General features: G+C 64.1%; 36 protein-coding genes (1 of these 36 running past the window's edge). 20 read left to right on the top strand and 16 right to left on the bottom strand.

The window, feature by feature from the left end; translation table 11 throughout:
• The 3 genes from BLQ55_RS25065 to BLQ55_RS25055 form a co-directional block, all read left to right on the top strand.
• Positions 1-1,797, top strand: the 3' end of a protein-coding gene (locus BLQ55_RS25065; protein WP_092257869.1) for a non-ribosomal peptide synthetase. It extends 6,105 nt beyond the left edge of the window; only the last 1,797 of its 7,902 coding nucleotides appear in the window; its start codon lies off the left edge, out of view; it ends in the stop codon at positions 1,795-1,797.
• Positions 1,797-14,306 carry a non-ribosomal peptide synthase/polyketide synthase gene (locus BLQ55_RS25060; RefSeq protein WP_092257866.1) on the top strand — a complete coding sequence of 4,170 codons (12,510 nt, stop codon included), beginning with the start codon at positions 1,797-1,799 and terminating at the stop codon, positions 14,304-14,306. Before BLQ55_RS25065 ends, BLQ55_RS25060 begins: the two co-directional genes overlap by 1 nt.
• Positions 14,307-14,557: 251 nt before the next feature.
• Positions 14,558-15,520, top strand: coding sequence for an alpha/beta hydrolase (locus BLQ55_RS25055; RefSeq protein ID WP_092257863.1), 963 nt, complete (start codon positions 14,558-14,560; stop codon positions 15,518-15,520).
• A gap of 167 nt (positions 15,521-15,687) precedes the next feature.
• Here BLQ55_RS25055 and BLQ55_RS25050 read toward each other — a convergent pair whose 3' ends face one another.
• The 5 genes from BLQ55_RS25050 to pvdM form a co-directional block, all read right to left on the bottom strand.
• Positions 15,688-18,138 (bottom strand): TonB-dependent siderophore receptor, encoded by a 2,451-nt coding sequence (locus BLQ55_RS25050; RefSeq protein ID WP_092204198.1) that lies wholly within the window; start codon positions 18,136-18,138, stop codon positions 15,688-15,690.
• A gap of 104 nt (positions 18,139-18,242) precedes the next feature.
• Positions 18,243-19,892: a cyclic peptide export ABC transporter gene (locus BLQ55_RS25045; protein WP_092257860.1), complete on the bottom strand. Its 1,650-nt coding sequence runs from the start codon at positions 19,890-19,892 to the stop codon at positions 18,243-18,245.
• Positions 19,893-20,216: 324 nt separating this feature from the next.
• Positions 20,217-21,092: a dihydropyoverdine dehydrogenase gene (locus tag BLQ55_RS25040; RefSeq protein WP_092257857.1), complete on the bottom strand. Its 876-nt coding sequence runs from the start codon at positions 21,090-21,092 to the stop codon at positions 20,217-20,219.
• A 33-nt stretch (positions 21,093-21,125) separates the two neighbouring features.
• Positions 21,126-22,406: a pyoverdine-tailoring periplasmic protein PvdN gene (locus BLQ55_RS25035; protein WP_092257854.1), complete on the bottom strand. Its 1,281-nt coding sequence runs from the start codon at positions 22,404-22,406 to the stop codon at positions 21,126-21,128.
• Positions 22,403-23,773, bottom strand: coding sequence for a pyoverdine-tailoring dipeptidase-like protein PvdM (gene pvdM, locus BLQ55_RS25030; RefSeq protein ID WP_092257851.1), 1,371 nt, complete (start codon positions 23,771-23,773; stop codon positions 22,403-22,405). Before pvdM ends, BLQ55_RS25035 begins: the two co-directional genes overlap by 4 nt.
• Before the next feature lie 333 nt (positions 23,774-24,106).
• Between pvdM and BLQ55_RS25025 the strand changes: the two genes are divergently transcribed.
• A complete protein-coding gene (locus BLQ55_RS25025; RefSeq protein WP_092257848.1) occupies positions 24,107-25,723 on the top strand; it encodes a pyoverdine maturation tyrosinase PvdP in 1,617 nt (538 codons plus the stop codon).
• A gap of 194 nt (positions 25,724-25,917) precedes the next feature.
• Here the strand turns inward: BLQ55_RS25025 and BLQ55_RS25020 are convergent, their stop codons facing one another.
• The 4 genes from BLQ55_RS25020 to BLQ55_RS25005 form a co-directional block, all read right to left on the bottom strand.
• The gene (locus BLQ55_RS25020) at positions 25,918-26,244 is read right to left on the bottom strand and encodes a DUF6124 family protein (protein ID WP_092257845.1); all 327 of its coding nucleotides are present in this window, start codon (positions 26,242-26,244) and stop codon (positions 25,918-25,920) included.
• Positions 26,245-26,820: 576 nt separating this feature from the next.
• The gene (locus BLQ55_RS25015) at positions 26,821-28,215 is read right to left on the bottom strand and encodes an efflux transporter outer membrane subunit (RefSeq protein ID WP_092257841.1); all 1,395 of its coding nucleotides are present in this window, start codon (positions 28,213-28,215) and stop codon (positions 26,821-26,823) included.
• A 10-nt stretch (positions 28,216-28,225) separates the two neighbouring features.
• Positions 28,226-30,196 (bottom strand): MacB family efflux pump subunit, encoded by a 1,971-nt coding sequence (locus tag BLQ55_RS25010; RefSeq protein WP_092257838.1) that lies wholly within the window; start codon positions 30,194-30,196, stop codon positions 28,226-28,228.
• On the bottom strand, positions 30,197-31,345 hold the full coding sequence (locus tag BLQ55_RS25005) for an efflux RND transporter periplasmic adaptor subunit (protein ID WP_092257835.1): 1,149 nt from the start codon (positions 31,343-31,345) through the stop codon (positions 30,197-30,199). It lies immediately after the preceding gene.
• A 485-nt stretch (positions 31,346-31,830) separates the two neighbouring features.
• Here BLQ55_RS25005 and BLQ55_RS25000 point away from each other — a divergent pair, with 485 nt between their 5' ends.
• The 11 genes from BLQ55_RS25000 (at position 31,831) to BLQ55_RS24950 (ending at position 46,520) form a co-directional block, all read left to right on the top strand.
• On the top strand, positions 31,831-32,313 hold the full coding sequence (locus BLQ55_RS25000; RefSeq protein WP_092257832.1) for a sigma-70 family RNA polymerase sigma factor: 483 nt from the start codon (positions 31,831-31,833) through the stop codon (positions 32,311-32,313).
• A 146-nt stretch (positions 32,314-32,459) separates the two neighbouring features.
• Entirely contained in the window at positions 32,460-33,794 is a 1,335-nt protein-coding gene (locus tag BLQ55_RS24995) for a lysine N(6)-hydroxylase/L-ornithine N(5)-oxygenase family protein (protein WP_092257829.1), read from the top strand.
• A 334-nt stretch (positions 33,795-34,128) separates the two neighbouring features.
• The gene (locus tag BLQ55_RS24990) at positions 34,129-37,335 is read left to right on the top strand and encodes an ATP-binding protein (RefSeq protein WP_092257826.1); all 3,207 of its coding nucleotides are present in this window, start codon (positions 34,129-34,131) and stop codon (positions 37,333-37,335) included.
• 322 nt (positions 37,336-37,657) lie between these two features.
• Positions 37,658-38,092: a PleD family two-component system response regulator gene (locus BLQ55_RS24985; protein ID WP_092257823.1), complete on the top strand. Its 435-nt coding sequence runs from the start codon at positions 37,658-37,660 to the stop codon at positions 38,090-38,092.
• Positions 38,093-38,206: 114 nt separating this feature from the next.
• Positions 38,207-38,821, top strand: coding sequence for a response regulator transcription factor (locus tag BLQ55_RS24980; protein WP_092257905.1), 615 nt, complete (start codon positions 38,207-38,209; stop codon positions 38,819-38,821).
• Positions 38,822-39,045: 224 nt separating this feature from the next.
• On the top strand, positions 39,046-39,912 hold the full coding sequence (locus tag BLQ55_RS24975; RefSeq protein ID WP_092257820.1) for a pirin family protein: 867 nt from the start codon (positions 39,046-39,048) through the stop codon (positions 39,910-39,912).
• Between the two features lie 185 nt (positions 39,913-40,097).
• Positions 40,098-41,540 (top strand): mechanosensitive ion channel family protein, encoded by a 1,443-nt coding sequence (locus BLQ55_RS24970; protein ID WP_092257817.1) that lies wholly within the window; start codon positions 40,098-40,100, stop codon positions 41,538-41,540.
• Positions 41,541-41,783: 243 nt separating this feature from the next.
• Positions 41,784-42,224 carry a carboxymuconolactone decarboxylase family protein gene (locus BLQ55_RS24965; RefSeq protein ID WP_060741412.1) on the top strand — a complete coding sequence of 147 codons (441 nt, stop codon included), beginning with the start codon at positions 41,784-41,786 and terminating at the stop codon, positions 42,222-42,224.
• A 227-nt stretch (positions 42,225-42,451) separates the two neighbouring features.
• Entirely contained in the window at positions 42,452-42,952 is a 501-nt protein-coding gene (locus tag BLQ55_RS24960) for a sigma-70 family RNA polymerase sigma factor (RefSeq protein ID WP_060741413.1), read from the top strand.
• A gap of 37 nt (positions 42,953-42,989) precedes the next feature.
• A complete protein-coding gene (locus BLQ55_RS24955; RefSeq protein WP_092257814.1) occupies positions 42,990-43,985 on the top strand; it encodes a FecR family protein in 996 nt (331 codons plus the stop codon).
• Positions 43,986-44,081: 96 nt separating this feature from the next.
• Positions 44,082-46,520 (top strand): TonB-dependent siderophore receptor, encoded by a 2,439-nt coding sequence (locus BLQ55_RS24950; RefSeq protein WP_092257811.1) that lies wholly within the window; start codon positions 44,082-44,084, stop codon positions 46,518-46,520.
• Between the two features lie 107 nt (positions 46,521-46,627).
• Here BLQ55_RS24950 and BLQ55_RS24945 read toward each other — a convergent pair whose 3' ends face one another.
• The gene (locus tag BLQ55_RS24945) at positions 46,628-47,779 is read right to left on the bottom strand and encodes an MFS transporter (RefSeq protein ID WP_092204179.1); all 1,152 of its coding nucleotides are present in this window, start codon (positions 47,777-47,779) and stop codon (positions 46,628-46,630) included.
• A 219-nt stretch (positions 47,780-47,998) separates the two neighbouring features.
• Here BLQ55_RS24945 and BLQ55_RS24940 point away from each other — a divergent pair, with 219 nt between their 5' ends.
• Positions 47,999-48,991 (top strand): diaminopimelate epimerase, encoded by a 993-nt coding sequence (locus BLQ55_RS24940; RefSeq protein ID WP_092257808.1) that lies wholly within the window; start codon positions 47,999-48,001, stop codon positions 48,989-48,991.
• Between the two features lie 198 nt (positions 48,992-49,189).
• Here the strand turns inward: BLQ55_RS24940 and codA are convergent, their stop codons facing one another.
• From codA to BLQ55_RS24915, 5 genes are all read right to left on the bottom strand, one after another.
• On the bottom strand, positions 49,190-50,437 hold the full coding sequence (gene codA / locus BLQ55_RS24935; RefSeq protein ID WP_092204177.1) for a cytosine deaminase: 1,248 nt from the start codon (positions 50,435-50,437) through the stop codon (positions 49,190-49,192).
• 12 nt (positions 50,438-50,449) lie between these two features.
• Positions 50,450-51,721, bottom strand: a complete 1,272-nt coding sequence (gene codB, locus BLQ55_RS24930; protein ID WP_092204176.1) for a cytosine permease — start codon at positions 51,719-51,721, stop codon at positions 50,450-50,452.
• 277 nt (positions 51,722-51,998) lie between these two features.
• The gene (locus BLQ55_RS24925; RefSeq protein ID WP_092204175.1) at positions 51,999-52,829 is read right to left on the bottom strand and encodes an alpha/beta fold hydrolase; all 831 of its coding nucleotides are present in this window, start codon (positions 52,827-52,829) and stop codon (positions 51,999-52,001) included.
• Between the two features lie 190 nt (positions 52,830-53,019).
• Positions 53,020-53,376: a 6-carboxytetrahydropterin synthase QueD gene (gene queD / locus BLQ55_RS24920; RefSeq protein WP_025212792.1), complete on the bottom strand. Its 357-nt coding sequence runs from the start codon at positions 53,374-53,376 to the stop codon at positions 53,020-53,022.
• 83 nt (positions 53,377-53,459) lie between these two features.
• Positions 53,460-54,539, bottom strand: a complete 1,080-nt coding sequence (locus BLQ55_RS24915; RefSeq protein ID WP_060741422.1) for a hypothetical protein — start codon at positions 54,537-54,539, stop codon at positions 53,460-53,462.
• Positions 54,540-54,718: 179 nt separating this feature from the next.
• Between BLQ55_RS24915 and BLQ55_RS24910 the strand changes: the two genes are divergently transcribed.
• Genes BLQ55_RS24910 through BLQ55_RS24895 form a run of 4 tightly spaced genes read left to right on the top strand, consistent with a single transcriptional unit; the run spans position 54,719 to position 57,316 of the window.
• Positions 54,719-55,027 carry a PepSY domain-containing protein gene (locus BLQ55_RS24910; RefSeq protein ID WP_092204173.1) on the top strand — a complete coding sequence of 103 codons (309 nt, stop codon included), beginning with the start codon at positions 54,719-54,721 and terminating at the stop codon, positions 55,025-55,027.
• Positions 55,027-55,338, top strand: a complete 312-nt coding sequence (locus BLQ55_RS24905) for a PepSY domain-containing protein (RefSeq protein ID WP_060741424.1) — start codon at positions 55,027-55,029, stop codon at positions 55,336-55,338. The genes BLQ55_RS24910 and BLQ55_RS24905 overlap by 1 nt, the downstream gene beginning before the upstream one ends.
• Positions 55,338-56,006 carry a response regulator transcription factor gene (locus BLQ55_RS24900; protein WP_053123507.1) on the top strand — a complete coding sequence of 223 codons (669 nt, stop codon included), beginning with the start codon at positions 55,338-55,340 and terminating at the stop codon, positions 56,004-56,006. The genes BLQ55_RS24905 and BLQ55_RS24900 overlap by 1 nt, the downstream gene beginning before the upstream one ends.
• Positions 56,003-57,316, top strand: coding sequence for a sensor histidine kinase (locus BLQ55_RS24895; protein ID WP_092257806.1), 1,314 nt, complete (start codon positions 56,003-56,005; stop codon positions 57,314-57,316). The genes BLQ55_RS24900 and BLQ55_RS24895 overlap by 4 nt, the downstream gene beginning before the upstream one ends.
• A gap of 76 nt (positions 57,317-57,392) precedes the next feature.
• On the opposite strand, the gene BLQ55_RS24890 is transcribed toward BLQ55_RS24895, so the two are convergent.
• A partial coding sequence (locus BLQ55_RS24890) for an integrase core domain-containing protein (protein ID WP_143011786.1) occupies positions 57,393-57,671 on the bottom strand: 279 nt, incomplete at its 5' end.

Raw genomic sequence — 57,671 nt, 5'->3', positions numbered from 1 at the left:
AGCACCCCCGACGCGGTCGCCCTGGTCAGCGAGCAGGAGACGCTCACCTACGCCCAGCTCAATGCCCGGGCCAATCGCCTGGCCCATGGCTTGATCGAACGCGGCATCGGCCCCGACGTGCTGGTGGGCCTGGCGCTGTCGCGCAGCGTGCAGATGGTGGTCGGTTTGCTGGCGGTGCTCAAGGCCGGCGGCGCCTACGTGCCACTGGACCCGGCCTATCCCCGGGATCGCCTGGCGTATATGGTCGAGGACAGCGGCATCGCCTTGCTGCTCACCGAGACCGATGTGCTGCCGCTGTTCGGCGACGCTGCCGTGGCCGCGCTGCTGTTGGATCAGCCCGGGCAATGGCTGGCCGGCTACAGCGAGCGCGACCCTGGCGTGGCCATCGACGGCGATCACCTTGCTTATGTGATCTACACCTCTGGCTCCACCGGCAAGCCCAAGGGCGTGACCCTTCGCCATGCCGCCCTGAGCAACCACATGGCGTGGATGCAGGGTTGCCTGAAACTGACGGCCGCCGACCGCGTCCTGCAAAAAACCGCGATCAGTTTCGATGCCTCGGTCTGGGAGTTCTGGCTGCCGTTGATGAGCGGCGCGCAACTGGTGCTCGCCAGCCCGCACCTGAACCTCGACCTGACCACCCTCTGGGCCGACGTGGCGCGGTGGCGCATCAGCGTGCTGCAAATGGCGCCCTCGCTGTTGCAGGCCTTGCTGCCACTGGCGACCCGCGCGCAACTGGCCTCCCTGCGCCTGCTGCTGTGCGGTGGCGAAGCCCTCAGCGTGCACCTGTCGCGCCAGGTCATGGCGCTGTTCGATGGCGAACTGCGCAACCTGTATGGCCCGACCGAAGCGACCATCGACACCAGCAGCCATGCGGTGGTGCGCGGCAGCGAAGACGACGCCGAACGGATCATCGCCATTGGCCGTCCCATCGATAACGTGCGCACCTACGTGCTGGACGCGGCGCTACAGCCTTGCGCCGTGGGTGCCGTCGGCGAGTTGCACATCGCCGGTGATTCCCTGGCCCGTGGTTACCACCAACGACCGGCACTGAGCGCCGAGCGCTTCATTCCCGATCCGTTCGCGCCAGCCCCGGGCGGCCGCTTGTATCGCACCGGTGACCTGGCCCGTTATGGCGCCGACGGGGTGATCGAGTACCTCGGCCGGATCGACCACCAGGTGAAGATCCGTGGCCTGCGTATCGAGCTGGGGGAAATCGAAGCGCGCCTGCAGGCCGATGCCGATGTGCGCGATGCGGTGGTGCTGGCGCGGGACGACGTGAGCGGGCCGAACCTGGTGGCCTATCTGGTCGGCCAGGACAGCCCTCTCGACCAGGGCAGCCTGGGCGAACGGCTCAAGGCGCGACTGGCGGCCCAGGTGCCGGACTTCATGGTGCCGACCCATTGGGTCTTCCTCGACCGCTTGCCGCTGACCCCCAACGGCAAGCTCGATCGCGAGGCCTTGCCGGCACCGGACACCCGTGCCCTGCAACCGGCATACCTGGCACCGCAGAGCGACCTCGAATGCCGGGTCGCGGCCATCTGGCAAGACGTGCTCAAGGTCGAGCAGGTCGGGCTGGGCGACGACTTCTTCGAACTGGGCGGGCATTCGCTGCTGGTGGTGAGCGTGGTCTCGCGCCTGCAACTGGAACTGGGCCTGACCTTGACCCCGCAACTGATTTTCCAATTCCCGGTACTCGGCGCGTTCGTGGCGCAACTCGAGCCTGCCGGCGAACCCATGAGTACGTCGAAATTGAGCAAGCTCGAAGCGCTGCTCGATGAATTTGAGGAGGTTTGATGGACACCGCTGTCGCACAACGTATTGCCAGGCGCTTCATAACGCTGCCGCTGGAAAAACGTCGCTTGTACTTGCAGAAGATGCTCGAAGAGAACGTTTCCCCGGCGAACCTGCCGATCCCGCCTGTCAGTGCCGAGTTCGACACACTGTCGTTGTCTTTTGCCCAGGAGCGCCAATGGTTCCTCTGGCAGTTGGACCCCGAGAGCGCGGCCTACCACATGCCCACGGCCCTGCGCTTGCGCGGGCCGCTGGACATCGCTGCGCTGGAACAGAGTTTCACCGCGTTGGTGGCCCGGCACGAGAGCCTGCGCACCACCTTCCAGACCCATGGCGAGCAGGTCGTGCAGCAGGTGCACGCGGCGGCGCCAGTGCATTTGCAGGCAGACACCCTGGAACGGTTGCCGGACGAGACGCAGCTGCGCCAGTTGATCGAAGGGGAAACCCGCCAGCTCTTCGACCTGCAACAGGGGCCACTGCTGCGCACGCGCCTGCTGCGGTTGGCGGCGGATGATCATGTGCTGATCGTGACCTTGCACCACATCGTGGCCGATGGCTGGTCGATGCAGGTGATGGTCGAGGAACTGGTCAACGGCTACGCCGCCTTCAGCCAGGGCCACGCGCCGCAATTGCCGGCGCTGCCGATCCAGTACACCGACTACGCCATCTGGCAGCGGCACTGGATGGAAGCGGGCGAGCGCGAGCGTCAGTTGGCATACTGGACCGCACGCCTGGGCGGCCAGCAACCGGTGCTGGAACTGCCGACCGATTTTCCGCGTCCGGCGGTGATGAGCTATCGCGGCGCACGGTTGGAGCTGGCCATCGACGCGGTACTGGCCGGCGACCTCAAGCACATGGCCCAGCGCGAAGGCGTCAGCCTGTTCATGCTCCTGCTGGCCTCGTTCCAGGCGCTGCTGCATCGCTACAGCGGCCAGAACGATATTCGCGTCGGCGTGCCGACGGCCAACCGCAACCGGGTCGAGACCGAGCGCCTGATCGGCTTTTTCGTCAACACCCAGGTGCTCGACAGCGATGTCCAGAGCCAGGATTCGTTTGGCGCCTTGCTGCAACAAGTCAAACAGACAGCCCTGGGCGCCCAGGCTCACCAGGAGTTGTCGTTCGAGCAACTGGTCGAGGCGTTGCAGCCTGAGCGCAACCTGAGCCACAGCCCGCTGTTCCAAGTGATGTTCAACCACCGGACCCAAGGCCCGGCGGGCGAGGGGCCGGTCGGCGCGTTGAAAGTCGAGGAACTGCGCTGGGATTCGCACACGGCGCAATTCGACCTGACCCTGGAAACCGTGGAGCACAGTGAAGGGCTTTCGGCAGGGCTGATCTATGCCACCGACCTGTTTGGCGCCGAGACAATCGCGCGCCTGGGCGGGCATTGGCAGAACCTGTTGCGGGCGATCGTGGCCGACCCGGCGCAGCGCATCGGTGAGTTGCCGTTGCTCGACGCGGCCGAGCGCCAGGCCCAGCTCGACAACGGCCAGCGCACCCCGACACCGGCGCCCGAGGCGGGTTTTGTTCATCAACTGTTCGAAAGACAAGCGGCGCGCACCCCGGACGCCCCGGCGCTGGTCATCGACGGCGAGCGCTGGAGCTACCGCCAACTCAATGCCCGGGCCAATCAGTTGGCGGGCAAGCTGCAAAGCCTCGGCGTGGGCCCGGATGTCCTGGTGGGCATTGCCGTGGAACGCAGCGCGCACATGCTGGTGGGCCTGCTGGCGATCCTCAAGGCCGGTGGCGCCTACCTGCCGCTGGACCCGGCATTCCCCCAGGATCGCCTGGCCTACATGATCGAAGACAGCGGCATCGAGCTGCTGCTGACCCAACGTTCATTGCTCGACCAGCTACCGCTGTCCTGTGGGAGCGAGCTTGCTCGCGATAGCGGTGGTTCAGTCAATGGCGATGTTGAATGTGCTGACGCCATCGCGAGCAGGCTCGCTCCCACAGTGTCTGGTGTTGGCGTCACCACGTTGGTGTTGGACCAGGAGGGGGACTGGCTCGACGATTATGCCTGCGACGCGCCGGCGCCGCGCCTGGATGCGGAGCACCTGGCCTACGCGATCTACACCTCCGGCTCCACCGGCAAGCCCAAAGGTGTGATGGTGCGCCACGGCGCGCTGACCAACTTCGTCGCGAGCATGGCCCAGGCGCCGGGCATGACGGCCCAGGACCGGGCGTTGTCGCTGACCACGTTCTCGTTCGATATTTTCGGCCTGGAAATCTACGTGCCGCTGATGGTCGGCGCGTGCATCGTACTGACCGGCCCGCACGTCGCCCAGGACCCGTACGCGGTATTGGCGCTGATCGCGGCCGAGCAGGTCAACGTGGTGCAGGCCACGCCGTCGACCTGGCGCATGTTGCTGGACAACGAGCACGCCCAGGGTTTGCGCGGCTGCAAGTGCCTGTGCGGTGGCGAGGCGCTGCCCCAGGAACTGGCCGTGCGCATGCTCGCCCTCGGCGGTGAAGTGTGGAACCTCTACGGCCCGACGGAAACCACCATCTGGTCGGCCTTGCACCCGTTGCAACCCCAGGCCGCGCAACCCTGGCTGGGCGGGCCCATCGACAACACGGCGCTGTACATCGTCGGCGCCGACCTGATGCCGGTGCCCTATGGCGTGGCCGGTGAATTGCTGATCGGCGGCCAGGGTCTGGCCCGTGGTTATTTCCAGCGTCCGGCGCTGACCGCCGAACGTTTCGTGCCCCATCCGTTTGTTGCCGGCGAGCGCCTGTATCGCACCGGTGACCTGGCGCGCCAGCGGGCCGACGGCATTCTCGAATACCTCGGGCGCATCGACCATCAGGTGAAGATTCGCGGGTTCCGCATCGAACTGGGCGAAATCGAAGCGCGCCTGCTGGAACAGGACTGCGTGCGCGAAGCGGCGGTGCTGGCCCAGGAGGCACCGGGCGGCCAGGCGTTGGTGGCGTACATCGTTCCAACCCTCGAACTGAATGACTCGGACGCCGGTGCCCAGGGCGCCCTGCGCGACAGCCTCACGGCCCGGCTCAAGGTCAACCTGCCCGACTACATGGTGCCGGCGCACATGGTGGTGTTGCCACGCTTCCCGCTGACGCCCAACGGCAAGCTGGATCGCAAGCAGTTGCCCAAGCCCGATGCCAGCCAGTGGCAGAAAACCTATGTCGCGCCGCAGACACATGTGCAGCAGGCGGTGGCGACGATCTGGGCCGATATCCTCAAGGTGCCACGGGTGGGCCTGGACGACAGTTTCTTCGAACTGGGCGGCCATTCCTTGCTCGCCACCCAGGTGATGTCGCGGATTCGCCAGCAACTGAATATCCAGGTGCCGTTGCGCCTGTTGTTCGCCCATAACAGCCTGCGAGCGTTTGTCGAGGCCATGGGCACGGCATCGGCCCACGATGAACCGGGCATTCCACGCATTCCTCGCGACCAGCCGCTGGCGCTCTCGTTCGCCCAGCAACGGCAGTGGTTCCTCTGGCAACTGGAACCTACCAGCAGCGCCTATCACATTCCGGCGGCCCTGCGTTTGCGCGGCGCCCTCGACCGTGCCGCGCTGCAACAGAGCTTCGATGCACTGGTGGCGCGTCACGAGAGCCTGCGTACCCGCTTCGTGCTCGACCATGAGCGCCCCGTGCAGGTGATCGACGAACCAGCGCCGCTGGCCCTGGCGGTGGAGTCGCTCGAAGTCGACGTCGATGAACATGCGTTGCGCGGCTTGATCGAAGCCGAAACCCGGCAACCGTTCGATTTACAGCGCGGTCCGTTGCTGCGGGTCAAGTGGCTGCAACTGGGCGCCGAGGACCATGTGCTGATCCTGACCCAGCACCACATCGTGTCCGATGCCTGGTCGATGCAGATCATGGTCGACGACCTGCTGCAGTTGTACGCAGGTTTCAGCCAGGGCCAGCCGGTGACGCTGACGCCGCTGCCGATCCAGTACGCCGACTATGGCCACTGGCAGCGGCAGTGGCTGGCGGCGGGGGAGCAGCAGCGTCAACTCGACTACTGGATCGAGCAGTTGGGCGGCGAGCAACCGATTCTCCAACTGCCGACCGACCATCCGCGCCCGGCCCAGCAAAGCTATCGTGGCGCACGGTTGCCCATCGTCATCGAACCGGCCCTGGCCGAAGGCCTCAAGCGCCTGGCCCAGCAGCACAACAGCACGCTGTTCATGCTCTTGCTCGCCGGCTTCCAGACCTTGCTGCACCGCTACAGCGGCCAGGACGACATCCGCGTCGGTGTGCCGATCGCCAACCGCAACCGGGTGGAAACCGAGCGTCTGCTGGGCTTCTTCGTCAATACCCAGGTGCTCAAGGCCGACATCGACGGCAACCTGCGATTCGACCAGTTGCTCGATCAGGTCAAGCGACGGGCCCTCGGTGCCCAGGCCCATCAGGACCTGCCGTTCGAACAACTGGTGGAGCGGCTGGAACCGGCGCGCAACCTGAGCCATACGCCACTGTTCCAGGTGATGTTCAACCATGCCAGCGATGCCCGCCGGGACCTGTCGGCGTTGCCGGGCCTGAGCCTGGAGCAACTGACCTGGGACTCGGGCACCGCCCAGTTCGACCTGACCCTGGACACCTTCGAGTACGCCGATGGCCTCAGCGCCGCGCTGACTTACGCCAGCGACCTGTTCGAGCCGAGCACCATCGCCCGCCTGGGTGAGCACTGGCTGAACCTGTTGCGCGCCATCGTCGCCAACCCGACCCAGCGCATCGCCGAGCTGCCGATGCTGGACAGGGCGCAGCGGCGCCTGATCGTCGAGGACTGGAACCGCACCTACGCCGACTACCCGAACCATCTCCCGGTCCATCATTTGATCGAAGCCCAGGTCGAGCGTGATCCCCACGCCGAGGCGCTGGTGTTCGCAGGGCAATCGCTGAGCTATGCCCAGCTCAACGCCCGCGCCAACCGGTTGGCCCACGCCTTGATCGAGCGCGGCGTCGGCCCGGATGTGCTGGTGGGCATCTCGGTGCACCGCAGTGTGGAAATGGTGGTCGGGCTGCTGGCGATCCTCAAGGCCGGTGGCGCCTACGTGCCGCTGGACCCGGAATACCCGCCGGAACGCCTGGCTTACATGATCGAGGACAGCGGCATCGAGTTGCTGCTGACCCAAAGTTCATTGCTCAACCAGTTCTGTGGGAGCGAGCCTGCTCGCGATAGCGGTGGTTCAGTCAATGGCGATGTTGAGTGTGTTGACGCCATCGCGAGCAGGCTCGCTCCCACAGGAGGTGGCCTTAACCTATTGCTGCTGGATGGGGATGACGACTGGCTGCGTGACTATGCCACCGATAATCCGCCTGCCCGGGCCGTCGCCCAGAACCTGGCCTATGTGATCTACACTTCCGGCTCCACCGGCAAGCCCAAGGGCGCCGGCAACAGTCACGGCGCCCTGACCAACCGCTTGTGCTGGATGCAACAGGCCTATGGCCTGGAGGCCGGCGACAGTGTCTTGCAGAAGACGCCGTTCAGTTTCGACGTGTCGGTCTGGGAGTTCTTCTGGCCGTTGATGACTGGCGTGCGCCTGGTCGTCGCGGCACCGGGCGATCATCGCGATCCGCAGAAGCTGGTCAGCCTGATCGAACGGGAAGGCATCACCACCCTGCATTTCGTGCCGTCGATGCTGCAGGCGTTCGTGCTGGATGCCAACGTCAGCCGGTGCACCCGTCTGACCCGCATCGTCTGCAGCGGCGAAGCCCTGCCGGTGGATGCCCAGCAGCAGGTGTTCGCCAAGTTGCCCAATGCCCGGCTGTACAACCTGTACGGCCCGACCGAAGCGGCCATCGACGTGACCCATTGGACCTGCCGCGACGAAGGGCGCGATGCGGTGCCGATTGGCGAGCCGATTGCCAACCTGATGACCTACATCCTCGACGATGAACTCAACCCGGTGCCGAGCGGCGTCAACGGCGAGCTGTACCTCAGCGGCCAGGGCCTGGCCCGCGGTTATCACCGCCGTCCCGAACTGACCGCCGAGCGTTTCGTCGCCAGCCCGTTCGTGGCCGGCGAGCGGCTGTACCGCACCGGTGACCTGGCGCGCTATCGCCCGGACGGGGTGATCGATTACGTCGGTCGGATCGACCACCAGGTGAAGGTCCGCGGGTTCCGTATCGAATTGGGTGAGATCGAAGCGCGCCTGCTTGAACATGCGGCGGTGCGAGAAGCGGTGGTGGTGGCCCAGGACAGCCGCAGCGGCAAGGTGCTGAGCGGCTACGTGGTGGCCCAGGCCGGTGAGGCCAGCGACTGGCCGCTGTTGCGCGAAGCGCTGCTGGCCCATTTGCGCCTGAACCTGCCGGAGCACATGGTGCCGACGCACCTGACCCGCCTGGAACACATGCCGCTGAGCCCGAACGGCAAACTCGACCGCAAGGCGCTGCCGGCACCCGACCTGGCCGAGCGCCAGGAAGCGTTCACGGCACCGGTCAACGCCATCGAGCGGGCACTGGTGGAGATCTGGCAAGGGGTGCTTGGCGTCGAGCGGGTGGGTACCGCCGACAACTTCTTCGCCCTGGGCGGTGACTCGATCAACTCGATCCAGGTGGTCAGCCGGGCGCGTGCCCAAGGCATCGGCCTGACCCCCAAGGACCTGTTCCTGCACCAGAACATCCAGGCCCTGGCGCGGGTCGCCACGGCGACCGACGAAGGCGTGGTCGACCAAGGCCCGGTCACCGGTGACAGCCTGTTGGTGCCAATGCAGCATTGGTTCTTCGCCAGTGATATCCCGCACCGCGACCACTGGAACCAATCGGTCCTGCTGACCCCGCGCGAACCCTTGGACATCGCCCACCTGCAACAGGCCCTCCAGCACGTGGTGGCCCATCACGATGCCCTGCGCTTGCGGTTCACCGAGGCCAACGATGGCCGCTGGCACGCCAGCCATCAGGCCGTGGATAAGCCGCCGCTGGAGATCTGGCAGCGCACCGCGCAGGACGCCGCCGAGATCATCGCCATCGCCGACCAGGCCCAACGCAGCCTCGACCTGCGACACGGCCCGTTGCTGCGCTGCAGCCTGATCGCGGTGCAGGACGGCAGTTCGCGCCTGCACCTGGCGATTCATCACCTGGTCATGGACGGCGTGTCGTGGCGGGTACTGCTGGAAGACCTGCAAAACGTCTACCGCCAACTGCGGGCGAACCAGGCGCCGGCCTTGCCGGGCAAGTCCACGGCGTTCAAGGCCTGGGCCGCTCAGTTGCAGGACTACGCCCACAGCGAAGCCCTGAACAAGGAACTGGATTACTGGGTCGGGCAACTGGACCAGCCCCTGCCGCCGCTGCCACGGGCCCGTCCCGAGGGCAGCCAGGCCGCGGCCCATGGCCGTTCGGTGAGCACACGCCTGGATGCCACCCAGACCCAACGTTTGCTCAAGCAGGCGCCGATGGCCTATCGCACCCAGGTCAACGATTTGCTGCTCAGCGCACTGGCGCAAGTGGTCTGCCAATGGACCGGGCAACCGGCCTGCCTGGTGCAGCTCGAAGGCCATGGCCGCGAAGAACTGTTCGAGGGCATCGACCTGAGCCGCACCGTCGGTTGGTTCACCAGCCTGTTCCCGGTGTTGCTGACGCCGGCCAGCGATCCGGCCGAGTCGATCAAGCGGATCAAGGAACAACTGCGGGCGGTGCCGAACAAGGGCCTGGGCTACGGCGTCCTGCGTTACCTGGGGGCCGAAGCGGTCCAGCAGCGGCTGGCAAAACTGCCGCCAGCGCGCATCACCTTCAACTACCTGGGGCAGTTCGACCAGAGCTTCGATGAGCAGGCGCTGTTCGTGCCGAGCGAGGAGGGCAGTGGCGCCGGGCATGGCGATGACGTGGCCCTGGGCAACTGGCTGACCATCGACGGCCGGATCTTCAACGGCCAGTTGACCCTCGACTGGACCTTCAGTGGCGATGTTTTCGACGAGGCGACGCTCCAGCGGTTGGCCGATGCCTACGCCGTGGCGTTGCAACAACTGATCGATCACTGCTGCACTGACGGGCACTTGGGCCTGACACCTTCGGACTTCCCGCTGGCGCGCCTGAGCCAGGCGCAACTCAATGGCCTGCCGGTGCCCGTGGCGCAGGTGGAGGACATCTATCCGCTGTCGCCGATGCAGGACGGCATGCTGTTCCACACCCTGGCCGACGACAGCTCCGGCTTGTACATCAACCAGATCAGCCTGCCGGTGCATGGCCTGGACACCGAGCGTTTCGCCCGGGCCTGGACGTCGGTGATCGAGCGCGAGGACATCCTGCGCACCAGTTTCCACTGGCAGGATGGCTTGAGCGCGCCGGTGCAAATCGTCCATCGCCACGTCGAGTTGCCGTTGCAGATTGAAGACTGGCGTGGACAGGACATCAGCGAGCAGGCGATCAGCGCCCGGGCGACCGCCGACTACCTGGCCGGTTTCGACCTGGGCCGCGCGCCTTTGCAACGGGTGTTGTTGCTGCGCCTGGAAGACGATCGCTACCAGATGATCTGGACCTGCCATCACATCCTCATGGACGGCTGGAGCAGTTCGCGGTTGTTCGGTGAGGTGTTGCAGTTCTACGCCCATGGGCAGGTGCCCAGCCGCAATGGTCGCTACCGCGAGTTCATCGAATGGCTGCAACGCCAGGACCAGGGCGCGCTGGAACGCTTCTGGCGCAGCCGCCTCGACACCTTGGAACAGGCGACTTCCCTCAACCAGGCGATGTTCCCGCGGCATGTCGAGGCATTGCCGGGGCACGAGGCGTTGTATTCGCGTTGGGACGTGGCACAGACCGCTCGCCTGCAACAGGCCTGCCGCGCCTTGCAGATCACACCCAATACCTTGATCCAAGGGGCGTGGCTGCTGTTGTTGCAACGCTTCACCGGGCAGAACACCGTGGTCTTCGGCGCCACCGTCGCCGGGCGTCCGGCGGGGCTGGTCAACGCCGACAACATCCTTGGCCTGTTCATCAACACCTTGCCGGTGATCCAGACCCTGGACCCCGAGCAGCCGCTGGATCAATGGCTGCAACAGCTGCAGGCCTACAACCTGGACCTGCGTGAGCATGCCCATGCGCCACTGGCGGATATCCAGCGCTGGTCGGGCCTGGGCGGGCAGGGCTTGTTCGACAGCATCATCGTGTTCGAGAACTACCCCATCGACGAACGCCTGGGCGACCAGCAGGACACCGGCCTGAGCTTCGGCGAGTCACGCAATCATGACGTGACCAACTTCCCGATGGACCTGGCGGTCAACCTGGGTGAAACGCTGTCCATCGAGTACCTGTTCCTGCGCAACGCCTTCAGCGTCGACGCGGTGGAGCGAATCCGCCGCACCCTGGAAGACACCCTGGAAGCGATGATCGATGCGCCCCACGTGTGCCTGGGCAACCTGCAGCGCTTGTCGCTGGAACAGTGGCAGGCCTTCGCACACTGGAGCGCGGCACCGAACGGCAGCTATCAGGCGCAGTTGTTGCCGGAGCTGATTGGCCGGCATGCCCAGTCGCGTCCGCAGGCCACGGCGCTGGTGTGTGGCGACGACTCGCTGGACTATGGCGAACTGGAGCGCCGGGCCAACCGCCTGGCTCACCGCTTGATCGAGCTCGGCGCCGGCCCGGAAGTGGTGGTCGGCGTGGCCCTGGAGCGGTCGGTGGACATGGTCGTGGCGCTGCTGGCGGTGATGAAAAGCGGTTCGGCGTATGTGCCGCTGGACATCGATTATCCACCCGAGCGCCTGGCGTTCATGATCGAAGATTCGGCCATGGCGCTGTTGCTGACCCACAGCCGGGTGCAGGCGCGCCTGCCACAGCTCGACGGTCTGGCGCGCCTGGCCATCGACGGTTTCGACAGCCGTGGCTACAGCGACCTGCCGCCTCACAGCGGTTTGCTCGGCGGCAACCTGGCCTACCTGATCTACACCTCGGGCTCCACCGGTCGACCCAAAGGCGTCGCCGTGGCGCACGGGCCGATGAGCATGCATTGCCAGGCCATCGCCGGGCTGTATGACATGGACGAACACACCCGCGAACTGCATTTCATGTCGTTCGCCTTCGACGGCGCCCATGAGCGCTGGCTGAGCACGCTGTTCAGCGGCGGCACCCTGGTGATTCGCGACGGCGCGCTGTGGACGCCGGAGCAGACCTTCGACGCCTTGCACCGCCACGGCATCACCATCGCCTGCTTCCCGCCGGCCTACCTCAAGCAACTGGCCGAATACGCCGCCAACAGCCAGTTGGCACCGCCGCCGGTGCGGGTCTACTGCTTCGGCGGCGATGCGGTGCCGGACCAGACCTTCGAGCAAGTGAAGGCGGCGCTGCGTCCGCACTTCTTCACCAACGGCTACGGCCCGACTGAAACCGTGGTCACGCCGATGCTGTGGAAGGTACCGGCCAGCGAACGTTGCGAAGCCGCCTACGCGCCGATCGGGCGTGCGGTGGGTGAGCGCGCCTTGTATGTGCTGGACGACAACCTCAACCCATTGCCGCCGGGCATTGCCGGCGAGTTGTACATCGGTGGCGCGGGCATCGCCCGTGGTTATCACCGCCGCCCGGACCTGAGTGCCGAGCGCTTCGTGCCGGACCCGTTCGGCCAGCCGGGCGATCGCCTGTACCGCAGCGGCGACCTGGTACGCCAGCGCGTCGACGGGGTGCTCGATTACGTCGGCCGTATCGACCACCAGATCAAGGTGCGGGGGTTCCGCATCGAACTGGGAGAAGTGGAGGCCAGCCTGCGGCAACTGGCCGACGTCAGCGATGCGGTGGTGATCGCCCGCGACAGTGTTTCGGGCAAGCAACTGATCGGCTACGTGGTCACCCCCGATGGCGTGGCCATCGGCGATCGGCTCAAGGCCGAGCTGCGGGCGCAATTGCCGGATTACATGGTGCCGGCCCAGGTCATCTGCCTGGAGGCGTTGCCGGTCACCCCCAACGGCAAGCTCGATCGCCAGGCCTTGCCGGAGCCGGAATTCAAGGGCGCCGAGTATGTGCCGGGGCGTAACCGCGATGAGCAATTGCTGGCCGAAATCTGGGCCGAGGTGTTGCAAGTCGAGCGGGTGGGCATCACCGACAATTTCTTCGAGCTGGGTGGGGACTCGATCCTCAGCCTGCAAGTGGTCTCGCGGGTGCGCAACCATGGGGAGCTGAAGATGGAGCTCAAGCTGCGGGACCTGATGCGCGGCCAGACCATCGAGGCGATTTTCGACCAGCGTTCGAACACGTTTGCCGTGACGGTCGAGGACGTGACCCAGGTGGCCGCCGAAGGGCAGTTCAACCTGATTCCGATCCAGCAATGGTGGTTCGACCAGCGCATGAGCGAACCCCATCATTACAACCAGGCGTTGATGCTGCGGGCCCGCCAGGGGTTGAACCTGACGGCACTGGAATTGGCCTTGCGCGGCATGATGCAGCAGCACGATGCCTTGCGCCTGCGCTTCAGTGAAGTCGGTGGGCGTCACCTGCAGCATTACCAGGCGCTGGAGGAGATGCAGGCCCAGTGGACCAACGAACCTTTGCTGTGGCAGCACAGCGTGGCCGATGAAGCCGAGCTGGAGTTGTACGCCGAACGGGTGCAACGCAGCCTTGATGTGCACAACGGGCCGGTGTGGCGCACGGCGCATGTGACCCTGGGCAGCGGTGAAATTCGCGTGCTGATGGTGATTCATCACTTGGTCATCGACACGGTGTCGTGGCGTTTGCTGCTGCAGGATTTGCAGACGGCTTATGCGGCCTACTGCGACGGCCAGACGCCGAACCTGCCGATTCGCACCAGCAGCTACCGGGCCTGGGCCGAGGGCCTGCAAGCCTATGCGCGGGACTATCCGGCGCCGGAAAAAGCCTGGTGGCTGGAGCAGATCGACCAGCCGGGCAGCGAGTTGCCGTGTGACAACCTGCGGGGCAAGAACCAGGTGCAGTACCAGTCGGTGGCGCATTTGAGCCTGTCGGAGCAGCACACCCAGCAGTTGCTCAAACAGGTGCCGGCGGCCTACCAGACGCAGATCAACGACGTATTGCTGGCGGCGCTGAGCCGGGTCTTGTGCCGCTGGAGCCAGCAGCCGTCGGTGCTGATCCAACTGGAGGGGCATGGGCGCGAGGACCTGGTCAAGGACATCGACCTGAGCCGCAGCCTGGGCTGGTTCACCAGCATGTTCCCGGTGCGCCTGACCCCGAGCCATGACGCCGACATCGGCACCTCGGTGCGGGCGGTGCAACGGCAGTTGGCCGCGGTGCCGAACAAGGGATTGGGCTATGGCGTGTTGCGCTACATGAGCGGCGAGCCGATGGCCGCCACCCTGGGCCGCGCGCCCCAGGCACGGGTGACGTTCAACTACCTGGGGCAGTTCGACCAGAGCTTCGACGACAAGGCGTTGCTGGTGCCGGCGGCGGAAAGCTACGGCAGTTGCTACAGCCCCCATGCCGCGCTGGGCAACTGGCTGGAAGTGGTGGGGCAGGTGTACGACGGGCGACTGGCGCTGCGCTGCATCTTCAGCACCCGCCGCTACCGTGCCGAGACCGTCGAGGGCTTGATGCGCGCCTACCAGGAGGAACTGGAGGCGTTGATCGAGCACTGCGTGGCGCAAGCGGCTTAAGGATCGGGGCGGGTTTATCGTTATACAAGATGAGCCGGATGTAGGAGCTGACGAGTGCAACGAGGCTGCGATCTCTCCTCAGACGCTTGAGTCCCAAGCGCAAAGTCAAAAGATCGCAGCCTTCGGCAGCTCCTACAGGGCGCAATCCAGCGGGACGTTTGGCGTTTCGCTAAATCCCCCTCGCCACAGGGTGTTGCATGAGTCCGAGTGGCTCATCTTTTACCCATGGTTTTACATAAGGAACCCCTGCGATGTCCTTGCATCCGGAACTCAATGCCTTCCTCGACCTGGCCGAAGAAAGCCAGGCCGACGGCCCCGGGCCGTTTCACCTGTCGACGCCGGCCCAGGCCCGTGAGGCGTTCGAGCGCACCACCGGGCAATTGCGCTGGGACGCTCCGGCGGATGTGCAGTGCGCCGCTCACGCATTCACCGCCCGTGACGGCGCGACGCTGGCGCTGCGTCTGTATCGTCCCGCCACGGCTTCGGCCCAGGCGCTGCCGGTGCTGGTGTACTTTCACGGCGGCGGCTATGTGGTCGGCAGTCTGGCATCCCACGACGGCGTCTGCCGCGAATTCTGCGCCCGGACACCGTGCGCGGTGTTGTCGGTGGGCTATCGCCTGGCCCCGGAGCACACCTTCCCGACCCCGCTGAACGACGGCGCCGACGCCCTCGACTGGCTGGCCCGGCAGGCCCGCGCCGAAGGCCTGGACATCAGCCGCGTGGCGTTCGGCGGCGACAGCGTCGGCGCGACACTGGCGACGGTGCTGGCGCTGCAAGCGGCCCTGGAACCGGCCTCCCTGGCGATCCAGCCGTGCTTTCAATTGCTCTGTTACCCGGTGACCGATGCGTCCACCAGCAGCCCGTCCACCGAGCTGTTCGGCGAAGGCTATTTGCTGGAGAGCGAAACCCTCGAGTGGTTCTACCGGCACTACGCCAATGAGCCCACCGATCGCCTGGATTGGCGTTTCTCGCCGTTGCTGGCGCCCGGCTGCCCAGGCCTGGCCCCGGCCCTGATCGCCCTGGCCGGCCATGACCCGCTGCTCGACGAAGGCCGCGCTTACGCCCGGCGTTTGCAGGAGCAGGGGGTGGGCGTGGAACTGATCGAATACACCGGCCTGATCCACGACTACCTGCGCTTGCAGAGCGTGGTGCCGGAGATTGACGAGGTGTACGCGCAATTGAGCCAAGCCTTGCGGACTGCGTTGACCGCCTGAATCACCACCATCCCTTGTGGGAGCGAGCTTGCTCGCGATAGCGGAGTGTCAGCCAAGATTATTTTGCTGATCCACCGCCATCGCGAGCAAGCTTTGCTCCCACAGATTTTGAGTCGTTTGATCCTTAACTGACTGGCATTAGGGCCGGGCCCGGTTTTGGGTGTTGTTTAGAAGTCGTAGGTCACGTCCAGCGAGGCCACGCGTTCCTGGCCGTAGTAGCAGCCGAACGAGTAGTTGCAGTGGGACACGTACTCGCGGTCGAAGACGTTCTGTACGTTCAGGCTGGTGGTGACGCCACGCAGGCTCGAGGTGGCCTTGCCCATGTCATAGCTGATAGTGGTGTCGAACACGGTGAAGGCCGGTACGTCGAACGAGTTGGCCGCGTCGCCCGGCTTGCGGCCGGTGTGACGGGCGCCTGCGCCGAAGGTCAGGCCATTGAGGACGGCCTGGGTGAAGTGGTAGTCGACCCACAGCGTGGCGGAGAACGGTGCCTGTTGCTCGCTGCGGTTGCCCTCGTTGCCGTAGTTGTCCTTGGTGTAGAACGAGTCGAGGTAGGTGGCGGCAGCCATGACGTCGACGTTGTCGACGGTGGATTTGACTTCCAGTTCAACCCCCCGTGAACGCACCTGGCCCGACTGGATCGAGTTCTGCGGATCGGCGGGGTCGGCGGTGACCAGGTTCTTCTGTTTGATCTGGAACACCGAGGCGGTAATCATCGTCTTGTCGAACGGCTGGTACTTCACGCCCACTTCGTATTGTTCGCCTTCGGTCGGCTTGAAGGCGTCGCCGCTGGCGTCCGTGCCCGTGGTCGGCAGGAAGGATTCCGAGTAGCTGATGTACGGCGCCAGGCCGAAATCGGTGACATAGGTCAGGCCCACCCGGCCGGTGAACTTGTTGTCGCGCAGTGAGGAAACGGTGCCCGCCAGCAGGTCCTTGTTGTCCACTTCGGCCCAGTCCTGGCGGCCACCCACGGTCAGGATCCACTTGTCCAGCTTGATCTGGTCCTGCAGGTAGACGCCGGTCTGGCGAACGGTGTTGTCCCACTTGGTGTCCAGCGTTGGGGTTACGCTGCCGGTGTCGTAGTTGTTGTTATTGCCGTACAGGTCGATCGGCGCGACGTTGTAGGCGTTGTAGCCATCGTACTTACGGTTGAAATGCCGATAGTCCACGCCCGCCAGGGTGGTGTGTTCCAGGGCGCCGGTATTGAATTTGTATTCCACGTTGTTATCGACGGTGTAGGCGGTGTTGTGCTGTTGCCAGTCGAGTTTTACCCGGTTGGCCTGGGTCTGGTCCGTGACGCCACCGGTGGTGACGAAGCTGCGCAGGTAGAAGCCCCGGTACTGGTCGCGCACATCGGTATAACGCGCAGTGGAGCGGAATTTCAGGTCATCGGTGATGTTGTGGCTGAAGTCGTAGCCCAGGATGAACTGGTCACGCTTGTAGTCGTTCCACCGCGTGTCGCCGGAGAAGAAGTCCCGGTCGATCCGCTGGCCGTTGGGGCCGCGCTCCAGGGAACCGATCCGCGGCAGCGCCTGGTAGTCCTCCAGGCCATCGTCGCGCTGGATCTGCGCCAGCACGGTCAGCGAGGTGTCGTCGTTGGGCGCCCAGGTCAGGCTCGGTGCCAGCAGCATGCGTTCGCTGTGGGTGTGATCGACCTGTTGGTTGCCTTTTTTCGCCACGCCGATGACGCGGTAGCTGAATTCCTTCTGGTCGTCGATCGGACCGCTGGTGTCGAACGCGCCGTTGACCCGGCTGTAGCTGCCCGCGCCCAGTTTGATCTGGCTGCGCTGTTCCGTGGTCGGGCGCTTGGAGACCATGTTGATCAGGCCGCCGGGCTGGTTCTGCCCGTACAGCACCGACGAGGGGCCCTTGAGCACTTCGATACGCTCCAAGGTGTACGGGTCGATTTGCGGCGCGCCGCCGAGGCTGCCGGCATAGGGCAGGTAGGCCCCGTCGAGGTACAGCGACGTCGGCGAGAAACCCCGGCTGGTGATCTCGTCGGCGATGGCGTTGCGGTCGGTGAAGCCACCGGTGTTCAGGCCCGGCGTGTAGCGCAAGGCCTGGGTCAGGTTGCGCGCGCCCTGGGTGGCGACTTGCTCGGCGGTGACGACGTTGATGGTCTGCGGGACTTCCAGGATCGGCGTGTCGGTCTTGGTGCCGGTGGCGCTGCGGGTGGCGACGTAGCCGTCCACCGGGCCGTAGGCGGTTTCGGCGGATTTACCGGTGATGGTCGTGGCGCCCAGTTCCAGCGAATTCCCCGTTGTCCTGGCGCGCACGCTGACCGTGTTGCCTTGGATGGTGAACATGACGCCGGTCCCCACCAGCATCTGCGACAACGCCTGCGCCGGCGACAACCGACCGCTGACCGGTTGGCTGCGCAGGCCCTGGACATCATCGGCACTGTAGAGCACTTGCATGTTCGATTGGTTGCTCAACGCCTGCAAGGCACTCGCCAGCGACTGCGCCGGAATGTTGAGATCGACTTCCTGTGCCTGGACCTGTGCGCTGAACGGCATGGCCAAGGCCAGGCTGAATGCGCTGGCGCTGAAGCCTGGTTGCAGCAGGCGGCGCATGATCAGTGCCTTGGTAAAACGTGGAATCCCCGGAGTTGCTGGCATGTGTTTCACTCTTGCAAGTTTTAGTTTTAATAGGGGTGTAGTTGTCATCAATTCTTAATTAGGACGCACGACCCAGAAAAAACCAGAATGAGAATCGTGATTATTTACGCCGATTGCAGTTCGGTGATCACCCGGCCGGCTTCCATGCGCACCAATTGGTCGGCCACGTCGAAGTAACGGTCGTCGTGGGAAATCACGATGATGGTCTTGCCCAGGCGCTTGAGGTCCGGCAGCAGCTCGGTGTAGAAAATCCGCCGGAAGGTCGGGTCCTGGTCGGCGGCCCATTCGTCGAACACCAGCACCGGGCGTTCTTCCAGCCACGCATTGACCAGTGCCAGGCGCTTGCGCTGACCGGTGGACAGGTCGGTGGTGGTGAAGGCGCCGTCGCGCACGCTGACCTTGTGGGCGATCTCCAGGCGTTGCAGGTATTTATTGGCGTCGTCCGGGATATGGGTGTCGCCCTGGACGATGTCGTCGAACAGGTAGTAATCGGCAAAAATCGTCGTGAACAACTGGCGATAATCGTCGCGGGTCACGGCCGTCACCACGTGGTCATTGAGGCGGATTTCCCCTTGCTGCGGCGCGTACAGGCCCAGCAGCAGCTTGATCAGCGTGGTTTTGCCGCAACCGTTTTCACCCACGATGAACACGATGTCGCCCTGATCGATCTTCAGGTTCACCGGTCCCAGGCGGAACGGCGTGGCGCCTTCCACCGCCGGGAAGCTGTAAGTCACATGGCTCAGTTCCAGGGTCTGCACCGGGGGGGTCGGCTGGCCTGGGTCGTTGAGCAACAGGTGCGGTTCAGGGGATGAAAACTGCTCCGACAATTCGGCGATGCGGCGGAAGGCGATCTGGGCGCGGCTGACGATCGGCAGGGTGCCGATCAGGTGTTCCAGCGGGCCTTTCATGTACAGCAACACCAGCACGAAACCGCTCATCACCGCCTTGTCGGCGCTCGGCCACAGTGATTGCAGGGCCAGGGCCAGGCCGATCACCACGAAGAACAGCATCGAGCCGAAGGTCTTGGCGATCACGAAAATGTTCACCGAGCGGATCTGCGTGTCGCAGATCTTGTCGGCGGTGTGTTCGATGCCCGAGACGAACATGCGTTGCCGCCGGGGGCGATGGATGCGCAGTTCCTTGGCGCCTTCGGCGATGGCGTTGTAGTGCTTCTGCAATTCGTCCTCGGAATCGCGAGCTTCCATGAAGCCCTTGATCCCACGACCGCGGGCGATGTACTGGACCACGGTGCCGATGACAATCGCCACGACCATCATCAGGAACATCGGCCACGACAGCATGGCCAGGTACCCCATGCAGCCGAGGGTGACGGTCAGGGAAATGGCCAGGGGGGCGAAGGCGAAGGCGAAATCGCTGATGGTGTCGACGTCGTGGGTCAGCACCGGGATCAGGCGATGGCTGCGGTAGCGTTCGATCTGCTGGATGGGCGCCGACAGGACTTTTTCCCCCAGCTCCTTGCGCAGCTTGGCGATGATCTTCTGGCCAACGTAGTTGGTGCCGATGTCGGAACAGATGGAGCTGACCAGGGCCAGCAGGCACAACCCGGCGAACACGCCCACCACGGTGTGGCTCAGCCCGCCTTCGGCGTGCAGCACCTTGTTGATGGTCGCCAGCAGCACGGTCACGCTCAGGCCACCGACCATGCCCAACAGGATGGCGCCGATGACAATCAGCCGGAAGGGTTTGAGCAGGGTGAACAATTCATTGATCACCCCGCGTTTTGGTTGGCTCATGGAGTTTCCCTGCTAGATGAAAAGGGCGAAGGCCATCGCGGGGCATTCACCGCATGGGCTGGAGGACGGCGGCACGCCGGGTTGGGGCGCGCCCACCTGTAGAACGATTGGTAGGGGAGGGGATTTAACGAGCCACACATTATTGTGGCGAGGGGATTTATCCCCGGCGGGCTGCGAAGCAGCCCCAATGAAACCACCGCGTTACTTCTGACTGATCGGTGTTGCCTGTTTGGGGGCTGCTTCGCAGCCCAGCGGGGATAAATCCCCTCACCACAAGGTTAACCATGTCCCCGGTCCAAACAGGTATTTGGGCGAGTCCGTTGATTACATATCCCGCGCCACCCGAAAACCGATCCAGTCCCCCCGATTGCCCGGCACCAGCGCGTTGCGGTTGCCGGAGCGGGAGAACACCGGCGCTTCGCCCCAGTCGTTGCCGCGGATGCGTCTGAATTCGCACTTGCCGGTCAGCCAGGCGCTGCCGTCGCTCGGGGCGCCCACATAGTTTTCGTTGTAGCAATCGGCGGTCCATTCGTAGATGTTGCCATGCATGTCGTACACGCCGAAGGCGTTGGGCGCGAAGCTGCCGGCCGGGGCGGTGAAGTTGTAGCCGTCGGCCGCGCCGTAGGTGTTGGCGTGCTGGGCGATGCTGTATTCCTTGCCTTCATCGAACGGGAAGGGGAACGGCCCGGTGCTGCCGCCGCGTGCGGCGTATTCGCGCAGGGACTCGCTGACCAGCCGGTATTGTTTGCCGGTTTTTTTCGACAGCCACGCCACGTAGGCATTGGCTTCGTCGAAGTCCATGCACACCGCCGGGTGCCGGTCGGTGTATTGCTTGCGCGGGTCGCTGCCCTGGTAGTCCGGGATGCCGGCCTTGCAGGCTCGACCGGGACGCTCATCGCCGTCGGGCATGGTGTAGCCGGTGTCGCGCAGGTAAGCGAACCATTCGCCCTTGAGCACCTGGAAGCGGCTGATCGCCACGGGCTTGGCAAACGTCACCGGGTGCAGCGGGCCTTCGTCGGGTTCGCGTCCCACTTCGTCGTCCGGGGTGCCCATCTGGAAGGTGCCGGTGGGCAGCACGACCATTTCCGGGCAATCCTTGCAGTCGCGAAAGACCTGGCCCGGTTGCGATGCCTGGGCGCCGGAGGGCAGCAGGGCGGCGAGGGCCAGTGCCGGGAGTAGCTTCAGCGAAAAACTGTTCATCCATCTCTCTCGATAAGGTCAAAAAGGTTCGGCTCAGAGCGTTTTGTCCAGCAACCCCATGAAGCGATCGATCTCGGCTTCGGTGTTGAGCAGCCCCGGTGCGGTGCGGACCACCGGTCCCGCATCGCGATGCACGGCGTCGGCGATCACACGGTTCTTCATCAGGTAGGCGGCGACTTCGTCGCTGTCGCGGCCCTTGACCCGGAAGAAGGTGAAGCCGGCGGACAACTCCGGGCTCATGGGGGTGATCAGCTCGATCTGCGGCTGTGCCACCAGCTGTTTTTTCAGGTAGCTGTTGAGGGCGTGGATCCGCGCCTGCACCTCGGCCTTGCCCAGTTGCAGGTGCAGCTTGAACGCTTCGTCGGCGGCCCAGCGATGCTCGAAGGCGTGATAGCCCCCCGGGGTCATGACGGTGGAGAACGTCGTGGCTTCGGAAAAGGTCGGAATGATCGGCGTGACGTACTTGAGTTCTTCACTGCGGCTGCACACCAAGCCGGTGCCGCGTGGGCCGAACATCCATTTGTGGGTGCCGGCAATGAAAAAGTCGCAATTCATGGCAGGGAAGTCGAGGTCTTCGACGCCGAAACCGTGCACGCCGTCCACCACATAGATGATCCGTTGTTCATCGCTGCGGCCTTGGTTGTGCTTGTCCACCAGGGCGCCGATCTTGTCGATGGGCAGCTTCACGCCGCTGCCCGAGTGCACCCAGGTCATGCCCAGCACCCGGGTTTCGGGGCGGATGTTGCGGTCGATGGCCGTGAGGATCTGTTCATGGCTGGCGTCGTGGGCGTTGTCGAACAGCTTGATCTTGCGCACCCGGGTGCCGCTGCGTTGGGTGCGCAGGTCGAGAATGGTGTGGGTGGCGTAGTGTTCGTGGGCGGTGGTGAGGATTTCCTGGTCGGCCGCCACGTGGACGCCGCCGTAGATGATCGACAGGCCTTCGGTGGTGCTGCCGGTGAGGGCGATCTGCTTCGGGCTGGCTTGCAGGTAACGGCCGGCCCAGATGCGGACGTTTTCCTCACGCTCTTCGGTGACGCCCAAGTCCCAGTCCATCAACAGCCCCGGGTTTTTATCCAGGGCGGCGCGGTGTCGGTCGATGGCTTCGCGCACCGGGCGCGGGTGGGTGGTGACGAGGAAGTTGGAAAAGTGCAGGTAGTCCGGGTCCTGGTTGAACAGCGAGCGCAATTGCGCCCATTTGTTCTTGGGTAGCGGCGCCAGGGGATCGGCGCTGGCCGTGGCGGGCAGGCTGGCGGCCAGGGGCAGGCCGGCGGCGAGGATCCCAGCCTGCTTCAGGAAGGTGCGACGCTCATTCATGGCTGGACCGCCTTCTGGGTCGAGGCGATGGCGGGGCGGGCGGCTTTCTGCACCTGATCCCAGACCCGCAGGAAATTGCCGCCCCACAGTTTGGCGATGTCGGCTTCGGAGTAGCCGCGGGTCAGCAGTTCGGCGGTGACGTTGCGGATGTCGCCGACGTTCTCCCAGCCTTTCACGCCGCCGCCTTCGTTGAAGTCCGAGCTGATGCCGACATGGTCGATGCCGATCTTGCGCACGGTGTAGTCGATGGCGTCCCCCAGGTCCTTGAGGCTGGCCTTGGGTTCTTCTTCGAGGATGCCGTAGAGCTGGCCGGCGTATTCGCCGAATTTCTGTTCCGGCCAGGCGGCGATGATCGGGTCGCCGGGCATCAGCGCCATCGCCAGGTTGGGCAGCGGCGGCAGGTCGAAGCGTTCGCGCAGGGCGTTGAGTCTGTCCTGGGTCTTTTGCGTCAGCGGGCGCAGGTACTGGGAGAAACCGACGATCTGCACCACGCCGCCGCTGGCCTTGATCAGCTGCATTTCCTTGTCGCTGAGGTTGCGCGGTATGTCCACCATCGCCCGAGGTGCCGAATGAGAGGCCACCAGCGGCGTGCGACTCAGTTGCGCGACTTGCTCCAAGGCCAGGGTCGACATCTGCGACACGTCGATGATCACGCCCAGGTCGTTCAGGCGCGTCACCGCTTGCTTGCCGATGTCCGACAGGCCGCCCAGGGCATCGGGCGAGTCGTTGAAGAACGGCAGTGGGCGGGAGGAGTCGGCCCAGTCGTTGTTGCCGATGTAGCTGAAGCCGAACATGCGCATGCCCCGCGCCGTCCACAGGTCCAGCAGGCTCAGGTCATGGCCGAGGGGGTAGGCGTTGAGCATGCTGATGAAAATCGCGAATTTGCCTTCGCCGTGCAGGCGGCGGAAATCATCCGGGGTGTAGGCGATGGCGACCTGGTTGGGGAAGTCCCGGACCAGGCCGGTGATGATCTTGTAGCGCACTTCCTGCTGGTTGCGCGCTTCCTCGACAAAACCGGCGGTGGGCTTGTGCGGCGCGTTGGGCCCGTTCCACAACTCCGGCCAGCCGAACACCGTGAGGGCCGCGCCGGACAGGTGGCCGCGGTTGGCTTTGACCAGATCGAACTGGCCACTGCCGTCCTTGTCGGCTTCATTGCCGGCGGTACCGAAATCCAGCGGCACGGTGATGTGGCTGTCGAAGGACAGCAGGCGCTCGTGCAGTTCCCTGGCCTCTTTCATCACTTTGACCGGGTAGCCGGGGTTGTCCCGCCACCAATGGTCCCAAGCCGCTACGCCCGCACCGACGGCCAACGCCAGGGCCAGGGGCAGGCCGATGAAAAGAGCCTTTTTCGAACGAGGTGTTGTCATTGCCGATCTCAGTCAGGTTCGCCTTGGAAGGACAGGCGCGGGGGCCTTTGCTATCTGGGGAGAACGAGTGGTCGGCAGGGAAATTTAGGCGCTCTCGGGGCCGCCATCGCGAGCAAGCTCGCTCCCACAATTTGGAATGCGCTCACCTGTGGGAGCGAGCTTGCTCGCGAAGGCGGCCTTGAAACCAACCTGATTTTTGGGAATGTACTCAAATCCATTGTGGGAGCGAGCCTGCTCGCGATGAGGTCTCCACTGCCTCCCTATAAATTTGTCAGCCTACCCCTCGTTCTAGCTTGGATAAAGCCCGCTCCAGGGCTGGACACAGGTAAGGCAATGACGATTTCTCGACGATGGTTCATGGCAGGCCTGGCGCTGACCGGTGCCGCCGTGCCTGCGGTGTATTACGGGCATCGCGAACTGACCCGGCCGGACCCGACCATTACCCCCGGCGAAGCCTCGTTCGACGTGGCGGACGTGGCGGGCCAGCGCCGGGCCGATACGTTGCGGGGCATCTGGACGATCCGTTTCACCGGCCGCGACGCCGGTCTCGAAGGCTTGCCGCAGGACGATCTGCAGATCTTCCTCGATATCGGCCAGAGGGGCCGTGGCCTGGTGGGTTACCTCGACAGCGCCGAACGCTTGCGCGGCGCCGAAGAGCCGCATTACCGGGTATTGGGCGACCTGGCCGGAACCGACCCGAAACAACTGAGCTGGCGGTTGATGGGGGCTCGGCACGACGCGCCGGACTATGAATTCATCATGACCCTGGACGAAGTCTGGGCCGGTTTCGGCAATGCCGGCAGCGCCACCCTTAGCGGCCGGGTGTTGCGCCTGGACCGTCCCTTGGCGTTGCCTGAACAGGACAATCATTTCATCGCCGTCAAGCAGCGCTTTCCCGAGGCGCGGGAGCGCACGCCGCTGAGCCCGGCGCTGCTGGCCTGGCTGGTGTCGCCCGAGCATCGGCTGTTCCACCAGCTCTGGCACGCCTCGCGGGACAAATGGCACACCCTGGACGAAGACAAGCGCAACGCCCTGCGCGGCATCGGCTGGCAGCCCGGCCCACGGGACCAGGAGCGTGATGCCCGCGGGCCGCGCAAGGATCGCAATGGCTCGGGCGTGGACTTCTTTTTCATGCACCGGCACATGCTCGGCACCGCCCGATCGTTCCAGGCGCTGCCGTCGTGGCCACGCTTTCCCTTGCCGCAACCGGAGCTGGAGCGCGATCGCCTGGGGTTCGCCCGCTACCTCGATAACCACGATGGCACGTCCTTGCCGCCGACCTGGTTGGCCGACGGCGACGAGCAGTACGCCCAGTGGGTCAGCGACATCAAGACCGCCGAGACCTACCACAGCAATTTTCAGGTCTGGGAATCGCGCTACCGCGACCCGCGCTACCTGTCGAAACTGAGCCTGGGCCAGTTTGGTTCGGAAGTGGAACTGGGCCTGCACGACTGGCTGCACATGCGCTGGGCCTCGGTGCCGCGCGACCCGTCCAACGGCCACCCGGTGCCGTTCGCCCGCGACCCGGCGGACTTCGCCCAGCGCTGGTACGCCCCGGAGAATGACTTTCTCGGCGATCCGTTTTCTTCCCACGTGAGCCCGGTGTTCTGGGCCTTCCACGGCTGGATCGACGACCGCCTCGAAGACTGGTTCCGCGCCCACGAGCGTTTCCACCCGGGGGAAGTGAGCCGGCTCGAGGTCAACGGTGTGCCCTGGTTCGCCCCGGGCCGCTGGGTCGAAATCGCCGACCCCTGGCTGGGCCCGGACACCCACGGTTGCAGCACCACCCCAGGGCTGCAGGCCGGGCGCTCGGTGGAGATGGACCCGGAAACCATGAAACTGGCCCTGCGCATCACCTTCGGCAGCGATGACAAAAAGCTCTCCGAACTGTTCCGCCGGGTGCCGCAACGGCCGTGGTATGCGCGCAATCTCAAGAGCAAATCCGTTTAACCTTTCCTATTGGATGAACACTGTTGTGGCGAGGGGATTTATCCCCGCTGGGCTGCGCAGCAGCCCCCAGAGCCGGCACCTCGGTGTGTCAGGTGTTTTTGAGGGAGCCGGTTTTGGGGCCGCTTCGCAGCCCAGCGGGGATAAATCCCCTCACCACAATGTCACTTGGCTTGAGGGTTGTGTTGTAAGGGCTTTTAGCGCGGCGCGGCGATGTCCAGGGCGCGGTTTGCCAGCAGTTCTGCCAGCTCGATCATTTGCTGGATGCCCAGCGCAAAATGGCGCCGCGAGCCTTCCAGTTCAAAGGCCTGCTCGCTTGCCATGACGTTGACCGAAGCGAGGGTCTCGCTGAGGTTGGCCAGCAGGCATTCCATGTCCGCGCCTTCTGCCACGGTGAACAACTGGCCCGGTGGTGGGTTGGGTTTTTCGGGTTTGGGGTCGAGGTAAAAGGCGAGGGCGCGGTCGGCGGCATCGTTGAGTTTTTTGGACTCGTCTTCGGGGGGATTGGGGGTGATCTTGAACATGGTGCAGCTCCTGATTATTCAAAGGGCGCTGCCAGACATCACTTGCAGATGATGGGTGGCAGCTATGCGCGGGTCTGCAAGACCGGGAAACCAGGAACCCGGTAGACCCGAAGGTCTCCCGCACACAGCCGCCATTGAGCGACACGGATGTGTCGATTGGCTTGTGGCTATGCGCCTGGTATTTCGTCGGGCTTGCAGACCCGATCACTGATGGGCAGTGACGGGAAACAAGTTATCGATGGGGTGCCAAGCGCACAAGCCGGCGGATTCTGGCGTAGTTGTAGGCAATGACGCAAGGCAACGTAGCCTCGCTCGGGAGTCCTACATGGCCGGATAAACAGAACCCAAGCCGAACACCCTTTATTGGGCGGGGAATTATCTGTGGCGAGGGAGCTTGCTCCCGCTGGGTCGCGAAGCGGCCCCAAACCGGCCCCCTCACAACCTCTGTCCCACCGAGGTGCCGGCCATTGGGGCTGCTGCGCAGCCCAGCGGGAGCAAGCTCCCTCGCCACAGGCGTACTTGGCTTGAGATTGACCTCAAGTGAACACCTTTGTGGTTTGAAGGTGTGTTCGAGGCCTACATCACCCGCCAACCCCCACCCAGCGCCTTGTACAACGCCACGCTCGCCTGTACCCGCGCCAGCCTTAACTGCACGTTCATGTCCTGGGCGGCGTACAGCGTGCGTTGGGTTTCCAGCACGGTGAGCAGGTCTTCGGCGCCGGCCTGGTAGCGGCGCTGGGCGATGTCGAAGGCGGTCTGGGCCTGGTGCAGTTCTTCACTTTGCCATTGTCGTTGCTGGTCGAGACCGTGGATGCCGTTGAGGGCTTTTTCGACGTCGGCGAAGCCGTTGATGATGGCGGCGCGATAGAGCTCCAGCAGTTCCTCCTGGCGGGCGGTGGCTCTGTCCCGTTCGGCACTCAGGCGGCCGTTGTTGAAGATCGGGGCGGCCAGGCCGGCGGTGAGGTTGTAGACGTTGTTGCGCAGCAACTGGTCGGCGATGTCGGCGCCGGTGGCCAGGCTCAGGCCCAGGGTCATGGCGGGCAGCATGGCGGCGCGAGCCACGGTGATGTCGGCCTGGGCGGCAGCGAGGCGCGCTTCGGCGGCGGCGATGTCCGGGCGGCGGCGCAGCAGTTCGCTGGGCACGCCGGCGTCGATGGCAGGCCAGTGCAAGCGGTCGAAACGGTCGTCGTCGAGCCTGACCGACTGCACCGGTTGCCCCAGCAGCGTCGCCAGGGTGATCACGGCTTCCCGGGCCTGTTGCTGCACTTGGGGTACGCGGCGTTGCTGGGCCGCCACCAGGCTTTTTTGCTGGGACAGTTCCAGGGCCGTGGCGCTGCCGGCGTCGTAGCGGGTCTGGACCAGGTCGAGCACGCGCTGGGCGTTGTCGAGGTTCTGTTCGGCGATGCGTTGTTGCTCGCGCAGGGACAACGCCTGGGTGTAGCTGTTGGCGACGCCGCTGAGCAGGGTCAACTCCACGGTCGCCCGGTCGAACTGGCTGGCCGACAGCGTGCTCAGCGCACTGTCCCGGGCCGCCCGCTTGCCACCCCAGAAGTCCAGCTCATAGGTGGCGCTGAGGTTGGCGTCGTAGTAGTCGATGGTGCGGTTGTCCCGGTCCACGTCCAGTTGGCTGTAGCCTTTGCCGTGCAACAATTCCTGGCGATTGCCGTTGAGCCCGGCCGTGACCGCCGGCAGCAATGGCGCTCCGGCGATCACTGCGCTGGCCTGTGCCTGGCGCACCCGGGCCATGGCGGCGGCCAGATCGTGGCTGTCCCGGCGCGCCTGTTCGATCAGGCGGTCCAGCTGGGGGCTGCCGAAGTGCGTCCACCATTGCTGGTTATCCGCTTGGGCGCTGGGTGTATCGAGGTGCTGCCAGGCCGGTGGCGGCTGGATGCCGCTGTCCGGTGCCGACGCCGGGGTGGCGCAGGCCGCCAGCAACAGGCTGGCGGCCAGGAGGGTCAGGTGCGCTTTCATAGGGTGGGGTTCATTCACTGGTGAGGGCCGCGACCGGGTCGAGGCGGGCGGCCTTGCGGGCGGGCATGAAGCCGAAGACAACGCCGGTGACCAGGGCGCAGCCGAAGGCGCCGAACACCGCCAGCCATTCGAAGGCCACGGCGATCTTGCCCAGCAATAAGGCGCCACCCACCAGCAGGGCCAGGCCGATACCGGCGAGCCCGCCGACCACCGAGAGCATCACCGCTTCGGTGAGAAACTGGCGCAGGATGTCGCGCTGCCGGGCGCCGGTGGCCATGCGGATACCGATCTCCCGGGTCCGTTCGCGCACGGTCATGAGCATGATGTTCATCACGCCGATGCCGCCCACCAACAGCGAAATCGCCGCAATGGCCCCGAGCATCAGCGACAGCGTGCCCTGGGTGCGGGCTTCGGCCTGGATCATCGCGGCGTTGTTGGTCAGCTCGAAATCCTGTTTGCCGTCGTGCAGGCGCAACAGGGTGCGGGAGACCGCCTGTTCGGCCTCCTTGACCTTGCCCGCGTCCCGGGCGGCGATCACCACGTATTCGGGATGGCGCGTGCCGAACAACCGCACGCTGGCGGCGGAGTAGGGCACGGCGATGCGATTGTCGGCGTCCGAATCCCCGGAGCTGGCACCTTTTTCCGCCAGCACGCCGACCACCTGGAACGGCATGTTCTCGATCAGGATGTAGCGGCCGATGGGGTCGGCGACGTCCTTGAGCAGTTTCTGCCGGACCTTGTGGCCGATCACCGCCACCGCCGCGGCGCCCCGTTCGTCGGCGTCGCTGAAGTAATTGCCCTCGGCCACCGGCCAATTGAAGATGGCCGGGAAATTCGTGTCGTTGCCGCCGACGTAGCTGGTGTGGTCGAGGTTGCCGAAACGCACGCTGGCTTCGGCACCGTTGACCGGCATGATGCGCTGCACCTCGGGCAGGTCGGCGAGGGCGGCCAGGTCGTATTCGCTGATAATGCCCTTGGCGGCTCGTGGCGTGGGCGCGCTGCCGTTGAGGTAGATGATGTTCGAGCCGAACGCGCCCATCTGGGCCATGACCTGGCGCTTGCTGCCTTCGCCCACGGCCAGCATCACCACCACCGAGGCCACGCCGATGACAATGCCGAGCAGGGTCAGGGCGGTGCGAAAGCGATTGATCCACATCACCCGCCACGCCGCCTGTACCGCGTCCACCAGTTCGCCTTTCCAGGCGCCGTTGTGTTCGCTGCCGGCGCTCAGGCGCTGGCGCAGGTCCACGGCTTGCAGGGCTTTTGGATTGGCGTGCACCTCGTGTGGCAACGAGGGGGCGCTGTCACTGATGATCAGCCCATCGCGGATCTCGATGATGCGCTTGGCCCGGGCCGCCACCTCGCGGTCATGGGTGATCAGAATCACCACGTGGCCCTGGCTCGCCAGTTCGTCGAGCAACGCCATGACCTCGATGCCGCTCTGGCTGTCGAGGGCGCCGGTGGGTTCGTCGGCGAGGATGATGTGGCCGCCGTTCATCAAGGCCCGGGCAATCGACACCCGCTGCTGCTGACCACCGGAGAGTTGATGGGGGCGGTTGCCGGTACGGCTGGCCAGGCCCAGGCGGTCGAGCAGGGCACCGGCCCGGGCGTGGCGCTCGGCGGCGGAGGTGCCGGCATAGATGGCCGGCATCTCGACGTTTTCCTGGGCGGTGCCGGACGGGATCAGGTGATAGCCCTGGAACACGAAGCCGAACGCTTCGCGCCGCAGCCAGGCCAGCTCGTCACTGCCCAGGCCGGCGACGTCTTCGCCGGCGAAACGGTACTCACCGCTGGTGGGGCGGTCGAGGCAGCCGAGGATGTTCATCAGGGTGGATTTACCGGAGCCGGACGCCCCGACAATCGCCAGGAATTCCCCGGCGTGAATGGACAAATCGATGCCGCGCAGCACCTCCACCCGAGGGCTGTCGCCACCGCCGTAGGCCTTGCGAATGTCCCGTAGTTCGATCAGGGGCGTGTTCATTCAGCCTCCGCTGCCACCGGCCGGGCCGATCAGCACCCGGTCGCCTTCGCTCAGGCCGTCGACAATCTGCGTGCGCAGCCGATCGCTGACGCCGGTGCGAACGGTGCGCGGCTGGACGTCGCCATTGTCGGCCAACACCCGCACCTGACCGGCGTCCTGCAGGGCGGCGATGGGCACGGTCAGCACGTCCTTGGCCTGGCCGGCGACGAAAAACACCTGGGCGGTCATGTCGGTCATCAGCGCGCGGTCGGCGTTGTCGACGTCCAGCAACACGGTGTAGAGCACCACCCGCTCGCTGCCGCTGCGGCCTCCGGTGGGGCTGCCGCCCTGGCTGGCCTCCAGCGGGCGCGGCGGCACGGGGAGGATCTGGCGAACGGTGCTGCTCCAGCGACGGCTGCCGCCGGCCAGGGTGGTGAAGTAGGCGGTCATGCCCGGCTTGACGTGGCCGATGTCGGCTTCCGAGACTTCGGCCCAGACCGTCATCGGCGACAGCCGGGCGATGCGCAGGATCAGCGGGGTTTGCTGCTGGGCGTTGAGGGTCTGGCCTTCCCGGGCACCGACGGCGACCACGGTGCCGCTCATCGGCGCATAGATGCGCGTGTAGCCCAGCTCGGCCTCGTCGCTGCGCAGGCTGGCCTGAGCCTGGCGGATCTGGGCCTGGAACATGTCGATGCGCGCCTGGGTCGCCCGCACTTCGGCCTGGGCGGTCTGTACGTCTTCCTCGCGGGTGGCGCCGCCGGCCTTGAGTTGCTGCTGGCGGCGGAATTTCTGCTGCGCCAGGTCGTGCTGGGCACGCTGTTCCTGAAGCTGGGCCTTGAGGTTCTCGATCGAAAAACGCCCGGCGTCGAGCCTGGCTTTTTGCGTGGACGGGTCGATCTCCACCAGCAGTTGGCCTTCGCGCACCTCGTCGCCGGCCTCCACGTGAATCTTCTGGATCTGCCCGGACGCCTGGGCGCCGACGTCGACATAACGCCGCGGTTGCAAGGTGCCCAGGGCGGTGACGCTGTTTTCGACATCGCCACGGGTGACGGGTGCGGTGACCAGGGGCGCTCGGCTGGGCACCACCGCTTGCCACGCGGCGAAGGCCACGGCCGGAAGCAGGGCGAAGGTGAGAAGCCAGGCGCGTCGGGTAGGGCGGGGACGTTTCATGCAGGGTTCCGGCCGGTGATATCGGGCCCGTCCCAGCAAGGGCAGGGACGGGGGGCTGTTCTGGTAAACGAGCGCTTTGGACGGGAATTTACTGGCTTGAAACACTTGGTAGCAGGTTGGCGAATCAGCCGAAGCGACCCCGAACCCTGTGGCGAGGGAGCAAGCTCGCGCTGGGCTGTGTAGGAGCTGGCGAAGCCTGCGATCTTTTGATCTTTCGCTTGAGACTCGAGTGTCTGGGGAAGATCGCAGCCTCGCTCCGCTCGTCAGCTCCTACAGGCTCAGCGGGAGCAAGCTCCCTCGCCACAAAAGCCAGGGGCCGACACCTCGTCAACTGAACGAATCAACCCCGATACAAACCAACGCTTTAAATCTATATGAGAATTACTATAAATTACGCGATTGAATTTGCCATTATCGTGCCATGCCCTTTTCAGGCTTGCCGGGTGGCACAGGGATAGCTGGCGCGGCCATTGCGCACGGGAGTCATGTTGGAAAACTACTATCGCGAGCTGGTGTGTTTCCTGAACGCCAGGCTAGGCAACCGCCAGGCGGCCGAGGATGTGGTGCATGACGCCTATGTGCGGGTGCTGGAGCGTGCCAGCGACACGCCCATCGAACAGCCTCGGGCGTTCCTCTACCGCACGGCGCTGAACCTGGTGATCGACGGGCACCGACGCAACGTCCTGCGCCAGGTCGAATCCCTGGATGTGCTGGACAGCGAAGAGCGCTTCTTCACGCCATCGCCCCACACCAGTCTCGACCATGGCCAGCGCCTGGACATGCTGCAACGGGCCCTGGCCGAGCTGCCGCCGCTGTGCCGCGAGAGTTTCCTGCTGCGCAAGCTCGAAGGCCTGTCCCACCCGCAAATCGCCGAGCGCCTGGGCATTTCCCGGGCATTGGTGGAAAAGCACATCGTCAACGCCATGAAGCACTGCCGCGTTCGCGTGCGTCAGTGGGACGCGCCCTGATTCGAGCGTCGCCGGTCACCCGGCGGTAAATTTTTTTTCACTGTCCTCGTTCCTCTCAACAGACGACTTGCCGGCGCCTCCAGTGCCGGTCAGGTTCCCCAGGCTTTTCGTGCCCTGTTGAGGGGCTTTTCCAGAGGACACTGGACATGACACAGGCAATTGCATCGCCCATCGTTCACGACTTGATCGGTATTGGCTTCGGCCCTTCGAACCTGGCCCTGGCCATCGCGCTGCAGGAGCGGGGGCCGGTCCAGGGTGAACTGGACGTGCTGTTCCTCGACAAGCAGGCCGACTACCGCTGGCACGGCAACACCCTGGTGACCCAGAGCGAGTTGCAGATTTCCTTCCTCAAGGACCTGGTGACCCTGCGCAACCCCACCAGCCCGTATTCGTTCGTCAATTACCTCAAGCACCATGGCCGCCTGGTGGACTTCATCAACCTCGGCACCTTCTACCCGTGCCGCATGGAGTTCAATGACTACCTGCGCTGGGTGGCCGGACACTTCAGCGCACAGAGCCGCTACGGCGAGGAAGTACTGCGCATCGAACCGGTGCTGTACAACCAGCAGGTCGAGGCGCTGCGGGTGATTTCCCGCGACGGCCAGGGCGAAGAGCTGGTCCGCACCACCCGCTCGCTGGTGGTCAGCGCCGGTGGCACCGCGCGCATTCCCGAGGCGTTCAAGGCGTTCAAGGATGACGCGCGGGTGTTCCACCATTCCCGGTACCTGGAGCGCATGGCGGGTCAGCCGTGCGTGACGGGCCAGCCGATGAAGATCGCCATCATCGGCGGTGGACAGAGCGCGGCCGAGGCCTTCATCGACCTCAACGACAGCTTCCCTTCGGTACAGGTCGACATGATCCTGCGCGGCTCGGCCCTCAAGCCGGCGGACGACAGCCCGTTCGTCAACGAAGTGTTCTCGCCGGAGTTCACCGACCTGGTGTTCCAGCAACCCCACAGCGAGCGCGAGCGCCTGGTCAACGAGTACCACAACACCAACTATTCGGTGGTGGACATCGACCTGATCGAGCGTATCTACGGGATTTTCTATCGCCAGAAAGTCTCTGGCATCGCCCGCCATGCATTCCGCACCCTCACCACGGTGGAGAAGGCCACGGCCACCGACGCCGGCGTGGAACTGGCGGTGCGCAACAACGCCACCGGCGAGCTGACGGTACGCCGTTATGACGCCGTGGTGCTGGCCACCGGTTACGAGCGGCAGATGCACCGCACCCTGCTGGAGCCACTGGCGCAGTACCTGGGGGATTTCGAGGTGGACCGCAACTACAAGCTGATTACCGACGAGCGCTGCAAGGCGGCAATCTACATGCAGGGCTTCTGCCAGGCCAGCCATGGCCTGAGCGATACGCTGCTGTCGATCCTGCCGGTGCGTGCCGATGAGATTGCCGGCTCGCTCTATGAGCATGGGAACAATCGCGGGCAAGCGCGTCCGGTGCGCGACTTGCTGTTGGCCGCTGTATAGGCCCTGTGGGAACGAGTCACTCGCAGGAAACCCATCAGCCAACGCAACCCCTGTGGGAGCGAGCTTGCTCGCGATGGCGTCAGTTCAGCCAATATTGAAGTGACTGACATTACGCCTTCGCGAGCAAGCTCGCTCCCACAGGTCATAGGCCCGCTCTCTGGTCACTCGCAGGAAATTTTTCAGAAATTTCCTACACTCACTTCACAGCCTTCTGTTGTTTGAAAGGCTCGGTTCGCTGTTCCCTCGTATTGGCAGTCTGAACCCCAAACCGGTCACCCTGACTGAAGTCGGTGGTGCGCCGGGCCGACTACGCCAAGCGAAACACCCTGACCAAATGATGCTGCTTTTACGCACAGGCCTGGTGGCGCTGTTGCTGGGCTCATTGAGCGCGGCGCCACCGGTAGGCGCGACCCCTGAGTCGTTGCAGGTGCTCGGGCGCTCCAACGTGGATGATTATTCGGTGTCCCTGGATGCTGCCGACTGGGCCTGGCTGCGCCAGAAGGGCACGTTGCTGCTGGGCGCCTCGGCGCCGGACTATGCGCCTTTCAGCATCACCGGCAATGGTCGCGACTACGAAGGCCTGACTGCCGACTATGCGCAATTGCTGGGGCAACTCTTGCACGTCACGGTGCAGGTCCAGCGCTATCCGTCCCACGCCGAAGCGCTCCAGGCCCTGCGCGGCGGGGAGATCGATCTGCTCGGCACCGCCAACGGCTTCGAAGCCGCCGATCCGGACCTGGCGATGTCCCAGGCCTATGCCGATGACCTGCCCACCCTGGTGGCCCGCATCGACGACAGCCAGGACTTGCCCACGGACCTGGCGGGCAAGCGGGTGGCCATGCTGTATCACTATTTGCCGCCAGAGACGGTCAAGGGTTTTTATCCCGAGGCTTCCTTGCAACTGTTCCCCTCCACCTTGAGTGCCATCGGCGCCGTGGCGTTTGGTCAGGCCGATGTCTACCTGGGGGATTCGATCAGTTCCAACTACCTGATCAGCAAGAACTACCTGAACAATGTGCAACTGGCCGATTTCTCGCGTATGGAAGTGCAGCCGTTCGCCTTTGCGGTCAGTCGCGACAACGGGCGCGTGTTGCGCATCGTCAATGCCGCGCTGCACGCGATTCCCGCCAGCGAACGCATGATCATCCTGCGGCGTTGGAGCGCCGGCGGGGCGAGCATGCCCGGTCAGCAGGCGCTGCATTTCAGCGTCAACGAGCAGCGTTGGCTGGACGCCCACCCCCGCATCAAAGTCGCCGCCAATGAAAACTTCCTGCCGCTGACGTTCTTCGATGAACAAGGCCATTTGCGCGGCATCGGTGCCGATGTGCTGGCCCGGGTCAGCTTGCGCACCGGTTTGAAGTTCGATGTGCAGCGGGGCGACTCGGTTGACGACTTGATCGGGCAGATCAAGAGCGGCAAGGCCGACGTCCTGGCAACCGCCATACCCAGCGCCGAACTCGAGGACGAGTTGCGTTTTACCCGACCGTACCTGACGAACCCGTTCGTGTTGGTGGTGCCGGTCAGGGCCAGGGCGCTGACCTTGGACCAGATGGCGGGCAAGCGCGTGGCGCTGGTGCGTGGCAACGTGCTGCGCGAGTTCCTGCTGGAGCAGTTCCCCCGCGTGCAGTTGGTGGCGGCGCAGAATGCCGCCGATGCCATGGCCATGGTCGCCGCCGGCACGGCAGACGCTGCGATCAACCCGTTGATCAGCGCCCGCTACATGATTTCCCGCCAGTACCGCGACACGCTGCAAGTCACCAGCACCGTGGGCACCTTGCCCGCGCACATCGCCCTGGCGACGAACCGGGGCGCATTGGAGCTTTACTCGATCCTGGACAAGGCGCTGTTGAGTATTTCCCCGGAAGAAATGGACGAACTGACCAACCGCTGGCGCAGTGAGGTGGTGATCGACGATAGTTATTGGCTGCGCAATCGCACCACGATCCTCCAGGGGTTCGCCGTTGCTGCGCTGCTGTTGCTGGTGGCCTTGGGCTGGGGCATTTATCTGCGGCGGCTGTTGGAACAGTTGCGCGTGGCCAAGGAAAGCGCCGACGAGGCCAATCGGGCCAAGACCACTTTCGTGGCGACCATGAGCCATGAGATCCGCACGCCGATGAATGCGGTGATCGGCCTGCTGGAGCTGGCCCTGAAAAAAGCCGACCAGGGCATCGTCGACCGATTCGCCATCGAGGTCGCGTCGGGTGCGGCCCATGGCATGCTGGACCTGATCGGCGACATCCTCGACATCGCCCGCATCGAGTCGGGCAAGTTGTCGCTGGTGCCGCAGCGGGCCAATCTGCATACGTTGATCGAGTCGGTGGCGCGGATTTTCGAGGGCCTGGCCTGGCAGAAACACCTGCGCTTGCATTGGGTGCTGGAGGCCGGGCTCGACCGCGACGTGCTGATTGATCCATTGCGTTTCAAGCAGATCGTCTCGAACCTGTTGAGCAACGCCATCAAGTTCACCGACCAGGGCGAAGTGCGCCTGAGTGTGCGCGGCGAGCCGGCTCCCGGGCGCGAACGCCTGGGTCTTTGCCTGCGGGTGGAGGACAGCGGTTGCGGTATTTCCCCCGAGGATCAGCGCCGCCTGTTCAGCCCCTTTGCCCAGGCCGGCCAACATCCGCAGTCGGCTCGCAGCGGTTCCGGGTTGGGGTTGGTCATCAGCCGTACGTTGTGCGAAATGATGGGTGGCACCCTGGTGTTGCACAGCGTGCCGGGGGAGGGCACGCAGGTCGAGGTTCTGCTGGACCTGCCCTTGCTCGATGCACTGCCGGCGGCGTCTGCCGAGGTCGAGGCGCTGCTACCGGTCCCGGCGTTGAGTATTCTGGTGGTCGACGATTACCCGGCCAACCGCTTGCTGCTGTCCCAGCAACTGGGCTACCTGGGCCATCGCGTCCGGGAGGCGCAGAACGGTGTCGACGCTCTGCAGGCCTGGCGCAGCGAACACTTCGATGTGGTCATCACCGACTGCAACATGCCCTTGATGAGCGGCTACGAACTGGCTCGTACCATTCGCGCCGAAGAGCGCGACCGCAACCTGTCGCCGGTGGTGATCCTGGGGTTCACCGCCAACGCCCAGCCGGAGGAAAAGCAGCGTTGCGTCGAAGCCGGGATGGACGATTGCCTGTTCAAGCCCATCGGCCTCAAGGCACTCAATGCGTGCCTGGCTTCGGTCATGCCGGATGCGCGGGCGCCCCAGTCCAGCGATGGCCTGGACCTGAGCGGCCTGGAGCAACTGACCGGTGGCGACACGAGTGCCATCAGGGCGTTGCTGGAGGAACTGGTCAGCAGCAATGCCGAAGATCAAGCGCGGCTGCTGGACTTGGCCACCCGACAGGACTTGCCGGGCCTGGCGGACTTGGCGCACCGGATCAAGGGCGGGGCGCGGATTATCCAGGCGCAACGCCTGATCGCCGCCTGCGAGGCGCTGGAAAGCGCTTGTCGTGGGAACGACACGGTGCTGCTCGCCGAAGCCGTGGAAGACCTTCGCCAAGCCATCGAGCACCTGGCGGAACGACTGAAAACCCACCTGGAGGAATAGGCGCTATAGGAGCTGTATGAACCGTAGGAGCTGACGAGTGCAACGAGGCTGCGATCTTTCCAAAGACCCTTGAATCCCAAGCGAACGATCAAGATCGCAGGCTTCGCCAGCTCCTACAATCCCAAGCGAACGATCAAAGATCGCAGGCTTCGCCAGCGCCTGCAAAGCGCCGAGCAGGATAAATTCCCTCGCCATAGGGGCTGTGTCTGTCCTTATTTTAGGATTAGTCCTACATCGCCCTTCAATTGCTTCCTCTAGCCTGAGCGCCCTGAATGTTCTTGAGCCGGTGCCTACCTGGCGCGTTGCTATTGGAAAGCTTGCCATGCCGAACAAAGCACTCCGTATCCTGATTGCCGACCCACAACAGACCCATCGAATCGTGCTGGAACGTCTGTTCAACCAACAGGGCTACCACCGGATTGTCCCCGTGAGCCATTTGCAGGAATTGCTCACGCTGGTGGAGTACGGCAGCGAGCCGTTCGACCTGATCGTCGTCAACGGGGCGTTGGCGGACGGGGCGTTGGACCTGCACGATTTTGTCATCTACAACCCGCAGGTGCGTCACGGGATGATTTACAACGCGCAGCCGGCCAGTCAGTCGCCGGTGCCTGTGGCACGTCGATCGAGCGTGCATCTGAGCCAGGCGCCACTGCCTGATCTCGCGTCACTGCGACACCTGATGGAGCGGGTCGATCCTCATGTCCATGAGCCGCTGCAACCGTGGGTGCGCCCCCTCAGGCAGGGGCATGGACACTGAACCAGACCGTCGGTCCGTACTGTCAGGTTTGACAGGTGGCAGGGTCTGGCACTTGTGCAAGAGTTCGGTGCGGTCATGGCACCGGTGCCGTTTGTATTGTTTTGGGGAGCTGCCTTGAAAGACGTGTTGATCGTGGATGACCACCCTGTCATAAGAGGGGCACTGCGGCTCATTTGCCAGAATGAGGCGTTCACCCACATCCGGGACGCCAGCGGCGCGGCCGATGCCAGGGGCATTATCAAGGAGCGCGCGCCAGACCTGGTGATCCTGGATTTGGTGATGAACGGCTTCGATGGCCTGGACCTGCTGGTCTGGATCATGGCCCAGTTTCCTGAATGCAGCGTGCTGGTGTTCACGTCCCAGGATGCGCAGCACTTTTGCAACCGCTGCATCTCGGCCGGGGCCCGGGGCTTTGTCACCAAGAAAAGCGACCTCCAGGAGCTGACCAAGGCCATCCAGGCGTTGAAGTCCGGTTATGCCTATTTCCCCCAGATGTCCGTCAGGCTGGATTTCCAGCAACGCAGCGAACAACAAGCCCTGGAAAGCCTCTCCACCCGCGAGCTGTCCATCTTGCGCATGCTGGCCATGGGCATGCGCGGCAAGGACATCGCCGAAAGCCTGTTCCTGAGTCCAAAAACCGTCAGCACCTACAAGAGCCGTCTGTTGGAAAAGCTGGGGCTGCAATCCTTGGTGGGGTTGTCGGAGTTTGCCAAGCGCAATCACCTTTGAATGAGTGACACCCAAACCTGTGGGAGCGAGCTTGCTCGCGATAGCGGTCCGCCTGTCGATGCATCTTCGGCTGATACCCTGTATCGCGAGCAAGCTCGCTCCCACAGGTTCTTGGTCGTTCTCCAAATGGAACGCTAAGGCCGGTTTTTGCCTCCTAGTGCTCCAAGGGTGTCGGTTTTAAGCTATGTCCATCAAATCGCAGTCCCTGATTTTGGAGACATGGCATGAAAAACATCATTGGCCTTTACACCAGCCCACGGCCCCATTGGGTCGGCGACGGTTTCCAGGTGCGCACGCTGTTTTCCTACGACAACCTGGGCAAGCACATCAGCCCGTTCCTGCTACTGGACCACGCCGCCCCCACCGAATTCACGCCGACCAGCGAGCGCCGCGGCGTCGGCCAGCACCCCCATCGTGGGTTCGAAACCGTGACCATCGTCTACCAGGGCGAACTGGAACACCGTGACTCCACCGGCAGCGGCGGCAAGATCGGTCCCGGCGATGTGCAATGGATGACCGCCGCTTCCGGCATCATCCACGAAGAGTTCCACTCCGAAGCGTTTGCCCGCCAGGGCGGGTTCATGGAAATGGTCCAACTGTGGGTCAACCTGCCCGCCAAGGACAAGATGGCCCCGGCCGGCTACCAGACGATCCTCAAGGGCGACATTCCGAACATTGCCCTGAAGGACGACGCCGGTAGCCTGCGCCTGATCGCCGGGCGCTTCGAAGGGCATCAAGGCCCGGCACGGACCTTCACCCCCATCGACGTCTGGGACATCCGTTTGAATGCCGGGAAAAACCTCACCCTTGACCTGCACGAAGGCCACAACACCGCCTTGGTGGTGCTCCGGGGCTCGGTCCAGGTCAATGGCCGCGAGCGGGTCGAGGCCGGGCAGATGGCCCTGTTCGACCGGGCCGGTGATCAATTGAGCCTGCAAGCCAATAACGACGCGGTGCTGTTGCTGCTCAGCGGCGAGCCGATCGACGAGCCCATCGTTGGCCATGGTCCGTTCGTGATGAACAGCGAACAGGAAATCCACCAGGCCTTCAATGATTTCCACTCCGGGCGCTTTGGCCGGATGGACGATTGACGCTAGTCACGCAGGGCCAATGTGGGAGCGGGCTTGCCCGCGAAGGCAGTGTGTCAGTGAAGTAAATGCCCGCTGACACTCCGCCTTCGCGAGCAAGCCCGCTCCCACAGGGAGTTTTGCGGGGATCTCTACAGCGTGTTCAATCTGTGCCAATCTTCGCCAATCGCCCTCCTGGAGCTGTCCCGATGCTGTTTCTGATCTCCGAGCACCCGCTGCTCTGTGCCCTGGCGCTGCTGGTGCTCGACCTACTGATGTGGCATCTGGTCAGTGCGGATCGGATCTACTGGAAAGTCGGCGCAAGGCTGGTGATTTTCTCGTTGTTCAGCGTGCTGCTGTTCAACGAAGGCCTCAACCCCATGGTCCCGGCGCAGTGGGTCGACGATGTGCCGCGGCACCTGGCCGCTACCGGTTTGCAGATCACCTGGTGGCTGTTTGCCGCGCGAACCCTGACGGTGATGATCGTGGCGGCGATGATGCAACGGGTCGGCCACACCGGACGGTTGTTGCAGGATTTGCTCGGCGCGGTGATTTTCCTGATCGCCGTCATCGCGGCACTGGCCTATGTGCTGGATTTGCCGGTCAAGGGCGTGCTGGCCACGTCCGGCGCGATGGCGATCATCGTCGGCCTGGCCTTGCAGAGCACCCTCAGCGACGTGTTCTCCGGGATCGTGCTCAACACCACCAAGCCCTATCAGCTCGATGATTGGATTTCCATCGACGGCACTGAAGGCCGGGTCACCGACATTGACTGGCGGGCCACGCGCTTGCAGACCGCCCAGGGCAGCATGGCGGTGATTCCCAACTCGTTGGCGGCCAAGGCCAAGGTCATCAACTTCAGTCGCCCCAGCGATGTCCATGGCCTGTCCATCAGCATCCAGGTCAGCCCCCACGCGCGGCCACAAACCGTGATCGACGCGTTGGAACGAGCCATGATCGGCTGTCGTTCCCTGCTCGCCACCCCGGCCCCCAGCGTCGCCCTCAAGAGCAGCGGCAGCGGCGGGGCGGAATATGAAATCAGCGGGTTCGTCGCCTCCATGGCCCTGAAACGCACGGTGCGCAACCAGTTGTTCGACCTGGCGTTCCGGCATTTGCAAGCGTCGGGCGTGAGCCTGCTGTCCACCAGTGAAAGCGCCACGCCCCAGGCGGTGTCGCGGCCCCGGGCATTGCTGGAAAGCTCGAGCATTTTCTCCACCCTGCGCCAGGATGAGAAAGACACCTTCAGCCAGAACATGACCCTGCAAACCTTCCGCGCCGGCGATGTGATCCTGGCGGCGGGGGAGGTCAGCGATCACCTGTTCATCATCGAGTCAGGGGTGGTCAGCGTTACCCTCATGCGCAACGGCCAGCCGCTCGAGGGCGGACGCATGGGGCCGGGGGAAGTGATCGGCGAAGCCGGGATCGTCGCGGATCAGGCGGCCCTGGCGACTTTTTCCGCCAAGACGTTCTGCACCCTGTATCGCATCGAAAACAGCTACCTCAAGCCGTGCCTCGAGGCCCGTCGCGACATCAACGACGCGATGAAAAACCTGCTGGACGTGCGCATGCACCTGGCCCAGAACCTCACCCGCGACCAGCCCAAGCCCGTCGCCAAGAAACGCTTCCTGCAGTGGCTGCGCAGCCGGGCCTGAAGCCTATCCCCCGTGGCGAGGGAGCTTGCTCCCGCTGGGTCTGTAGGAGCTGCCGAGCGAAGCGAGGCTGCGATCTTTCCACTGTCCATTGAGTCTGGAGCGAAAGATCAACAGATCGCAGGCTTCGCCAGCTCCTACAGGATAAATCCCCATTGGCCACCCGAACTTCCCAACAATTGGCTATTTGTCCCGCGCCATTGCATGGCTAACGTAGCGCCACACCCAATTGTTATGGAGTCCACCATGCAACCGCGTATCGATTTCTACACCGCGTCCCCTGACGCTTTCAAAGCCATGCTGGCCCTGGAAAACGCCGCCTCGAACCTGGGCCTGGAAAAGTCGCTGCTGGAGCTGGTCAAGTTGCGCTCCTCGCAGATCAACGGCTGCGCCTTCTGCATCGACATGCACACCGCCGACGCCCGCAAGGGCGGCGAGACCGAACGTCGCCTGTACGCCGTGACCGCCTGGCGCGAAGCGCCGTTCTTCACCGGCCGCGAGCGCGCCGCACTGGCCTGGACCGAAGCCCTGACCCGCCTGAGCGACACCCACGCGCCGGACGCCGACTATGCCCTGCTGAGCGAGCATTTCAGCCCCAAGGAAATGGTCGACCTGACCGTGGCGATCAACGCCATCAATGGCTGGAACCGCTTGGCCGTTGGCTTTCGCAAGATGCCTGAGGCGTAGTCAGAAGGAAAAACTACCTGCAGGCGCCTGTGGGAGCAAAGCTTGCTCGCGATAGCGGTGCAACAGTCCGTGCACATTGACTGACACACCGTCATCGCGAGCAAGCTTTGCTCCCACATAGACTTAATCCTCAGTTTTAAAGCATCGGACGACAGGCACTGTAATAGGTTTGCTTCACATGAATAGTAACCATTACTATTCACGCCCCGTTTCCACAGCGCGCCGCGATGACCCCCAAGCTGCCCCGCAGACCCGGCTTTTTCGAGCATTACGAAGAGTTGATCGGCACCTGGACCCGTCGCCTGCGCAATCGCCAGCAGGCCGAGGACCTGGCCCATGACACCTTCGTGCGGGTGCTTGAGTCCGATTCGAGCGGGGTCGAGCAGCCACGGGCCTATTTGCATCAGACGGCGCGCAACATTGCAGTGGATGGCTATCGGCGCGAAGATCGACGGGGGGCCATGGAAGAGGCTGTCATTGACCCTGGTCAGTCGTTTTCGGGCGACCCGGAGCACTTCATGCATGCGATCCAACTGGCGGACTCCATCGAGCGGGCGCTTGCCGAGCTGCCGGCCAACTGCCGCACGGTGTTCGTCTGGCAGAAGATCGAAGGCCTGACCCAGGCGGAAATCGCCGAGCGCCTGGGCCTGTCAAAAAACATGGTGGAAAAGTATATGATCCGCACCCTGCGGCATCTGCGCGATCGCCTGGACGGACCAGGCCAATGATCCGTCGTCTTCTTCCACCTGAGCCACAGGACCTTCCATGATGGATAGCCGTGAATGCCCGTGCGGGCAGGACAGGGTTCGCGACGCGGCGGCGCAATGGTTCGTGCGTTTGCAAGCGCCGGCCATGAGTGTCGAGGAGCGCCAGCGTTTCGAAGCCTGGCTGGATGAACATGCCAACCACCGTGACGAAATTCAGTTGCTCCAGGGTATCTGGAGCGCCACGGACCTGCTGCCCAAGGAACGCCTGCGAGCGCTGTGCGAACCTCCCGCCGAACGCCCCAGGCGTCGGCCGCTGCTGCGCTACGTCGCCGCCGCCGGACTGTTCGCGGTAGCGCTGGGGTTGGGGCTGTTCAGCGGTTTGAGTTCTTCCACCGACTACAGCGGCGAATACGCCACCGCCCTTGGCGAGCGTCGGCATATCGCCTTGCCGGATGGTTCGATGATCGACCTCAACAGCCGCAGCCGGGTACGTATTCAATTCGCACACCGTCAGCGCCGGGTGGAACTGGCCGAAGGCGAGGCCCTGTTCAGCGTCGAACACGATGCAGGCCGGCCATTCACCGTCGAGGCGGGCAACGGCCAGGTGACGGTGACCGGGACGCGCTTCGATGTGCGCCGCGATGCCGACATGACCCGGGTGGCGGTGGCGCAGGGCAGCGTCAAGGTCCAGGGTCAGGTCCAGGGCCGCGCCGCGTCCCCGGCTCAGTTGGTCAGCCTGACAGCGGGCCTCGGTACCCAGATCGATGCCCAGGGCAACGTCGCCACGCCTTACGCGGTCAACACCGAGGCGCTCACCGCCTGGCGCGATGGCAAGCTGGTGTTCAACGACGCGCCGCTCAAGGAAGTGGCTGAAGAAGTCTCTCGTTATCGCACCCAGCCCCTGCGGGTCGGCAGCGCGGCGGTGGGCAACCTGCGCCTGACCAGCGTGTTCCGCGCCGACGACCCCGAGGCGCTGCTCAAGGCGCTGCCGAACATCCTGCCGGTGACCGTGCGCAACCTGGATGACGGCAGCCAGGAAATAATCGCACGATAGATTCAGGTTTTTTCCGAGTTCTTCGTCTTCTTGTCCAACTGCAACTGGTTTGCATTAACAGACGCGTATTCTTGCGATCAACAGGACAAGTTCGACGTGAAAACAACCGCCAAAAACAACAACCGTACCCACGTACGCTGGCTGCCCCTGGCCCTGACCCTGGCGGTCAGCGCCGCTGTGCCCCAGGCGTTCGCCGATCAGGCCGCCACCGCCATTCACATCCAGGCGCAACCGTTGGGGCAAGCCTTGTCCCAGCTCGCCCAGCAGACTGCGTTGCAGGTGTTCTTCAGCGCCGAATCGGTGGCCGGCAAACAAGCGCCGGCGGTGGACGGCAACTTGTCCCCGGAAGCGGCCTTGCGCCAATTGCTGCAGGGCAGCGGCCTGCAATACCAGATCGATAAGGGTTCGGTGACCGTGTTGCCAGCACCTGCGGAGCCCAACGCCGGCCCGCTGGAGCTGGGGGCGACTGAAATCCAGGTGGTCGGTGACTGGCTCGGCGATGCCAACGCCGAAGTGGTGCAGAACCACCCCGGTGCGCGTACGGTGATCCGCCGCCAAGCGATGGTGGAGCAGGGCGCCATGAACGTCGGCGACGTGCTGCGACGGGTGCCGGGGGTGCAGGTGCAAGATGCCAACGGCACCGGCGGCAGCGATATTTCCCTGAACGTCGGCGTACGTGGCCTGACCTCGCGCTTGTCGCCCCGCTCCACGGTGTTGATCGACGGCGTACCGGCGGCGTTCGCGCCCTATGGCCAGCCGCAACTGTCCATGGCGCCGATTGCCCTGGGCAACCTGGACAGCGTCGACGTGGTGCGCGGCGCCGGCTCGGTGCGCTACGGGCCGCAGAACGTCGGTGGGGTGATCAACTTCGTGACCCGTGCCATTCCGGAGAAAGCCACCGGTGAAATCGGCACCACCCTGGAAACCTCCCAGCGCGGCGGCTGGAAGCACACCGACACGGCCTTCCTCGGCGGCACCGCTGACAATGGCCTGGGCGTGGCGCTGTTGTATTCGGGCGTCAACGGCAACGGGTATCGCCGGAGCAACAACGGCAACGACATCGACGACGTGATTCTCAAGACCCATTGGGCGCCGACCGATGTCGACGACTTCTCGCTGAATTTCCACTACTACGACGCCAAGGCCGACATGCCCGGCGGCCTGACCCAGGCCCAGTACGACGCGGACCCGTACCAGTCCGACCGCGACTGGGACAACTTCAGTGGCCGGCGCAAGGATGTGTCGTTCAAGTGGATCCGCCAGATCAATGAGCGCACCCAGGCCGAAGTGCTGACCTATTACTCCGACAGCTACCGGGGCAGCACCATCGCCTCCCGGGACCAGCGCAACCTGGTGTCCTACCCGCGCACCTATTACACCTTCGGCATCGAACCCCGGGTGTCCCACGTGTTCGACCTGGGCCCCACCACCCAGGAAGCCAGTGTCGGTTATCGCTATCTCAAGGAAGGCATGCACGAAGAGGCCAGCCGCCTGGCGTTGCGTAACAACGAACCGGTGGTGCGTCCGGGGGCCGACGGCCACGTCTACCAGGACCGTACCGGCGGCACTGAAGCCCATGCGGTGTACATCGATGACAAGATCGATGTCGGCCAGTGGACCATCACCCCGGGCATCCGCTTCGAAAGCATCAGCACCGAATGGCACGACCGCCCGGTGCTCGACACCACCGGCCGCCCCGTGCAGGAGAAACGCCGCAGCATCGACAGCAACGAACCGCTGCCGGCCCTGAGCGTGATGTATCACCTGTCCGATGCCTGGAAGCTGTTCGCCAACTATGAGACCTCGTTCGGCAGCCTGCAGTACTTCCAGCTCGGCCAGGGCGGCGACGGCAACAACACCGCCAACGGCCTGAGCCCGGAAAAGGCCAAGACCTACGAGATCGGCACGCGTTACAACGATGACGTGTGGGGCGGGGAAGTGACGCTGTTCTACATCGACTTCGACGACGAGTTGCAGTACATCAGCAACGACGTGGGTTGGACCAACATGGGCGCGACCAAGCACCAGGGGCTGGAGGCTTCGGTGCACTACGACATGGCCGCGTTCGACCCACGCCTCGAAGGCCTCACCGCCAACGCCGGTTTCACCTACACCCGCGCGACTTACGAAGGCGAGATCCCGAGCTTCAAGGGCCGTGACCTGCCGTTCTATTCCCGCCAGGTGGCCAATATGGGCCTGCGTTACGAGGTCAATCGCTGGACCTATAACCTCGACGCTTTTGCCCAGTCCAAGCAGCGCTCACCGGGCAACAATGTGAATGCCGACGGCAGTTTCAGCGGCGACTACATCACCGACGGCACCGCCGATGGGCAGTACGGCGACATGCCCGGCTACGTGCTCTGGAACGTGCGCGCCGGCTATGACTTCGGTGCACAGCTGTCGAACCTGAAAGTCGGCGCCGGGGTGAAAAACCTGTTCGATCATCAGTACTACACCCGCTCCAGTGACAACAACTCGGGCATTTACGTCGGCGCACCGCGTACGTTCTTTGTGCAGGCGAGTGTGGGGTTCTGATCGAGAGTCAAGCAAGATTCTGTGGCTTGGAACCTAATCCTGTGGCGAGGGGATAAATCCCCTCGCCACAGATAAATCCCCTCCCCACAAAGAGTTGTGTTGAGGCATCAGACCTTCAACACTTTTCCGCTGACGGCCACTATCACCAGCGACACCGCAATCAACCCAAACGCAAAGCTCAGGCTGCTGCCATGGGCGACGAAGCCGATCAGCGCCGGACCGGCGAGGATGCCGGCATAGCCAATGGTGGTGATGGCCGGTACGGCGATCGCTTCCGGCATCAGGGTCTGTTTGCCGACGGCGGTGTACAGCACCGGCACGATGTTCGAACACCCGGCACCCACCAGCGCATACCCCAGCAGCGCCGCTTGCCACATCGGTGCGAGGGTCGCCAGCAGGAACCCCGCGGCGGCGATCGACCCGCCATAGATGATCACGCGTTTGGCCCCCAGGCGATGCACCACCGAGTCGCCGGTCAGGCGGCCGACGGTCATGGTCAGCGCGAAAGCGGCATAACCCAGCCCGGCATAGGCGGTATCCACCGCGCGCTCGGTGGTCAGGAATACGGCGCTCCAGTCCAGCACCGCGCCTTCGGCCAGGAACACGATGAAGCAGAGGATGCCGATAAACAGCACCACACCATGGGGAATGGCGAACGCCGGTCCCGAGCTTTCACTGCCGTAGGGCAACAGGTGCGGCGCCGCCTTGAACAACGCCACCAGCAGCACGCCATTGACCACCAGCGTCGCCCCCAGCGGCGAAAGCCCCAGGCCAAGCAGGGCGCTCACACCGGCCGCGCCAATGATCCCGCCGAGGCTGAACATGCCGTGGAAACCCGACATCATGGTCTTGCCACTGGCCCGCTCGACGATCACCGCTTGCAGGTTCACGGTCGAGTCCACGGTGCCGAGCCCGGCTCCAAACAGGAACAACGCCGCCACCAACCAGGGCAGGGAAGTCATGGTCGCCAGCAACGGCAACGCCAGGCAGATCAGCAGCGTGCCGCCGCTGAGCACCCGACGGCAACCGAACCGGGACGCCAACGCGCCGGAAATCGGCATCGCCAGGATCGACCCGACCCCCAGGCATAACAGCAGCAGGCCGAGGGTGCCTTCATCCAGGTTCGCCCGCACCTTGGCGTAAGGCACCAGCGGCGCCCAGGCGGCGATGCCGATGCCGGCGATGAGGTAGGCGATGCGGGTGGACATCTGTTCCAGGCGTCCGGGGACAAAGGTGGGCGGGGGCGTGATGGCAGTCATGAAGCGTCCTTGGTTTCGTGCGGTGCGGTGCGGTGGTACAGGCAGGGGGGCTATGCTTGCATATTCACTGACCGCACCGCGACCCCAAGGTGCCGAAGCCCTGAAGCACCCTCCTTGGACATTGTGGGTGACGGGTTCAGCAGACAGCTGCGCACCTGTCGAACCTGACAGGCTTCGCCTAAACTACCGGCCCCTCCTGGCTTCCTCCGGACCCGATGCATGGCACCGTTCTACGACGCACGCGGCAATATCTATGGAGTCGTTTCACCGCAGCAGGCCCGTGACCATGGCATCGATCTGCCTCCATCGGCTGCCCAGGCCGCGCAGACCCGCGAGTCCTGGGCAGCGGCGGCCGTGCACGTGTTCTGCGCCTGGGCGTCGGGTGAGGCGCCGCCGGATGCCAAGGCCCATCGCAGTGATGGGTTGCTGATTGGCCCGTTCCAGAGTGAACCGCCCTTTGATCTGTTGATCGTCAATACCGACGGGACACTGGCCGAGCGCAGCGGCAATGGCCTGACGATTTTCTCCCAGGCCTTGCGGGAGCAGGGCTTGATGGCGGGGACGGGTGATTGCTTGTTGCAGGTCCATCACGATAAACCCGACGGTTTGTCACCGCTGCGAACCTCGGTTCGCGCTGCTGAATTCGAAGGCACCCAAGGCTTCTGGCTGGACCTGGGCAAACCGCTGTTCGGGCCCGGGGCCGTCGGTGCCCAGGATGTCGAGCGTGTGATGTTCAACCAGTGCGATGTCAGCCGTGTGGCGGCGCTTGAACGGTTGAATCCGGCGTGGGGCAACAGCCAGTTCGTGAACATAGGCAACCCTCATTGCGTGACGCTGGTGGACGGTGCCGAGGCGTTGCCGAGCAATTCGCAGATGCGCGCGGCGGCGCTGTCGCAAAGCCTGATTCGCATCGCCTATGCCGCCCCGGCTGGCGCCGGGCTGCCGTGTCCCGCCGGGGTGAATCTGCAATGGGCCAGTCTGCAGGCCGAAGGGCGAATCGCGGCGCGGGTGTTCGAGCGCGGCGAAGGTCCTACCGCGTCCTCGGGCACCAGTGCCAGCGCCGTGGCCAGTGCTGCGTGGCGGGTGGGCTGGGTGAAGGCGGGTGTGGTAAGGGTGGTGATGCCCGGCGGCACGGCGCCGATTTTGCTGGAAGACGAGGCGGGCGAGTTGGTGCGAGTCAGGTTGTTCGGTACGGCGCGGCTTGTGCCGTAGGGCTTTCTGGAGGTTTTGTGGTGCGGTTTATACCGCTATCGCGAGCAAGCTCGCTCCCACAAGGGATCTTCAGTGGACACCAATGTTGTGTCCGACACAGAGCCCCTGTGGGAGCGAGCTTGCTCGCGATGGCGGCAGTACATCCAACATCAATGCAACTGACCCACTGCCGTCGCGAGCAGGTTCGCCACAGGGAAATCAGCCTGGCTGCTGCGCAAACTCCACCACCGGCATCTGCCGCTTCATTAGCACTTCGCCATTGCGAATCGAGTAGAGCGGCAAGCCCTGGCTGCGGATCACTTCGTAGTCGCTGTCCGCCGACAGGATCAGCAGGTTCGCCGGGCGGCCGGGTTCCAGCCCGTAGCGCTCGCCCAGGGCCATGGCCTTGGCGCTGTTGTCGGTGACCAGGTCCAGGGCGCTTTGCAGGTTGCGGTAGCCGAGCATATGGCAGATATGCAGCCCGGCTTCCAGCACACGCAGGATGTTGCCGTTGCCCAGGGGATACCACGGGTCGACGATGGAGTCCTGGCCGAAGCACACGTTCATCCCGGCTTCGAGCAGTTCATTGACCCGAGTGACCCCACGGCGTTTGGGGAAGGTGTCGAAACGGCCTTGCAGGTGAATGCTTTCGGTCGGGCAAGAGACAAAGCTGATGCCCGAGTGCCCGAGCAGACGGAACAGCTTGGCGCAGTAGGCGTTGTCGTAGGAGCCCATGGCCGTGGTGTGGCTGGCGGTGACGCGGGCGCCCATGTCGCGGCTGCGGGCTTCTTCGGCGAGCACTTCGAGAAAGCGCGAGTGCGGGTCGTCGGTTTCGTCGCAATGCACATCCACCAGGCAACCGGTGCGTTCGGCCAGGTCCATGAGGAATTTCACCGAGCTGACACCCTGGTCGCGGGTGTACTCGAAGTGGGGAATGCCGCCCACCACGTCGGCACCCATGCGGATCGCCTCTTCCATCAGCTCGCGGCCATTGCGGTAGGACTCGATGCCTTCCTGGGGAAACGCGACGATCTGCATGTCGATCAGGTGACGGCTTTGCTCGCGCACTTCCAGCATGGCCTTGAGGGCCGTGAGTTCGGGGTCGGTCACGTCGACGTGGGTGCGCACATGCTGGATGCCATGGGCGGCGAGGGCCTGGATGGTTTTCTTGGCGCGGGTGCTGGTGTCTTCCTGGGTGATGGTGGCCTTGCGCTCGCCCCAGCACTCGATGCCTTCGAACAGCGTGCCGCTCATGTTCCAGCGCGGTTCGCCGGCAGTGAGGGTGGCGTCCAGGTGGATGTGCGGTTCGACGAAGGGCGGGACCACCAGGTTGCCGCCAGCGTCGAGGTCTTCCGGGCCGAGGCTGGGGGCTTCGGTCTGGCGGGCGATGTTGGCGATCAGGCCGTTTTCCAGGTGCAGTTCATGCAAGCCTTCGTGGTTGCGCAGGCGGGCGTTGATGATGTGCATCGGGCGAATCCTTTATAGGTCTTGTAGAGGTGCGTCAGCGGTGCGAGTACCCATTACGCCGATCAATAACACATACGTTAGCGCGCCGGTGGCGATTCCTACCAGTGGCGCGACCCATGGCGAATTGAACGCGGCGAGTGTGCCGAGCCCATAAGCGAACAGCCCGGGCCAGTTGAACGCCGGCAGTTGCGCCTCGGCCAGGCGAGGATAGCGGCCGCGCCAGCGGAAGAAGAAATCGGCCATGATCACCCCGCCAATCGGTGGGATGACGGTGCCCAGCAGAATCAGGTACGGCACCAGCAGATCGTACATACCCAACAGGGCCAGCAGCGTGCCGATCACCGCGCCGCAGAGGGTCACGGTCTTGCGCCGGCGGGTGCGCAGCAGGTTGCAACCGGCCACGGCGAAGTTGTAGATGGTGTTGTCCTGGGTGCTCCAGATGTTGAGCAGCAACATCGCCATCGCCGCCATGGCGAAGCCCTGCAGCAGCAACACTTCGACCACGTCCGGTTGCTGATAGACGATGGCCCCGTAGGCGCCGATCAGCACCATCAGGCCGTTGCCCAGGAAGAAGCCGATCAGGCTCGCCAGCACCGCGACCTTCGCCGAGCGGGAGAAGCGCGTCCAATTGGTGGCCTGGGTCGCGCCGCTGACGAAGGTGCCGAACACCAGCGTGATAGCGGTGGACCAGTCGAGGCTGCTCGTAGGCACCACCGCCAGCAAGCCTTCGAAGCCGCCGACCTTCACCGTCGCCACCCACATCGACAGCATCAGCAGCAACATCATGGCCGGTACGGCGATGTACGAAAGGATTTCCAGCCCGCGATAACCGATGTAGGCGGTGGCGCAGAATCCCAGGCCGAACAGCACCATCAACCCGAGCACGGTGCTCTCGCTCAATTCGAAATACTTGCCCAGCACCACGGCGGCGGTTGCCGTGCCCCAGGCGTACCAGCCGATCTGGGTGAACCCGAGGATCAAGTCACTGAGCTTGCTGCCCACCTCGCCGAAACAGAAACGCCCCATCAACACCGAATTGAGCCCGCTCTTGAACGCGATGTAACCCAGGCCGGCGGCATAGAGGCCCAGCAGCAGGTTGCCGATCACAATCACGGTGAGCATCTCGGCAAAACCGAACGCCACGCCCAGCTTGCCACCGGCAAACATCGTGGCGGTGAAAAAGGTGAAGCCCAGCAGCACCATGGCCGTGGAGGCCAGGCCCTTGCGGGCATGCATCGGGACTTCGCTCAGGGGATAGTCATTGCCTGGATCGTTCTGAGTCATGTGGCGGTCCTTGCGGGTGAGGGATGTCGCAAGCGTGCAGCGGCCGTGCCAAACGAGTGATCGCGAGGTTATTTATAGACAATCCTGGGGATTGGGTGGGCGCAAGGATCGAAAGCGGTGCGCGAGTGATTCAAGTTGGAACACAGATTTCATTGTCGACGCAGATCCCCTGTGGGAGCGAGCTTGCTCGCGATAGCGGTCTGTCTGTCACCTAAGTGTTGAATGTGCTGCCGCCATCGCGAGCAAGCTCGCTCCCACAGGGGGAGTGCAGTGTTTTTCAGGTCGAGGAGGACAATGACAGAAACCGCAACACCGCCGCCACGATGGCTTCCGGCGCGTCTTCCTGGACCAGGTGCCCGGCGTTCGGAACGGGATGCAATTGTGCCCCCGGGATCATCCGTTGCAGGGCCCGGCCGCGCTCGATGGGGATCCACTGGTCATCCTCGCCCCACAGGATCTGGGTCGGGCAGCGCACGCTTGGGTACAGGCCCTCGACCTCGCGGGTATAGCGCTCGTCCATCTGCGCGATCTGCCGGTAGAACGCCGCCTGGCCCGGCTCGCCGAGCCACGGCTGCACGTAGGGCGCCAGTTCCGCGTCCGGGATGTCCCGTTTGACCGCGCCGCGGACATAGGTCGGTACGATGGCCCGCTGAATGTAGTCGGGCAGGCCGCTGAAGGCCGCTTCATGCTGGCGGACATGCTGCACAAAGGGCGAACCCCAGGGCGACAGCGCCACGGGGTCGATCAGGGTCAGGCTGCGGTAATCCTTGCCATTGAGCAGGTGCGTACGCAGGGCCGTGGCACCGCCAAAGTCATGGGCCACCACATCCGGGCAATCCAGGCGCCAATGCTCCAGCAATTGTGCGAGCAGCAGGTTCTGCACGCCGAGGGACACGTCGGCATCGGGTTGCGCGGATTGGCCATACCCCAGCAGGTCGAAGTAATGCACCCGGTGGGTGGCGAAGAACAACGGGGCGATCCGGTGCCACACGTAGGAAGAGAAGGGCGTGCCGTGGACAAACACCAACGGCGGGCCATCGCCGTGGATGGCGTAGCGGATGGGGTGTCCGTTGAAGTCGTATAGCTGATCCAATGGCCAGTGGGTCATGATCGAACCTCTGTCTGAAAGGGGTCAGGGGATCATAGGCCAATGCAGGCAGGTCAGGGAAAGCACCGTGGGGCAGCCAGGTCTTGTGGGAGCAAGGCTTGCCCGCGATGCAGGCGCCTCGGTTCCAGAGAGACTGTGTAATCTTCATCGCGAGCAAGCTTTGCTCCCACAGGTGGCCTCCCACAGGTTTTTATTCGCCGTGGTAGATGCAACCGCTGGTGCAGGTCTCGTGGATGCGAATGGCACTGAGTTCCGGCAGCAACGGCTTCAACTCGTTCCAGATCCACTTGGCCAACACTTCGCTGGTGGGGTTTTCCAGGCCTGGGATGTCGTTGAGGTAGTTGTGGTCCAGGCGCTCGTAGAGGGGCTTGAAGATCGCCTTGATCTCCGAGAAGTCGCGAATCCAGCCGGTGTGCGGGTCGATATCGCCGCTCAGGTGGATCGCCACCTTGAACGAGTGGCCATGAAGGCGGCCGCACTTGTGGCCCTCCGGCACGTGGGGCAGGCGGTGGGCGGATTCGAAGGTAAATTCTTTGAAGATTTCCACAGGTTCGGGCTCTTTAAGGTAGCGGTCGCGAGGCAGGCGGCGGAGTTTATCAGTTTGATAACGGCGTTGCGCGACCGTGCTGACTAAAGGGTCAGCAAACGCTCGCCCAAGCCACCGTTGGCCGTCAGCTCCAGGAACTCGTCACCGAGCCGGCGGCTCTCGTCCATTGCCGTGCGCCAATATTTGCGGCGGCTCGGGTCATCGCCCATGAAGCGCTTGAAGTCGTTGCGGTCTGGCAGTTTGCCGTAGGGCAGGCGCGCCAGGTATTCCCGGGACGGTGCCAGCAACAGCACGTCCTGCAGACGGTCGACGTTGCCCCGCCGCCACGGCAGGCCCTTGTCGAACCAGCCGGGAATGACCCGGTCGGTGAAATGTGGGTAGAGCACGATGTCCTCGCCGCTGTACGGCAGGTCGAGGTGGTAGTCCAGCAGTCCGCCGTCGCGGTAGGTGCCGGCACCGGCGCCCGGCAGGTCGCGCACGCCCTCCATGACCATCGGGATCGAGCCCGACGCCAGCAGGGCCTGGCGCAGGTTGCCGGCGGCCAACGGAACGAAACGCGACGGAAAGTCATTCAACGGGTGCAGGGGCGGGGCCAGGCGCGGGTCATGGATGATCAACCGTTCGAAATGCCGCGACAGCCGGGCACGGCCTCGCAGGTTGTCGGCGATCACCGACGACAGCCCCAGGCCCAGCCGGCCGCGATGATCCTGGGCGAGCAGGCCGTGGCTCTTGACGACCATGATATTGAGCCGGTACCGCGGGTTATCGAGGATCGAGGTGTCGCGGCCGTCGAGCAAGTCATCGAGCATGCGCTGCGAGCTCTGGCTGACACCGGCCATGGTCACGCCTTTGGCGAAGCTTTGTTCGTTGTACAAGGTACCCAGGCGCCGGATCCCCTCGGCGGCGTCCGGCAGGCAGGCGCTGGCGAAGCGCCAGGCACCCACCGAGGCCCCGATCAGCGAGCGTTCCCGGGGCGCGGCGGGCAGCCATTCGCCGAACAGCGCCAGGTCCAGCCCTTGGATGCCCAGGGCCTTGGGGCCACCGGCGGCGCCGGGCAGGATGCCGACGTCGGCGGCGTTCAAGCCGGCCTGGCGAATTCGCCCGAACGCACGGGGGCCGGCCTTGAGGGTGAGGGCGGGAAACTTGATGTGGATGGCGGTCATACCGGTCTCGAATACGGGTAAGCGGCTGATTATAGCGACACAAAACCCGGTGGGAGTGAGCTTGCTCCCACAGGCATTTGCATACATTGATGTGGGTTCCATGATGGCGATTCAGTTTCAGTTAAGTTCACCCCGATACAGTCGCCCCCGTGAAAGATTATAAAAAAAGGAGACAACCCATGAACCGCCTGACTGCCTTTTTCATCGCGACCCTCATGGCCCTTGGTACGAGCCTGGTCCACGCACGAGACCTGGACGCGGACGAAGCCCGTAAACTGCAAGACGCTGGTACCATCCTGTCCTTCGAAAAACTCAACGCCAAGGCCCTGGCCAAACATCCCGGTTCCACCGTAACCGACACCGAGCTGGAGGAGGAGTACGGCAAGTACCTCTACAAGGTGGATCTGCGCGATGCCAAGGGCGTCGAGTGGGACCTGGAACTGGATGCCGTCAATGGCGAGGTACTCAAGAATCATCAGGATACGTAATGAAGCTTAATCTACGCGCTCATGGTCGATGGGCGCTGGCGCTGCTGGCGTTTTGTTCGCTGGCCATGGCCCGGGACCTGGATCAGGACGAGGCCCTGCAACTGCGTCAGCAGGGCGTGATCCTGCCGCTCGAGCACCTGCTGCAACAAGCGCTGGACCTGCACCCCGGCGCCAAACTGTTGGAAGCCGAGTTGGAGGAGAAACACGGCGTCTATATTTATGAGGTCGAGCTGCTGGACACCGACGGCGTTGTGCGCGAACTGGACCTGGAGGCCACAACCGGCCGCTTACTCAAAGATAAGGAAGACTGATGCGCCTGCTTCTGGTGGAAGATCACGTGCCCCTGGCCGATGAACTGATGGCCGGGCTTGCACGCCAGGGTTACGCCGTCGACTGGCTGGCCGATGGTCGCGACGCGGTGTACCAGGGCAGCAGCGAGCCCTACGACCTGATCATCCTCGACCTCGGCCTGCCGGGCGTGCCGGGGCTCGACGTGTTGGCCCAATGGCGCGCCGGCGGCCTGGCCACGCCGGTGCTGATCCTCACCGCCCGCGGGTCCTGGGCCGAACGTATCGAGGGTCTCAAGGCCGGGGCCGACGATTACCTGACCAAACCCTTTCATCCTGAAGAACTGCATCTGCGGATCCAGGCGCTGCTGCGCCGCTCCCATGGCCAGGTCAACCAGCCGACGCTCAAGGCTGCCGGATTGCACCTGGACGAGAGTCGCCAATGCGTGGTGCGCGATGGCACCGACATCCAGCTCACGGCCGCCGAATTTCGCCTGTTGCGCTATTTCATGCTGCATCCCGAGCAGATCCTTTCCAAAAGCCACCTCGCCGAACACCTGTACGACGGTGAGACCGAGCGCGATTCCAACGTGCTGGAAGTCCACGTCAATCACCTGCGGCGCAAGCTGGGACGTAGCGTGATCGAAACCCGTCGCGGCCAGGGTTACCTGTTCGGCGGGCAGGCGCAGTGAGATCCATCCAGCGGCGCCTGAGCCTGGGCCTGATCGGTGTGATGGTGGTGGTCGGCCTGGTCCTGGCGCAAACCAGCCTGTGGTTGTTCGAACTGGGTCTGCAGCGTTACCTGGAAGCGGGGCTGCGTAACGACAGCGAGAACCTGCTGGTGGCCCTGGTGCGCGGCCCCCAGGGCTTGCAATTGGATGAACGCCGCCTGTCGCCGGCCTATCAGCGGCCGTTTTCCGGGCATTACTTCCGCATCGATTTTGCCGATGTGCACTGGCGTTCCCGCTCCCTGTGGGACCAGGAATTGCCTCGGCTCGACCACCCCGGCCTGCACAGCAACCTGCAACTGGGCCCAGAGGGCCAGAAGCTGCTGGTGCTGCGTACCGATTATCGGAGGCTGGGCCAGGCGATTTCCATCAGCGTGGCCCAGGACTACACACCCGTGCGGGACAGCTTCCGCCGGATGCAACAGGTCGGCCTCGGGCTCGGGTTGGCGGGGCTGTTGCTGATTCTGTTGCTGCAACGCATCACCGTGCGCCGAGCCTTGCGTCCGCTGGACCGCGCCAGGGAGCAGATTGCCCAGCTGCAGCGCGGGCAGCGTTCGCAACTCGACGAACAGGTGCCACGGGAACTGGAACCGCTGGTGACGCAGATCAACCATCTGCTGGCCCACACCGAAGACAGCCTCAAGCGTTCGCGCAATGCCTTGGGCAACCTCGGCCACGCCTTGAAAACCCCGCTGGCGGTGCTGCAAAGCCTGGCGTCGAGCGAGAAGCTCGACCCGTATCCCGAGCTGCGCAAACTGTTGCTCGATCAACTGGAGCAGGTCCGCCAGCGCCTGAACCGCGAACTCAACCGCGCCCGCCTGTCCGGCGATGCCTTGCCCGGCGCGCACCTGGATTGCGACGCCGAACTGCCGGGGTTGCTGGCCACGCTGAACATGATCCACGGCGAACACCTGCACCTGAGCTACGTCGCCCCGCCAGGCCTGCACCTGCCCTGGGACCGTGAAGACTTGCTGGAACTGTTGGGCAACCTGCTGGACAACGCCTGCAAATGGGCTGACGCCGAAGTGCGCCTGACCATGACCGAGACAGCCGACGGATTCAGTCTGGCGGTGGAAGACGACGGCCCGGGCATCCCCAGGGATCGCCGCGACCAGGTGTTCAGCCGCGGCACGCGGTTGGATGAACAGACCGATGGACACGGCCTGGGCCTGGGCATCGTGCGGGACATCGTCGACACCTGGGGCGGCCTGCTGGCGTTGGACGACAGCGAGTGGGGTGGATTGAAGGTCGTGATTGAGTTGCCCAAGCGCTGACCTCTATCGCATGGCGCCGCCCTCCTGTGGGAGCGAGCTTGAACTGGTCAACTAATTTTGGACACCAGTTACGGTTTCACGCCGCCAGTTTCTCCATAGCTACCGGCGACCGGTAGTCGTTGTAGCTATGGAGTCTGACGTTGTTGTAACGCATCACATAACGCTGCACATCCACGCGGGCTTCATGCTCCGAGCTGTAGCCATCTTCTGGCACCCACTCTGACTTCAGGCTTCCAAAGAAACGCTCCATCGGGGCGTTGTCCCAGCACTCACCTTTGCGACTCATGCTTTGCAGGAGTCCATGCTTGCGCATTTCATTCCTGAATTTGTGGCTGGTGTATTGGCAGCCTTGATC

Origin of the sequence: Pseudomonas sp. NFACC13-1 (assembly GCF_900104425.1) — a bacterium.
Taxonomy (GTDB): domain Bacteria; phylum Pseudomonadota; class Gammaproteobacteria; order Pseudomonadales; family Pseudomonadaceae; genus Aquipseudomonas; species Aquipseudomonas fluorescens_AA.
This window is presented reverse-complemented; position numbering and strand designations above follow the sequence as displayed.

Excerpts from the sequence above, each read along its gene's own strand:
- BLQ55_RS24940 (WP_092257808.1), top strand. The coding sequence starts at position 47,999 with ATGGCACCGTTCTACGACGCACGCGGCAATATCTATGGAGTCGTTTCA.
- BLQ55_RS24925 (WP_092204175.1), bottom strand. The coding sequence starts at position 52,829 with ATGACCCACTGGCCATTGGATCAGCTATACGACTTCAACGGACACCCC.
- BLQ55_RS24995 (WP_092257829.1), top strand. The coding sequence starts at position 32,460 with ATGACACAGGCAATTGCATCGCCCATCGTTCACGACTTGATCGGTATT.
- codB (WP_092204176.1), bottom strand. The coding sequence starts at position 51,721 with ATGACTCAGAACGATCCAGGCAATGACTATCCCCTGAGCGAAGTCCCG.
- BLQ55_RS24905 (WP_060741424.1), top strand. The coding sequence starts at position 55,027 with ATGAAGCTTAATCTACGCGCTCATGGTCGATGGGCGCTGGCGCTGCTG.
- BLQ55_RS25045 (WP_092257860.1), bottom strand. The coding sequence starts at position 19,892 with ATGAGCCAACCAAAACGCGGGGTGATCAATGAATTGTTCACCCTGCTC.
- BLQ55_RS24900 (WP_053123507.1), top strand. The coding sequence starts at position 55,338 with ATGCGCCTGCTTCTGGTGGAAGATCACGTGCCCCTGGCCGATGAACTG.
- BLQ55_RS24990 (WP_092257826.1), top strand. The coding sequence starts at position 34,129 with ATGATGCTGCTTTTACGCACAGGCCTGGTGGCGCTGTTGCTGGGCTCA.
- BLQ55_RS24965 (WP_060741412.1), top strand. The coding sequence starts at position 41,784 with ATGCAACCGCGTATCGATTTCTACACCGCGTCCCCTGACGCTTTCAAA.
- BLQ55_RS25055 (WP_092257863.1), top strand. The coding sequence starts at position 14,558 with ATGTCCTTGCATCCGGAACTCAATGCCTTCCTCGACCTGGCCGAAGAA.
- BLQ55_RS25040 (WP_092257857.1), bottom strand. The coding sequence starts at position 21,092 with ATGAACAGTTTTTCGCTGAAGCTACTCCCGGCACTGGCCCTCGCCGCC.
- pvdM (WP_092257851.1), bottom strand. The coding sequence starts at position 23,773 with ATGACAACACCTCGTTCGAAAAAGGCTCTTTTCATCGGCCTGCCCCTG.
- BLQ55_RS24960 (WP_060741413.1), top strand. The coding sequence starts at position 42,452 with ATGACCCCCAAGCTGCCCCGCAGACCCGGCTTTTTCGAGCATTACGAA.
- BLQ55_RS25025 (WP_092257848.1), top strand. The coding sequence starts at position 24,107 with ATGACGATTTCTCGACGATGGTTCATGGCAGGCCTGGCGCTGACCGGT.
- BLQ55_RS25005 (WP_092257835.1), bottom strand. The coding sequence starts at position 31,345 with ATGAAACGTCCCCGCCCTACCCGACGCGCCTGGCTTCTCACCTTCGCC.
- BLQ55_RS25015 (WP_092257841.1), bottom strand. The coding sequence starts at position 28,215 with ATGAAAGCGCACCTGACCCTCCTGGCCGCCAGCCTGTTGCTGGCGGCC.
- BLQ55_RS24910 (WP_092204173.1), top strand. The coding sequence starts at position 54,719 with ATGAACCGCCTGACTGCCTTTTTCATCGCGACCCTCATGGCCCTTGGT.
- BLQ55_RS24915 (WP_060741422.1), bottom strand. The coding sequence starts at position 54,539 with ATGACCGCCATCCACATCAAGTTTCCCGCCCTCACCCTCAAGGCCGGC.
- BLQ55_RS25020 (WP_092257845.1), bottom strand. The coding sequence starts at position 26,244 with ATGTTCAAGATCACCCCCAATCCCCCCGAAGACGAGTCCAAAAAACTC.
- BLQ55_RS25060 (WP_092257866.1), top strand. The coding sequence starts at position 1,797 with ATGGACACCGCTGTCGCACAACGTATTGCCAGGCGCTTCATAACGCTG.
- BLQ55_RS24955 (WP_092257814.1), top strand. The coding sequence starts at position 42,990 with ATGATGGATAGCCGTGAATGCCCGTGCGGGCAGGACAGGGTTCGCGAC.
- BLQ55_RS25050 (WP_092204198.1), bottom strand. The coding sequence starts at position 18,138 with ATGCCAGCAACTCCGGGGATTCCACGTTTTACCAAGGCACTGATCATG.
- codA (WP_092204177.1), bottom strand. The coding sequence starts at position 50,437 with ATGCACATCATCAACGCCCGCCTGCGCAACCACGAAGGCTTGCATGAA.
- BLQ55_RS24985 (WP_092257823.1), top strand. The coding sequence starts at position 37,658 with ATGCCGAACAAAGCACTCCGTATCCTGATTGCCGACCCACAACAGACC.
- BLQ55_RS24975 (WP_092257820.1), top strand. The coding sequence starts at position 39,046 with ATGAAAAACATCATTGGCCTTTACACCAGCCCACGGCCCCATTGGGTC.
- BLQ55_RS24945 (WP_092204179.1), bottom strand. The coding sequence starts at position 47,779 with ATGACTGCCATCACGCCCCCGCCCACCTTTGTCCCCGGACGCCTGGAA.
- BLQ55_RS24970 (WP_092257817.1), top strand. The coding sequence starts at position 40,098 with ATGCTGTTTCTGATCTCCGAGCACCCGCTGCTCTGTGCCCTGGCGCTG.
- BLQ55_RS25010 (WP_092257838.1), bottom strand. The coding sequence starts at position 30,196 with ATGAACACGCCCCTGATCGAACTACGGGACATTCGCAAGGCCTACGGC.
- BLQ55_RS25035 (WP_092257854.1), bottom strand. The coding sequence starts at position 22,406 with ATGAATGAGCGTCGCACCTTCCTGAAGCAGGCTGGGATCCTCGCCGCC.
- BLQ55_RS25000 (WP_092257832.1), top strand. The coding sequence starts at position 31,831 with ATGTTGGAAAACTACTATCGCGAGCTGGTGTGTTTCCTGAACGCCAGG.